30 protein-coding genes and 1 pseudogene (1 of these 31 cut by a window edge) are annotated in these 41202 nt (G+C 67.2%); 7 read left to right on the forward strand and 24 right to left on the reverse strand.

Going from position 1 to position 41202, the window contains the following annotated elements; all coding sequences use genetic code 11:
- Positions 1-1042: the 5' portion of an ABC transporter ATP-binding protein gene (locus ACWCIA_RS19745; RefSeq protein WP_454166040.1), read on the reverse strand. 209 nt of this gene lie to the left of the window's left edge; 1042 of the gene's 1251 nt are visible here — the first part of the coding sequence; the start codon lies at positions 1040-1042; the stop codon falls past the left edge of the window.
- Positions 1039-1833 carry an ABC transporter permease gene (locus ACWCIA_RS19750; RefSeq protein ID WP_454166044.1) on the reverse strand — a complete coding sequence of 265 codons (795 nt, stop codon included), beginning with the start codon at positions 1831-1833 and terminating at the stop codon, positions 1039-1041. Before ACWCIA_RS19750 ends, ACWCIA_RS19745 begins: the two co-directional genes overlap by 4 nt.
- A 364-nt stretch (positions 1834-2197) precedes the next feature.
- Between ACWCIA_RS19750 and ACWCIA_RS19755 the strand changes: the two genes are divergently transcribed.
- Positions 2198-4096 (forward strand): glycosyltransferase family 4 protein, encoded by a 1899-nt coding sequence (locus ACWCIA_RS19755; RefSeq protein ID WP_454166046.1) that lies wholly within the window; start codon positions 2198-2200, stop codon positions 4094-4096.
- Between the two features lie 28 nt (positions 4097-4124).
- On the opposite strand, the gene ACWCIA_RS19760 is transcribed toward ACWCIA_RS19755, so the two are convergent.
- From ACWCIA_RS19760 to ACWCIA_RS19800, 9 genes are all read right to left on the reverse strand, one after another.
- Entirely contained in the window at positions 4125-6224 is a 2100-nt protein-coding gene (locus ACWCIA_RS19760) for a DUF7024 domain-containing protein (protein ID WP_454166048.1), read from the reverse strand.
- A gap of 22 nt (positions 6225-6246) precedes the next feature.
- The gene (locus ACWCIA_RS19765; protein ID WP_454166050.1) at positions 6247-8166 is read right to left on the reverse strand and encodes a hypothetical protein; all 1920 of its coding nucleotides are present in this window, start codon (positions 8164-8166) and stop codon (positions 6247-6249) included.
- Positions 8167-8189: 23 nt separating this feature from the next.
- Entirely contained in the window at positions 8190-9494 is a 1305-nt protein-coding gene (locus ACWCIA_RS19770) for an NAD(P)/FAD-dependent oxidoreductase (RefSeq protein ID WP_454166052.1), read from the reverse strand.
- Between the two features lie 13 nt (positions 9495-9507).
- Entirely contained in the window at positions 9508-10533 is a 1026-nt protein-coding gene (locus tag ACWCIA_RS19775) for a lysylphosphatidylglycerol synthase transmembrane domain-containing protein (protein WP_454166054.1), read from the reverse strand.
- Positions 10530-11309 carry a glucose-1-phosphate cytidylyltransferase gene (gene rfbF, locus ACWCIA_RS19780; RefSeq protein WP_454166056.1) on the reverse strand — a complete coding sequence of 260 codons (780 nt, stop codon included), beginning with the start codon at positions 11307-11309 and terminating at the stop codon, positions 10530-10532. Before rfbF ends, ACWCIA_RS19775 begins: the two co-directional genes overlap by 4 nt.
- 12 nt (positions 11310-11321) lie before the next feature.
- Positions 11322-12278: a glycosyltransferase family 2 protein gene (locus ACWCIA_RS19785; RefSeq protein ID WP_454166058.1), complete on the reverse strand. Its 957-nt coding sequence runs from the start codon at positions 12276-12278 to the stop codon at positions 11322-11324.
- Positions 12279-12298: 20 nt separating this feature from the next.
- Positions 12299-13126: an NAD-dependent epimerase/dehydratase family protein gene (locus ACWCIA_RS19790; protein ID WP_454166060.1), complete on the reverse strand. Its 828-nt coding sequence runs from the start codon at positions 13124-13126 to the stop codon at positions 12299-12301.
- Entirely contained in the window at positions 13123-14196 is a 1074-nt protein-coding gene (gene rfbG, locus ACWCIA_RS19795) for a CDP-glucose 4,6-dehydratase (RefSeq protein WP_454166062.1), read from the reverse strand. Before rfbG ends, ACWCIA_RS19790 begins: the two co-directional genes overlap by 4 nt.
- A gap of 127 nt (positions 14197-14323) precedes the next feature.
- Positions 14324-16090, reverse strand: coding sequence for a hypothetical protein (locus tag ACWCIA_RS19800; RefSeq protein WP_454166064.1), 1767 nt, complete (start codon positions 16088-16090; stop codon positions 14324-14326).
- 321 nt (positions 16091-16411) lie between these two features.
- Here ACWCIA_RS19800 and ACWCIA_RS19805 point away from each other — a divergent pair, with 321 nt between their 5' ends.
- Positions 16412-18103, forward strand: a complete 1692-nt coding sequence (locus ACWCIA_RS19805) for a histidine kinase famiy protein (protein ID WP_454166065.1) — start codon at positions 16412-16414, stop codon at positions 18101-18103.
- 7 nt (positions 18104-18110) lie between these two features.
- Here ACWCIA_RS19805 and ACWCIA_RS19810 read toward each other — a convergent pair whose 3' ends face one another.
- From ACWCIA_RS19810 to ACWCIA_RS19825, 4 genes are all read right to left on the reverse strand, one after another.
- The gene (locus ACWCIA_RS19810) at positions 18111-19646 is read right to left on the reverse strand and encodes a DEAD/DEAH box helicase (protein WP_454166066.1); all 1536 of its coding nucleotides are present in this window, start codon (positions 19644-19646) and stop codon (positions 18111-18113) included.
- 435 nt (positions 19647-20081) lie between these two features.
- Entirely contained in the window at positions 20082-20840 is a 759-nt protein-coding gene (locus ACWCIA_RS19815; RefSeq protein ID WP_454166068.1) for a hypothetical protein, read from the reverse strand.
- Positions 20841-20849: 9 nt separating this feature from the next.
- Complete coding sequence (locus ACWCIA_RS19820) at positions 20850-21470, reverse strand: LON peptidase substrate-binding domain-containing protein (RefSeq protein WP_454166070.1); 621 nt, start codon at positions 21468-21470, stop codon at positions 20850-20852.
- 67 nt (positions 21471-21537) lie between these two features.
- Positions 21538-21993 (reverse strand): hypothetical protein, encoded by a 456-nt coding sequence (locus ACWCIA_RS19825; RefSeq protein ID WP_454166072.1) that lies wholly within the window; start codon positions 21991-21993, stop codon positions 21538-21540.
- Between the two features lie 229 nt (positions 21994-22222).
- Between ACWCIA_RS19825 and ACWCIA_RS19830 the strand changes: the two genes are divergently transcribed.
- Entirely contained in the window at positions 22223-24466 is a 2244-nt protein-coding gene (locus ACWCIA_RS19830; protein ID WP_454166074.1) for a CHASE domain-containing protein, read from the forward strand.
- Here the strand turns inward: ACWCIA_RS19830 and ACWCIA_RS19835 are convergent.
- Positions 24435-25415: a homocysteine S-methyltransferase family protein gene (locus tag ACWCIA_RS19835; RefSeq protein ID WP_454166076.1), complete on the reverse strand. Its 981-nt coding sequence runs from the start codon at positions 25413-25415 to the stop codon at positions 24435-24437. The two genes, ACWCIA_RS19830 and ACWCIA_RS19835, sit on opposite strands and share 32 nt — an antisense overlap.
- A 256-nt stretch (positions 25416-25671) precedes the next feature.
- Between ACWCIA_RS19835 and ACWCIA_RS19840 the strand changes: the two genes are divergently transcribed.
- Positions 25672-26988, forward strand: coding sequence for a cytochrome P450 (locus ACWCIA_RS19840; protein ID WP_454166078.1), 1317 nt, complete (start codon positions 25672-25674; stop codon positions 26986-26988).
- 4 nt (positions 26989-26992) lie between these two features.
- Here ACWCIA_RS19840 and ACWCIA_RS19845 read toward each other — a convergent pair whose 3' ends face one another.
- Positions 26993-28951: a diguanylate cyclase domain-containing protein gene (locus tag ACWCIA_RS19845; protein ID WP_454166080.1), complete on the reverse strand. Its 1959-nt coding sequence runs from the start codon at positions 28949-28951 to the stop codon at positions 26993-26995.
- A 212-nt stretch (positions 28952-29163) separates the two neighbouring features.
- Here ACWCIA_RS19845 and ACWCIA_RS19850 point away from each other — a divergent pair, with 212 nt between their 5' ends.
- Both ACWCIA_RS19850 and ACWCIA_RS19855 read left to right on the forward strand, forming a co-directional pair.
- Positions 29164-29553 (forward strand): YbaN family protein, encoded by a 390-nt coding sequence (locus ACWCIA_RS19850; RefSeq protein WP_454166082.1) that lies wholly within the window; start codon positions 29164-29166, stop codon positions 29551-29553.
- Between the two features lie 70 nt (positions 29554-29623).
- Complete coding sequence (locus ACWCIA_RS19855; RefSeq protein ID WP_454166084.1) at positions 29624-30586, forward strand: MBL fold metallo-hydrolase; 963 nt, start codon at positions 29624-29626, stop codon at positions 30584-30586.
- Here ACWCIA_RS19855 and ACWCIA_RS19860 read toward each other — a convergent pair whose 3' ends face one another.
- The 7 genes from ACWCIA_RS19860 to ACWCIA_RS19890 all read right to left on the reverse strand — a co-directional run bounded on the left by ACWCIA_RS19860 (position 30587) and on the right by ACWCIA_RS19890 (position 40052).
- On the reverse strand, positions 30587-31570 hold the full coding sequence (locus ACWCIA_RS19860; RefSeq protein WP_454166086.1) for a HEAT repeat domain-containing protein: 984 nt from the start codon (positions 31568-31570) through the stop codon (positions 30587-30589).
- Positions 31571-31634: 64 nt separating this feature from the next.
- Entirely contained in the window at positions 31635-32342 is a 708-nt protein-coding gene (locus ACWCIA_RS19865) for an alpha/beta fold hydrolase (protein ID WP_454166088.1), read from the reverse strand.
- Positions 32343-32486: 144 nt separating this feature from the next.
- Positions 32487-33242, reverse strand: coding sequence for a helix-turn-helix transcriptional regulator (locus ACWCIA_RS19870; protein WP_454166090.1), 756 nt, complete (start codon positions 33240-33242; stop codon positions 32487-32489).
- Between the two features lie 117 nt (positions 33243-33359).
- Positions 33360-34514, reverse strand: a complete 1155-nt coding sequence (locus ACWCIA_RS19875; protein ID WP_454166092.1) for a diguanylate cyclase — start codon at positions 34512-34514, stop codon at positions 33360-33362.
- 127 nt (positions 34515-34641) lie between these two features.
- The gene (locus tag ACWCIA_RS19880; RefSeq protein WP_454166094.1) at positions 34642-35793 is read right to left on the reverse strand and encodes a trypsin-like serine peptidase; all 1152 of its coding nucleotides are present in this window, start codon (positions 35791-35793) and stop codon (positions 34642-34644) included.
- A gap of 19 nt (positions 35794-35812) precedes the next feature.
- Positions 35813-38767, reverse strand: coding sequence for a trypsin-like serine peptidase (locus tag ACWCIA_RS19885; protein ID WP_454166096.1), 2955 nt, complete (start codon positions 38765-38767; stop codon positions 35813-35815).
- Positions 38768-38879: 112 nt separating this feature from the next.
- Complete coding sequence (locus ACWCIA_RS19890; RefSeq protein WP_454166098.1) at positions 38880-40052, reverse strand: hypothetical protein; 1173 nt, start codon at positions 40050-40052, stop codon at positions 38880-38882.
- Positions 40053-40666: 614 nt separating this feature from the next.
- On the opposite strand from ACWCIA_RS19890, the pseudogene ACWCIA_RS19895 reads away from it, so the two are divergent.
- Positions 40667-41202 (forward strand): annotated as a pseudogene (locus tag ACWCIA_RS19895) (HAF repeat-containing protein); the annotation flags it as partial.

Below are 41202 nucleotides of genomic sequence, written 5' to 3' on the forward strand. Positions count from 1 at the left end.
TGTCATAGACCACGCGTTCGCCCGCCTGCACGCCCTCCTGGATCTGGCGCGTATGCCAGGTATTCGTGCCCCACACGACATGGCCCTGCTTGTCGCGGATCATGTAGCCGAGCACGAGGCGCGGGATTGCCGCATTCACCGTGGTTACCAGGCGCAGGCGCAGTGCCTGCCCTACCTGGGCCACGGCCACCTCGCCGCCGTTGACGCTGTCGAACAGCTGCAGGCTGTCGATGCGCGCTTCGCCGGTGCCGCTACGGGTCATCAGCCAGCCGTTGCTGGCGCGGCGCTGCTCCACGTTCGATTGCGCGTTTTCCTTCTGCGCCACCAGGGCATTGTAGAAATCGACGATCTCGTCCGGCATGCCGTCGCGCAGCACGCGCCCCTTGTCGAGCAGGATGACGCGATCGCACAGGGTGCGGATGTCGCTCGGGCTGTGGCTGACGAACATGATCGACACGCCGTCTTCCTTGAACTGGCGGATGCGGTCGAAACTCTTGTGCTGGAAATAGCTGTCGCCGACCGACAGCGCCTCGTCGACGATCAGCAGGTCGGGCCGGAACGCGGTAGCGACGCTGAAGGCGACGCGCATCTGCATCCCGCTCGAATAGGTGCGCGTGGGCTGGTCGAAGTAGTCGCCGATTTCAGCGAAGGCCTCGATCTCGGGCATCGCGCGCTCGATCTCGGCCCGGCTGTAACCCATCAGGCCAGCGGAATGGAAGGCGTTCTGGCGTCCGGTCATGTCGGGGCTGAAGCCCATGCCCAGCTCGAGGATCGCCGCTACCCTGCCGCGCATATGGACCTGGCCCTCGGTGGGCTGCACGGTGCCGGTGATCAGCTTGAGCAGGGTGCTCTTGCCGGCGCCGTTCTGGCCGATGATGCCGACGGCCTCGCCGGGCCGGACGGCGAAGCTGACGTTGCGCAGCACCCAGTGTTCCTCGCGCGGGGCGACCGAGCGGAAGAACCACGAGGCGATCCGGCGCAGTTCGCCACCCCATTGGCGGTAGGATTTGCCCAGACCTAGGACTTGCAGTTCGCCGCTCATAGTTGATCTACCATTTCAGGGCTGGCCTTGCGGAACAGGATCAGCGAAAACGCGGACAGTAGCAGTCCAATCAGGAACGTCGAGACCAGTCCGCCCCACTCGGGCATGCGGTTGTACAGCAGGACGTCCTGATAGCCCGTCACCAGCGGGATCAGCGGGTTCAGGACCAGCCAGGCCCGGTACTGCTCGGGAATAATATTGACCATGTAAACCACCGGCGTAAACCAGTACAGGAACTGCATCAGCACCGGCACTACCTGGCCGACATCGCGCAGGAAGACGTTGATAACCCCGAACATCAACCCCAGCCCAATGGCAAGCACGATGGCGACGATCATGAGCAGGGGCAGCCACAGCAGCGCCAGGCCTGGCGCATGGCCGAGCACGCCGAAGATGACCAAGACCGCCACCAGCAGCAGCAGGTTGTTGACCACGGCGCTGCCGATGACCACCAGGGGCAGTGCGATTTTCGGGAAAGCCAGTTTTTTCAGGATGTTACCGTTGTCGATGAACAGCGTCAGGCAGCGGTTGACGATCTCCGCGAACAGCGACCAGCCGAGCGTGCCCGACATCAGGTAGATGGCATACGCATAGCGGTTGTCGATGCCCTGGAGCTTGGCCGACAGTACGGCCGACAGGACGAAGGCGAAGATCAGGACCTGGGCGAGCGGATTGAGGATCATCCACAGGCCGCCGAGGCGGCTGCGGATGAACTTGGTGCGCAATTCGGTTTGAATGGACGAGACTATGAAGTAGCGGTAGCGCCAAGCGCCGGACAACATCCCTAACATGGGTCACTTTCTAGTTAAACGACACATGCCGGCACGACGGCGCCGGCGTGGCCGGACAGGCCGAACCGGTCCGTGCAGGCGGGCACGGCGACGAAGTAACCAGCCGTCACGATGCGGGATCAACAATTTGTTCGCATGCGCAGTAAGCGATTATACATGGGCACCCGATGTCAGGGAAATACGTTCCGGAGCACGCCGCGGGGCGGGACGCCCGTTCCCACGTCGGCGGCAAGGGGCGCGCGGCAAGGTGGGCAAGGCCGGGTGTTATAATTTTTGACTTTGCCGTTTACCGTTGCCCCGCATTGCAACGCCTTCCGCGCCGCGCTTCCAGCGAGGACTGTTTTAACAATTACATCCAGAATTAATGCGCATCCTCATCGACCTGCAAGGCGCCCAGTCGGAAAGCCGGTTTCGCGGCATCGGGCGCTACTCCCTGGCGCTGGCGCTGGGCATTGCCCGCAACGCCGCCGGCCATGAAATCTGGCTGGCGCTGAACGGCGCCCTCGCCACTTCGATTGCGGACCTGCGCCGTGCTTTCGACGGCCTGGTGCCCGCCGAGCGCATCCGGGTATTCGACATCCCGATACCGGTCGCGGAAATCGATGCGGCAAACGTGCCGCGCTGCCGCGCCGCCGAAATGCTGCGCGAACACTTCATCGAGCAGCTTGCCCCCGACGCCGTGCTGGTGACAAGCCTCTTCGAAGGCTATATCGACGATTCGGTGGTATCGGCCGGACGCTTCGCCCCGGCCGGGCATACCGCCGTGGTTCTGTACGACCTGATCCCCTTCCTCAATCCCGATGCCTACCTCGGAACGCCGGAACAGCGCCAGCACTACGCCGGCAAGATCGCCTCGCTGCGTGCAGCCGGGCTATTGCTGGCGATCTCCGACTATACCCGGCAGGAAGCGATCGACGCGCTCGGGCTCGACCCGAAGCGGGTTGTCGCGATCTCGACCGCCGTGGACGACAGCTTCCGCCCCGCCCCGCCGGGACCGGCACTGGCGGCGCTGCGCGAGCGCTGCGGGATCGTGCGCGACACCATTATGTACGCGCCGGGCGGTTTCGATGCACGTAAGAACATCGATGGCCTGATTGTTGCCTACAGCCTGCTGCCGGCAGCGCTGCGCGCGCGCCACCAGCTGGTCATTGCGAGCAAGCTCGGCGAGCACGAGCGACGCGTCATGAACGAGCATGCGCGCCAGCACGGCCTGGCCCACGACGAACTGGTGCTGACGGGTTATGTCAGCGATACGGAACTGGTTGACCTGTACCGCTCGGCGGCACTGTTCGTGTTCCCGTCGAAGCACGAAGGCTTCGGTTTGCCGGCACTGGAAGCAATGGCTTGCGGAGCGATCGTGATCGGCGCCAACAACACCAGCATCCCGGAGGTCATCGGTTGCGGGGAAGCCCTGTTCGATGCCGCCTCGCCAGCCTCGATCGCGGCCAAGATCGCCGAGGTCATGGAAAGCCCGGCGCTACAGGAGCGCCTGCGCATCCACGGCCGCGCCCAGGCGGCACGCTTCTCGTGGGATGTCACGGCGCGCAAGGCGCTGCAGGCACTGGCGGCGCACCACGCTGCGCAGCACGACGCGGGGGCTGCCGTGCACGCCCCGACCAGCCGCAGCGAGCTGCTGCGCGCCGTATTGGGGATTCCCGGTTTGCCGCGCAATGAAGCCTACCTGCACGAACTCGCCCATTGCCTGGCGGGTGCGCCGGATTCGTCGCGCCCGCGGCAATTCCTGTTCGACGTGTCAGCCATCATGCAAAAAAGCGCAACGGAAACGGCCGCCGTCCTCGAAGCACAGCTGCGCGAGTTGGGGACCGCGTCCCTGCCCGGCCTGCAGCTGGAACCGGTCTTCCTTTCGAAGCAGGGCGGGCGCTGGCACTACCGCTACGCGCGCCGCCTGCCGGGCGAAGCGGCGGGAAGCCCGGACGAACCGGCCCAGGCCGCGATCGATATCGGGCCGAGCGACCTGTTCTATACGGATGGGGGCGGGGACACGCCTGCCGCCGAACAGGCCGCGCTGCATGCGCGCCTGCGCGAGCGCGGCGTGAAGCTGGGCCGCCTGGCGGGCCCGGGCGCCACGCCTTCGGACTGGCTGCAGGCCGATGCGGTGCTGTGCACCTCGCAGTCCGCGCTGGCGCAAGTCGAAGCAGCGCTGGCAGGCGACGCCGCGCGGCCTCGGCCGGCTCTCGGGCTGCTGGAACCAGGGGCCGCCCCTGTCCAGCTGCCCGCCCTGTTCGGCGCGGGCGTGCGCTGACGGCAAGCAGGGCCGCTGCCGCCCTGTCTTATTTCGGCACGATGCGCATTTCGGTAATGCCGATGCCGAGGCGGCGCAGGTCATCACTCATGCCCAGTTCTTTCGGCGACACGGCTGCCGGGACGCGGAAGATCAGGGTGCTCGCCCCGCTCGGATTGCTCATTTCGAACACCCGTGCCTCGTTCTGGGCGCCCAGCGTAAACCGGCGCTGCTCGTTCCCGACCTGCAGCACGAACTCCGGGCCCGCATTCCTGCCGAAGGCATGGGCGCGCAGCTGCAATTCGAATTTTTCGGGCAATGGTTCGGAAAACTCGAAGGTCACCATATCGCCGTCGGACCATACCCCCCACTGCTCGGTAAACGACAGGCCCGACTCGGCGACGATCCTGCCCGGCCAGTCCGACATCTTGAAGTAGCGGTGGTCGAGGTCGGGCGCATTGACGATGGCCTCGTCGGCGATCACCCGCCAGGTCTTGTCGTTCAAATCCAGCTTGCACAGGTTGCGCACGCCGTGCTTGCGGGCGTAGTTGAAGACACGGTCGTCGTAGTCGTCGCGGTTCGGCAAGCCGAAGTTCCAGTCTTTCGGGCTGAATGAGGCCACGCCGTTGATGGTCGGGATGCTCAGCGATTGCGCCAGCATCATCGCCGTGACATTGTGAGCGTAGGCGTTGTTGATCGGCTCGGGGAAGCCGCCGAGCGTATCCTGCCCCGCCCAGCCGGAAACGTAAAACACCTTGCACTGCGCCGGCGGCGCGTTCGGCAGCGCCAGCCGCGCGATTTCCTCATGACGATAGAGGTTCAGGTAAGGCTTGGTCAGCTCTTCGGCCACCAGCAGCGCGCCCAGCAGCAGCGCGATCGGCATGCCCATGCGCTGGGTCGAGAGGTAGCGCACCCCGATCAGCACGACTGGCAGCGCCAGGACGAACTGGTAGGCGGCGACCACGTTCAGGGCCTGCGCGCCAGGGAACAGGTGGTAGACCAGGTACCAACCGCTGTACCCGCCCACGCGCAGCGCCAGCCCCCAGGTCAGCAGGGTCGCCAGCGCCAGTGACGGCAAGATCACGAATTGGCCGCGGCGGCCCTGGCGGATGGCCTGGACACACCCGGCAACGAACAGCACGAACAGGATAGGAGCGAATCCGGTCGTTGCATATTCGCCGACCGGCGTATAGGAAGGCGAAACGAGTTTCAGCACGGAATTATAGAACTTGCCGAACATCAAGTTCTCGTTGCCGACCTGTAGCACGTCCTGCCACGGAATGGTATTGCCGCGTACCGATTCGTAGGCGCGTACGCCCACTTCGCGCGATTTCGGCAGGAAGGCGTACACGAAAGGCGCCATACCCAGCGCTGTCCCGGCCAGAACCGCCAGCAGCGAGCGGTACTGCGCAAGCAGCTGTCGCCCGAACTGCCGGCGCAGGTCGGCGCCAGCCCAAACGAACATGATCACGGCGGCGAACGTGAAGAAATAGGCGAAAAACCAGGCGACGTAGAAGCAGGTGAGGCACAGGGCACCGTACAGCAGGCCGGCGGCGATGCCGTGCAGGGCGAAGCGCCGCCCATTGCCCGCGAGGAAAGCCTTGATGGCGCTCCACAGCAGCATGCCGATCAGCGGAACAAAGGCCAGCGACGTGAGCTGGATGCGCGAACTGTGCGAGGCCAGCCCACTGCTGAGCGTAAACAGGCCTGCCGCCAGCAAGGCCCAGTAAAACGGGAAAGCGAACACGCGCCGCAGCAACAGGTAGCTGAACACGAACCCGCAGCCACGCACCGCGAAGTTGGCCAGTTCGGCAGCCAGGAAAGGATCGAGCCCGGCCAGCCGGAACGGGAAATACGCAACGCCGATCAGGAAATAAGCGTCAGTCTGGGCAATCGTGCGCGTGTATGGATAAAAGTAATTGACCTCGGACCAGTCGGCCTGGCCGGTAAAGAAGAGGTACCAGTGCTCCAGGATCGTGGTCGAAATGACGACGTCGTAGCGGTCGCCCGGCAGCAGGGCGAAGCCCGTGAACAGTTGGTAGCGGCCGACCAGCACCAGGCAGACGAGGCAGAACGCGGCAAGGAGGACGATGCGCAGGGTGCGGTCCGGACTGCGCCAGCCTCCCGCCTGGGAAAGCGATATATTCATGGATTCAATTCACTCAGGACTGCTATTCGAACGACAGGGTGCGCACGCTGACGCCGAGCCGGCGTCCGTCGCTGTTGATGCCGAGCTGCTGGGGAGAGACCGCGTCCGGCGTCTCGATGACGAATTCCAGCGCCGCGCCTGGTTCAATAGGCGGCAGCGCCAGCTCGAGGGTGCGGGTCGCGGCGTCGCCGTCGAAGACATGCCGCACCGGGGCGCCACCGTTGACCGCAATGGCAACGCGCTGGCGCTGGTGCGTCCCTTGCAGGTAGGGCGCCAGCACCAGCCGCGCCGAGTTGAAGCGTTCGCCTGCGACACAGGAGAAGGTGGCTTTCGTGCCGTCGGTCCAGCGGCCTTCCGTGGCGGGCCAGCTGAACCCGCTCAGCATGGTCGGCACCAGGCCGCCGCGTTCGGAAAAGTCGGTCACCCGCTTGCACGCCCTGCCCGCGTCGATGACCTTGGCCACGCAGGCCGCGTCGAGCAGCAGGATCTGGCCCGAACCCGGACGCGTACAGCCCGCGAATTCATAGCGCGAGGCGCCACGCGAGCTAAGGATGGTGTCGTACTGGTCGAGCGCACCCAAATCGTTGGTGCCGAGCACATGCTGCATAGCGAGGTCGCGCGGCGTGCGTGCCAGCGCGATCGAGAACAGGTAATTGATCGTCCACGGCTGGTTGCGCAGGTCAACGACGACGTTCACCTTGCCGTCCGCCGCCGGCGCCAGCGGCCCGGCCTGGACCCCGGCCAGCTGGCGCTCGATTGCGACGATGTCGGAAGTATCGGTCAACTTGGCCCAGCGGGCGCATGTGGTGAAACTGACGGCCAGCGCCGCCACCGGGACGAGCGTCATGGCGATCCCGTTCCACGGCGCGGGTTGCTGTCCGCCGCGCGGCAGACCATGCGCTAGCCGTCCGCCGAACACGGCAATGGCGACGAACAGGAAGCTCGTCATTCCGAAGGCGTATTTTTTGACGGCATATTCGGAACCGAAACCGAAGCGCAGCAGCACCAGTTGCACCAGGCACAGCAGTGCGATGGTGAGGCCATAGCCGCCCAGGAATTTCAATGCGCGCACGGCGTCGCGCTCGCGGTACCACTGCCACAGCAACAGGCCGGCGGCAGCGATGGCTGCCAGGCAAAGCACGACCAGCGCGCTCTTTCCCGGCAACAGCACCAGGCTCAGGTTGCCGTTAATTTCGGAAATCTTGCGCATGGCGGCAAAGGCCGGGTTCAGCAGGACAGCGGCCAGCCCGCCCCCCATGCACAGCAGCGCCGCCCCGATGGCCGGGCCGCGCGCGCGCCATGGGCGTTCGAGGGACAGCACGTGCAGCAGCTGCACCACGCCCAGCATGCCCAGCAGTTCGAGGGCGGGTAGCAAGTGCACGCCGGCGATGGCGTAGATCGCCGCGACCAGGAACAGCGCCGCATGGACCCGGTCGCGGGTCGCTTCCAGGTGGATGGCCACGGCCATGGCCAGCAGCGCCAATCCTTGCGCGACCAGCTGCGAGTAGAAGAAATTGCCTACGATCTCGCTACCGTGGACATCCAGCCCCAGCAGCGCATGGTTGGCCCACAGCAGGCCGGCCAGCAGCGCCGTGGCGGCCAGGGCGATCCGGGCCGCCAAGGTGTGCAGGATGCAGATCAGCGCGCCCCACACCAGCGCCACCGCCGCCAGCGCCGTGACCTGGATGCCCATGAAGGTCGAGTTCAGGAACATGCCGGCAATGGCTGCGCCGATATGGCTCAGGCGCGGATAGAAATTCATCTCGCCCAGTGTGATGTCGCCCGCCGCCAGTTGCCAGTCCTGGGCGATGCGGAAGGCCAGCGCGTAATGGTGGGCCAGGTCGATCGAGTTGCTGGTGCCGGTATCCAGATTCAGGAGGACCAGCACCACGCCGGTGCACAGCAGTAGAAAAACCTGGCTGCGCGTCAAGGATGAATGCATGAGCACCTTTCGGGAACCGGATGTCAGGCCAGCAGCTTGGCGACCTTGCGTCCTTCGCGGATGGCGTAGTTGGTGCCGCGGTCTTCGGGGTAGATCTGCGCCATCGTCGAGATGAGGGCGTTATCGAACGGCGTTTCCTGCCCCGGCACATACTGCGAATAGTTGCGCTCCGTGACCGGCTGCGCGTACTCGGAGCGCCATACCGCGTAGTCCTCCACCCAGCTGCGGTCGAACTTCGGGAACATCTGCTTCAGGTAACCCAGTGCGAATTCGAAGTATTCGGCGTCGGTCTTGGCCCAGACCGGATCCTCGACCGCGAGGTAACGCGACAGGTAGGCAATGTGCGAGCCCTTGTAGTTCTCCGGCTTGTCGAAGTTCGTGTGCTCGATGACGCCTACGAAGGGGAAACCGGGGTCGTTAACGTTGAGCCAGTAAGTTTCGGACAGGCTCTGGTTCAGGCGAAGCACCAGGCACATATTGCCCAGGTAGCGCACGCGGCGCAGTTTTGCGATCCACGCGGGATCGGCATGCGGCGCGAACAGGTCGGCGATGATCGGGAACGCGGGCGTGAACAGGTAGCGCTTGCCCTGCACCTCACCGGCCGGCGTCGCCAGGGCCGCGATCTGGCGCCCCTCGGTACGCATGCCGGTGACCGGTGCGCTGTAGCGCACCTCGCCACCGTTGGCGCGGATCGCCGCAGCCATCGCTTCAGCCAGGCGCCCGAAACCGCCCTTGAAATAGGCCAGTTCTTCGCCGCCCTTGTCGTTGCGGGTACTGCCGCGCAGGACCAGCTTTTTCCACATCCACACGGCATTCACGGCTTCGGCAAAGACCGAGAACTTGGAGGTGATCAGCGGCTCCCACACTACTTTGTAGACCTTCTTGCCGCACAGGCTCTCGAGCCATTCGCGTATGCTCAGGTGTTCGATCGACTTCCAGTCCTTGATGCGGCGCACCTGGAACACCAGCAGGCCGAGGCGGATGCGGTCAACCAGCGACAATGCCTTGAAGCGCAGCAGGTCGAGCGGGGTCGAAAGCTTCCACATGCGGCCGTTGAAGTACATGCCGGTGCGGGTAGGCAGAAGGATGACATCGCCCTCCATGCCCAATTCCTTGACCAGCTCGGGGACGTACAGGTCGTTGTTGAACCAGTGGTGGTAGAACTTTTCCAGCGTCACGCCGTCTGGGAACTGGAAGGTGCCGCCGAGGCCGCCCGGCGTGGTGTCCGCTTCCAGTACACAGACGCGCTTGCCTTCGCGGGACAGGGCCCAGGCAGCCGTCAGGCCCGTGAAGCCGCCGCCCACCACTACTACATCGTATTCGTTCATAAAAACCCGGTATTCAGTTGAGAGGCATTGCTGCCGATGGTGCGCGGCGGGCCGCGCGGAACAGTTCTGGTCGCGACCATATCGCCAGCGCACCGGCGATCGTGGTAGCCCCCCACAGCGCGAGGTGGACCAGCACGGCATAGCTGCCGGCCTGGGCGGTCGTTCCGCCAACCAGCGCCACGGCGGTAAAGGCCGCCAGGTGGAAGGGGCCGACATAGCCGGGCGACGACGGGACCAGGGTCGACAGGGTTGCGATCGCCATCACCAGCAGCGCCGCCGGCGCGCTAGCCGGCACCCCGCAGCCGAGCATGACGAAATAAAACAGTCCCGACTCGCAGACCCAGACCAACATCGAAATGAGCAGCGTCAGCGACAGCACGCGCGGACGCGACATGGCGTCGAATCCCTGCAGCAGGTCGCCGGCGGCGGCCAGCGGCGCGGCCAGGCGCCCTGCCCCGGCGCGCGCTTGCGGCAGCGCACGCAGCCAAGCCGCGAGGCGCCCGCTGAGCAGGAAGCACAGCGTCAGCGCCACCCCGCCCAGCACCGCCAGGGTCTGGGCCGAATGCGCCAGCAGCGGATTGATGGCCGCGCTGCGAATGGCCAGCAAGCCAATGGCAAGGCTGCACAGCAGGGTCATGAGGTCGATGAGGCGCTCCATCACCAGGCTGCTGGTTGCGGTGGTGCGGGTGATGCCCATTGCCGCCGGGAACACCAGGGCCCGGACGAGGTCGCCGAGGCGCAGGGGCAAAACATTGTTTAGAGCGATCGATCCGAGGAAGGGCGCGGCGCAGCTGGCGAAGCGCACCGGGGCGCCGGCCGCGCGCAGCATCATCGACCAGCGCAGCACGCGCAAGGCGTAGCCGGCCGACAGGCAGGCGACGCCCAGTACCAGGTAAGGCCAATGGAAGTGTTCGAGCGCGTCAAGCAACTCGGCGCCATTCACCTTGCTTGCGACCAAGGCCACGCACAGCAGCGTGATCGCGATGCCGAGCACGTGCTTTACCCAGCCGCCCTTGGGCGGCGGCACTACTTTGCTCATTCTCTATCCCAGACGCGCCACGGGGCATTGCCGGTCGCCCACAATGCCTCGAGTTCGCGCTTGTCGCGCAAGGTATCGCAGGGCTGCCAGAAACCGGTATGCTGGAAGGCGGAGAGTTGCCCTTCGCTGGCGAGGTTGGCCAGCGGTGCGCGTTCCCATGAGGTGCTGTCGCCTTCGATGTAGTCGATTGCCGCCGGCTCCAGAACGAAGAAGCCGCCATTGATCCAGCCGATTTCGTCGCTCGGCTTTTCCTCGAAACTCGAGACCGAGAAGGTGTTGTCGATGTTGAGCACGCCAAAGCGGCCAGGCGGCTGGACTGCGGCAACCGTCGCGAGCTTGCCGTGCGCGCGGTGGAAGGCCAGCTCGGCGCCGATATCGATGTCCGACAGGCCGTCGCCGTAGGTCATGCAGAAAGTCTCGCCGTCGAGGAAAGGCGCCACGCGTTTCAGGCGTCCGCCTGTCATCGTGTCGGGACCGGTGTCGACGAGGGTGATGCGCCAGTCTTCGGAGTGACTGTTGAGGATCGTGTGCTCGCCCGTGCGCAGGTCAATGCGCATGTCCGACAGGTGCCGGTAGTAGTTGAAGAAGAACTCCTTGATGACATAGCCCTTGTAGCCAAGGCAGATCACGAAGTCATTGATGCCGTGGTGGGCATAGTTTTTCATGATATGCCACAGCAAGGGCTTGCCCCCCACCTCGACCATCGGTTTCGGCTTGGTATCGGACTCTTCGGAAATCCGGGTGCCCAGGCCGCCCGCGAGAATAACTGCTTTCATATCAACCTGTTCTTAGAGTTTGAGTTCGGACGGAGTGAAGTTCAGGCTCTGCTGGACAATCGCCACCGGCTCATCGCGCACCACGAGGTAAATCCGCAGCAGGTATTCGCCAATGATCCCCAGGAAGAAAGAATTGAGGCCGATGCCAAACAGGACCAGGATGTGGATACTCGCCAGCCCCTGCGGCAGTTCGGGGTGCAGCAGGCGCAGCGCGATGTAATAGATACTGCCCAGCAAACTGATCGCCAGGATCAGCAGGCCGAGGAAGGATGCCGCGCGCAGGGGCACGACCGAGTGGTTGAACACGGCGGTCAGGCCGAGCCGCACGAGGCGCGACATGTTGAACTTGCTCTCGCCGGCGACGCGGGCGTCGCGGTCGTAGACCACGCCGGTCTGGTTGAAACCCATCCCGGCGATCATGCCGCGCAGGTAAGGGCTCGAGGTGCGGGTCTTGCCCACTGCATCGATCACCTTGCGGTCGACCAGGCGGAAGTCGCCGACGTCGCGTGGAATCGGGTGCTCGCTGATCTTGTCGATCACCCAATAACCGATCTTGCGGAAACTGCGCAGGAGCCAGGATTCGGGCCGTTTGCGACGAATGCCGTAGATGACCTGGTAGCCCTGCTGCCAAAGGTCGAAGAATGCTTCGAGCATTTCCGGCGGGTCCTGCAGGTCGGCGTCGATCTGCATCACGGCATCGCCCCGGGTATGCAGGTAGTTGGCCAGGATCGAGCGCTGGAAACCGACATTGCGCGAGAACCGGATGGCGCGCACGCGCGGATCGCGTTGCGCCAGGCTCGAGAGCATCGCCCAGGTCTGGTCGTCCGAATGGTTATCCGAGAAGACGAATTCGAGGTCGCACTTGTCCTGCATCGTGCGCCCGAGGGCGTCGAGCCTGGCATACAGGGCGTCGAGGTTCCCGGATTCGTTGAGGACCGGGATCGTAATGGAAATCAGGGGCTTCTTCACGTGTCGTGGCGGTGCGAATGTCATGCGAGCGGCCGGACGCCGCACGCCTTGAGGTAGTCAACAATGGCGGGCAGCGCCGGCCGGTAAGCCTCGGTCGGCAGCAGGGGGTGGCGCCCGAACACCGTCGCGAAATTCTCTTCGGCCGGCTCCGGGATGCTCCCCATGCGTAACAACTTGTCCGCATGGAAACTCGAAAACACCGTCGTGGCCAGGTCGGCCAGGCTGACCGGTTCCCCATGGCTCAGGTCAAACACGCCACGCACGCCGGCATCGTCGAGCAGGCGGATGGCACGTGCCTCGTCGTCGATATGGTGATATTCGCGCAGTTGCCTGCCGAGGGTCATATTGAACGGGGTCCCTTGCTGCAGGGCCGCCAGCATTTGTCCGAGGAACATGAACGGGCTGGGAGCCCCGCCGCCGAACAGGGTGTGCACCCGCACGTGGGCGACCGGAGCACCGCCCGCGGCAAGGCCTGCCACGTGCTGCCCGAGCGCGGCCTTGCTGCGTACATAAGGATTTTGCTGCGCCAGCAGGCATTCCATGACGGTGCCAAAGGTCACCACACGCAGCCCGTGGGCGCCGGCGCCGGCGATCACAGCCGCCGGCAGGTCGACGTTGACCTGCTGGTGTTCGGCCGGCGGCAGCTTCGGATCGAGGACGCCGGAGGCCACGAACACGGTCGTGGCGCTGCCGGCCCAGGGGGCGAAGAAATCGCGCACCCGCTCCACTCCGCCTGGCGCCGCCCAGTCCGCGTACACGCTCCGTTCGAGGCTACGCACCTCCTCCGCGCCATAGGCACGCAGGAGCGCCTGGCCGAGGCGGCCACGCCCCCCGACAATGAATTTCATTGCCCCATACCCTCGCGCCACGAAGCGATCTGGCGCAGCGTGATCTCGCGTGCCGCGCCGGGATTGGCATAGTAGTCGCGGTACCAGGCAGCCGTCTCCGCCACCACCTGCCCGGTATCCCAGACAGGCTGCCAGCCCAGCTGGTTGCGCGCCAGCGAACTGTCGAGGGCCAGCGCGCCCGCTTCGGGCAACGGATTGTCCATGTAGTCGAGCTGTGGCCGCGACCAGTGTGCGCTGAGCAGTTCGAGCACGTCGCGCACGGAGTGGTGCTTCGCATCCTGCGGGCCGAGGTTCCAGGCGCGCGCATAGCGTTCGGGCGAGTCTGATACCAGTCCGGCCAGCAGCATCAGGTAGCCGTGCACCAGTGCCAGCACGTGCTGCCAGGGGCGGGTCGCGTCCGGGTAGCGCAGGGTCATGGTCCCGCCGTCCACGACGGCGCGGACGAAGTCGGGAATGAGCCGGTCTTCCGACCAGTCGCCGCCGCCGATGATGTTGCCGCCGCGCGCAGTGGCGATGGCCGGCCCCTTCCCTTCCGACCAGGGATACGACGCGGCGTAGCTCTGGATCACCATCTCGGCAGCCGCCTTCGAGGCGCTGTAGGGGTCCTTGCCGCCGAGCGGGTCGTTTTCGCGGTAGGGCCAAGCCCATTCGTTGTTCTTGTAGACCTTGTCGGTGGTGACGCAGACAACCCCGCGTACGCTCTTCACCAGGCGCGCCGCTTCCAGCACGTGGGCGGTCCCCTGGGCATTCACTGCAAAGGTCGAGACCGGCTCGCGATAGGAACGACGCACCAGCGGCTGGGCCGCGAGGTGCAAAATCAGGTCGGGCGCGAATGCGCGGATCGTGTCCGTCAGCAGGCCAAGATCGCAGATGTCGCCGAACGTGGTCGGCACCTCACCGGCCAGGCCCACGGCCTCGAAAAGCGAAGGGGTGGTTTCCGGCGCCAGCGAAAAGCCGCGCACCTCCGCCCCGATCGACTTCAGCCATAAGCAGGCCCAGCCGCCGGTAAAACCGGTATGTCCGGTGACCAGGACTTTTTTGCCTGCAAGAGCCTGCTCGAATTTATGCATGTGATGCATCATTAAAATGTCTATTTTGCTCGACTGTAGATCATAGCAGTTGCCATGCATTCCCGCCATCGCAGATTGGCCACGCGCACTGCCCGCCGAACCGCCTCCGATACCGGCCAGGCCGACCTCAAGTGGTGGCAATCGCCTTGACCGTGAGCTTCTTCATCTCGATGAAACCTTTTCCCCTTGCCCAGCCGCCCAGTCCGAACGAGAACTGCACTGGCTCGCCTTTTGTGCGGAAATAACCACGGTACGTCAGCCCTTTGCCGGCGGACGGGGCGATGGGCACCAGCAGGTTCTTGCCATGCAAGGAAAGATGCGCGGCATGCGTGCTCTGCTCGTCGGCGGCCACATCGAGGTCGATCACGATCTCGACTTCATATGAGCCGCGCGACAGGACGATCGGTTCCGTGACCAGCGCCGCGTCGGTGAAATCGGCGGATTCGACGCGCTTGCGGCCAGGATCGAGCGTGCCAGTGCCGAATGCGGACAATCCGGTCCGCGACAGGTCGGCCACGGGAATACGCCGCAGGGTGCCGTCGAAGCCGGGTACGAGATATTGCGGCGCCAAGAATGCCGCCGCGCCGCCCACCACATCGTCGATCCACAAGGTTTTGGTATCCGGGATGCGCTGCCCCACGATCGCCCGCATGATTTCGCCCAGCGGCGTTACCAGTCCGAGCACGAGGCAAAGAATCAGCGGCGCTTTTCTTGCCGTATTCGGCACATGCACGACAGCGCTTGCCGACAGCGCCGCCAGCAGCGCCAGCGCCGGGAGCGAAGCACGCATCAGCAGGTCGTTGTAGGCTCCTAGGCTGAACAGCGACAGGAGCAGCAGGAAGCCGGCGCCGGCAACGATGAGCGCCAGGTTGCGCCCTTGGGCAAGGTACAACGCGGCCGCGATCGCGCCGAACTCGAGCAACAGGAAAGCCAGCCAGGTATCGATGCCGAAGCCCTTGACCGACCAGATGAAGCTCGCCGGTATGCCGGCGGCGCCCCTGGTCAGGAAATAGGCTGAGGCGCACAGCAACACTGGAGCGGCGAGCAGGTTCATCCATGTCGGCACATGCCGGTAGCCGCTCCTGTACATGGCCCAAAGGAAGACCGGGACCAGTCCGATGGCGCTGAACGGAGACCACACGGCGACTGCCGCGGCAAGGACGCCGCCGGACTGGAGCGCCCGTTCGGGGAAGCGCACGATCATGAACGTCGCGACCCAGCCCGAAATGGCGTGCTGCGGGGTCCAGAACAGGCTCGTAACCGACGACGACAACTGCCCGAACGTGGCCCACCACTCGAAATGCATCGGCACCGGATGTACGAAGCCGGTCAAGTATTTCCCCAGGATATCGGCCCCGCTGAACAGCAGGAATACGGCGCACAGCAGGAAGCGCGACGCGACCGCCTGCGCCCGTGCGTGGAAAGCCGTCACGAGGGCGATGTACAGCCCGAGTGTCGTCCACACGAAAATGGCGCCCCCCAGGAACTCATGCCCGGCATATTTCGCAACGAGCGCAGGAAAAACGTAGTAGCTCAGCGAATACCGCAGGGTCGACAAGCCGCCGTTGTGCGGTACGGCCGCGGGCCATGACTGCTCCGCCAGTTCGTTGAACAGGGCATAGTGCTTGTACCAGTCATGGTTGTCCGCAAACGGGGGAACCACACCGGACAACCATACACATCCTGCCGCCAGCGCCAGGTAGGGCCAAGTCTCCAGCCAGTCGGGCTGGCGCGTATGCGGTTCGCGCACGACCGCCGACACCAGCCACCATACGCAGGCCGCGGCGGCCAACGCCACAGGTAATGCGATGCTCCAGGGCTGGAAAGAAGTCAGGACGATGACGCTTGGCAGCAGCAGATAAAGAAAGCCGGCAGCGAACACGCGCGTCGACATGGCCCCGTCCGTCAGGTTGCCGTATCCCGCGATGCCTGATGCACAGGCAGCTTCCGGCGGGCGGCCGGCGAGAGGGAGGGGCCCGGGCAGCGTGGCAGTGCTATTCATGGGTGGAGGTGAGCGAAATCGGGCGATTATACTACCGCATTGCATCTCTGCTAAGCATTGCTTCCGCCGCGACAAGCGGCGAACCGGGGCGCGGGCTCGACGATGATGCTTGCGTGAAGCGACGCACAGTCCGGGGCGACCTACCGTATTAACATGCCACCTGAAGCTTGCCCGACAAAAGTCGACGCAAGAACGGATCCTCGAAAGGACCTCATGGCAACCGGCTCCACCCCCGAAGAAAGCGCAGGCAAACCCCTCGACGTCCAAGGCGACGGCGAGAGCGTCGGCGTGCCTGCCGAGGGCGAGCTCGAGGGCAGCGCCTACAATCCGCTCGGCAATCCGGGCATGAAGCACTGGCAGGCCAGCTACATCGACCATGGTGGATTGGAAGATCGCGGCAACATCTTCTTCGCCGCCGTCGAAATGACGCGCATGCCGATGGTCGTCACCGATCCGCGCCAGCCCGACAACCCGATCGTGTTCGTGAACCGCGCCTTCCTCGACCTCACGCAGTACCAGGAAGAACAGGTCATCGGGCGCAACTGTCGCTTCCTGCAGGGGCCGGACACCAACCCGGACACGGTGCGCGAGATCCGCGAAGCGCTGGCCGAGCGGCGCGCGGTCGCGCTCGACATCCTGAACTACAAGGCCGACGGCACGCCCTTCTGGAACGGCCTGTACATCGGCCCGATCTTCGACCACGACGGCGAGCTGCTCTACTTTTTCGCGTCCCAGCTCGACATCACCCAGCGCCGCCTGACCGAGCAATCCTCGATGCAGGCGCAGAAGATGGAAGCGATCGGCCAGCTCACCGCCGGCATGGCCCATGACTTCAACAACCTGCTGCAAGTCATCAACGGCAACCTGGAACTGGCGATGCTGGCGCTCGACCCCTCGAACCGCGCCGGCGAGCCGATCCGGCGTGCCCAGCGCGCGGCCATGAAGGCCGGCAAGCTCACCCAGCAGCTGCTGACCTTCGCGCGCAAGCAGCGCCTGGAGCCGCGCCGGGTCAACCTGAATGCGCTGCTGGTCGAGTTCTCGGACATGCTGGTGCGCACCCTGGGCGACCGGGTCGAACTGCAGCTCGACCTGAAACCCGGCCTGCCCTGGTGCACGCTCGACCCGACCCACCTCGAAATGGCCGTCCTGAACGTCGTCATCAACGCGCGCGACGCCATGCCGGACGGCGGCCAGGTACGCGTCAGCACCCACGTCCTCGACAAGGAAACCGCGCCGGGCGGCGGCTACGTCGCCGTCTGCGTCACCGACGAAGGCGAAGGCATGACGCCGGAAGTCGCGCGGCGCGCCACCGAGCCCTTCTTCACCACCAAGGGCCCGGGCACCGGCCTCGGGCTGGCGATGGTGCACGGCTTCGTGCAGCAGTCGCGCGGCCGTCTCGAGATCGACAGCGCGCCGGGCAAGGGCACGACGGTGCGCATGATCTTCCCGTCCGAGGGCGCGCGCGAGGCCTTGCGTCCGGGCGAGGCCGCCACCCCGGCGGCGCCCGCCGACGAGCGCGGCAAGCAGCGCATCCTCGTGGTCGAAGACAACGAGGACGTGCGCGAACTGGCGGAAAGCATGCTCGGCGAGGCCGGCTACGCGGTGGTCTCGGCCCCGAGCGGCGAACAGGCCCTCAGGATGCTCGAGAGCGGGGACGAGATCGACCTGGTGTTTACGGATGTGCTCATGCCGGGCGGGATGAACGGACTGCAACTGGCCGACAAGGTGCGCATGCACAGGCCGGACACGCCGATCCTGATCACGACCGGCTACATGGACGAGCTGCCGGCCGCTTCGCCATCCCGGCCGCTCGACATCCTCGGCAAGCCCTACCGGCAGGAAGACCTGCTGTCGCGGGTCAAGGCCCTGCTGCCCGGACCGCAGGGCCGGGCGGGCTGGCGCTAGAGGTGGGTTACGACTGCGCCGGCTTCGGCAGGCCGCCCAGCAGGGCCGCGAGCTTCTGCTTCGGCTTGGCCGGCGCGGCCGATGCTTCCGCGGCCGCATCGCGGCGCGGCGCGTTGGCCGGCTCGTAGGGCTTGAGGAACCACGGATCGACCTTCTCGCGGCGCGGCAGCGGGCCGGCGCCATAGCTGCGTGCCGGGCGCTCGGAGCGGCCCTCGCCTTCAGCGCCGCGGCGTGGCGGACGTTCGCTGCGCTCGCCGCGCTCACCGCGATCGGCACGCTCGCCGCGTGCTCCCCGTTCGCCGCGTTCAAATTCGCGGCCGCGTGCGCGCGGCGTGAAGCCGGCCAGTTCGCCGCGGGTGATGGTCTGCTTGATCAGCTTTTCGATGTCGGCGAGCAGGCGCTCGTCCTTGTCCGAATACACGGACAAGGCGTCGCCCGAGGCGCCGGCGCGGCCGGTGCGGCCGATGCGGTGCACGTAGTCTTCGGCGTTGTAGGGCAGGTCGAAATTGATCACGCACGGCAGGTCGGAGATGTCGAGGCCGCGCGCGGCGACGTCGGTCGCCACCAGCACTTCGATCTCGCCCTGCTTGAACGCGTCGAGCGCGGCCATGCGTTCCTGCTGGGTCTTGTCGCCGTGGATGGCCGAGGCCTTGATGCCGGTCTGCTCGAGGTGGCGCGACAGGCGCGAAGCGCCGATCTTGGTGTTCGAGAAGATGATGACCTGCTTCAGCTCGCGCTGGCGGATCAGGAATTCAACCACGTCGCGCTTCTGCTCTTCGTCGACCTTGTAGACGATCTGCGTGACCTTCTCGGCGGTGGCGTTGCTGCGCGCCACTTCGATCAGCACCGGCTGCTGCAGGAAACTGTTGGCCAGCTTCTTGATCTCCGGCGAGAAGGTGGCCGAGAACATCAGGTTCTGGCGCTTCTTCGGCAGCAGGTTGATGATGCGCTGCAGGTCGGGCAGGAAGCCCATGTCGAGCATGCGGTCCGCTTCGTCCATGACCAGCATCTGCACCTGCGCCAGGCTGACGTTCTTCTGTTCGATATGGTCGAGCAGGCGGCCCGGGGTCGCGATCACGATCTCGACGCCGCCCTTGAGGACGACGGTCTGGCCCTTCATGTCCATGCCGCCGAAGACGACGGTCGAACGCAGCGGCGTGTGCTGGGCGTAGGCCTTGACGTTCTCGGCCACCTGCACCGCCAGTTCGCGGGTCGGCGTCAGCACGAGCGCGCGCACCGGGTGGCGGGCCGGCGACATGCTGGTGTTGGCGTGGGCCAGCAGCAGCTGGATGATCGGCAGCGAGAAGCCGGCGGTCTTGCCCGTACCGGTCTGGGCGGCGCCCATGACGTCGCGGCCCTGCAGCACGACCGGAATCGCCTGGGCCTGGATCGGGGTCGGATGGACGTAGCCCTGGTCCGTCAGGGCACGCAGGATCTCCGGTGCCAGGCCGAAATCGGCAAAGCGGACAGTCGGTTCGATCGCGGCGGGCGTCGCGACGTCGGACACGGCGGCAACGTCGTTGTTCATCGGTGTTTCAGACATTATTCTTTCCGGGCATTAAATCAATTGCTCTACGCGGAAGCGTCGCCTCGACGGGCCTGACCCAGCAGGCGTGGCCGACGCTGACAACTCCTGGAAGGGCGGGCTGGCCGCCGGCTGGGGCACGGTTCGACGCCGATGCGGGGCCGGCTCGGTAGGCACGCTGCACCGATAAAACACGGGCGCAAACGTAGAGATACAAGATATCGCCCTCAAGGTTACCTGAAATCCATCGCAGTGTATAGGAATCGTGCAGGCTGCCGGGCGGGCGGAGCGGGTGTGCGGGGCAAGCGGCGGGTGATTTGTCGCGAGGTTTCAAGGGGTGGTTGAACGCGTGGACGGCGCAAGGGCCGCATGCTTGCACGCTATCCGGTAGAGCCGTCCACCCTACGGGTCTGTTCCACGCCATCGCAGCAATCTGACGCAGGGTGGACGGCTCTACCCTTCCCGCCTCCACCCGCGCGCCTGCGCGGCCCGTTCGGCGGCCGCGTTCAGCGGCGTGCCGGCGATGCGCACGTCGATGGCGTCGAGCACGGCCGGGGGCAGGACGCTGCCGTCCATCCAGGCGGCGCCGAGGGCGCCCTGGGCCAGCACGGGGATTTTCCACTGGGCGCCGTCGCGACAGGCCAGGCCGGCCGTCGTGTCCATCACGAAGCTGCGGCAATACTTGCCGTCCTTGGCAAGAAAACTGATGCCGATGCGCACGCGCCCGGAAGGGCCGGGGCTGGCCAGCTGCGAGCTCAGCGCGGACGCCAGGGGGCCTTGCGCCACCAGTGCGCCGTCGGCGCCGCTGAGCGAGGCCAGTTCCGCCTCGCCCTGCCACAGGTGCCAGCCGAAGCCGCCCAGCAGCACTCCGCCGGCGAGCGCGGCGGCGACCGCCAGCATGTGGCGGCGCGTCCAGGTCGGCTGCGCTTGCGGTGGCGGCAGGGGTGGCGGCAAGGGCACGTTGCGGGCGGCGCGGATGCTGTCGAGCTGCACGACCTTGGCGCCGGCGGCGCAGCCGTGCGCATGGGCCTGGGCGCCGCCGTCGCGTCCGCCCGCGACCACGCCGTAGACGCGGTTGCGGCGGGCGCGGTGCCCGGCCACGCGCGCGGCGATGGCGGGGTCGGCGCGTGCCGCGCGTTCGACGGCCGCACGGGCCGGCTCGGCCAGTTCGCCGTTGACGAAAGCAATCAAGAGTTCGTCAGAAAATTTCATGGCAGCGCGTCAGGAAGTGATCAAGCCATGTTCATCGAGCACGTCGTGCAGCAGTTCGAGCCGGATGACGGGATTGTCGAGCATGAGCATGTTGTGCTTTTGCGTGTTCGGCAGCGGCAGCAGTTCGCACCAGCGGTTGGCGACCCAGCCGCAATCCTCCATCCGGAACGGCGGCTGCACCGGCCAGCGCTCCTGGGGTACGTCGTGCAGGGAAGCGAGCACGCGGTCGAGCGCGTCGGCGGCGCCCTGCAGCTCGGCGGGAATGCGCACCGGATGGTCGTCCTCGACCAGGTCGACCTCGGCCATCCACAGGCCGTTCAGGCGCTGCTGCGAGGATTTCACCTCGAAGCGGGCGCCGCCGCGGCAGACCACCTGCAGCAGGCCGGGCGTGGTGGCCGCGGTGTCGCACACGGTGGCCAGGGTGCCGCCCTCGACGAAGCGCTCGGGCTCGCTTGCGCGGGTGCGCACTTCCTGTCCCTGCGTCAGCAGGACCACGCCGAACGGGGTGTCCTCGGTCAGGCAGCGGCTCATCATGTCGAGGTAGCGCGCCTCGAACACCTGCAGCGGCAGCACCCCGTCCGGGAACAGCACCGTACTCAATGGGAACAATGGAAGGGAAATCGTGGCCATGCCCCATCATGACAGAATCGCACCCCGGACCGCAGCACGATTGCCCAGGATGGATGGACAGCAGGGGCTAGTCCCTGGGCGCCACCAGCGGCAGCGTGCGCAGAGCGTGGCCGAGCCCGCCAAGGCGCCAGCGCAGGCGCTCCCAGCCCGGGTCCGGCAGGCGCACGACGCGCACTAGCAGCGTGCCCCCAGGCACGTCCGGGCAGGCATACGCGTAATCGCCGAGCTGCTCGAAGGGCAGGCGCACTTCCTGGCCCGGGCGCAGCTGCAGCGGGCCGACCACATGGGGCCGGTGGTCGAGGTTGCGCAGCAGCAGGACATCCTGCACGCCGAGGGTCAGGCGCAGTTCGCGCGGCAGCGCGAGCGCGGGCCGGCTTTTATCCGGTGCCGGGAAGATAAAGCTGCGCTCGTGGCTGGGCTCGCGCAGGGGCGCCAGCGCACCCCACAGCAGCACCAGCAGCGCGGCGCCGGCCAGGGCGGGGAACCAGCGGTGGCGGCGCAGGATGAAAAAGGATGGGCTCATTCGGAGGGCAATTGTAGCATCGGCCATGCGCCCGCCGGCGGACTCTGCAATAATGTTCCTTTTCCTGAAACCGGCGCTGAAACAGGGCCCGCCGACAAGGCCCAGCCGTGCGCCCCGGGGCCGGATCGCCCGGTATGCTTGGCGTTCCAGCCGCTCTCCAGGGAACGCCCGGCCAGGGATTCCCCACGACGATTGCCGCGGCCCGCGCCGCCTACCGACTCCAGACTACATGCAGCGTCCAGAACCCGACGAGACCCGCCCCCTCCCCGGCTCATCTGCCGAACGGGGATGGGGGCCCCTGGTGCTGGCCGGGCTGGTGTTCCTGGTGTCCCTGGCGATCACCTACGGCGCCTGGAACGGCGCGACGCGCGATGCGCACGCCGACCTTGCCTCCCAGTTCGAGTACCGGGCGCACGACCTCGCCACCACCACGGTGCGCCGGATGGCGGTCTACGAGCAGGTGCTGCGCGGCACGCGCGGCTTCATGCGCGGCCGGGTCGACGTCAGCCGCCGCGATTTCGCCGATTACTTCCAGACCCAGAATTTGCAGGAACATTTTCCCGGCATCGAGGCACTCGGCGTGGCCAGCATCATCCCGCGCGGGGCACTGGCGGCACACGAGGCGGCGGTGCGCAGGCAGGGCTTCACCGACTACCGCATCGAGCCCGGCCCCGAACGCGAGCTCTACACGGCGATCACCCATATCGAACCCTTCGCCGGCCGCAACCTGCGCGCCTTCGGCTTCGACATGTACAGCGAGCCGGTGCGCCGCGCCGCGATGATGGCCGCGCGCGACAGCGGGGCCGCGGCCCTGTCGGGCAAGGTGGTGCTGGTCCAGGAGGGACGCAACGCCCAGCCCGGCTTCCTGATGTACATGCCGGTCTACCGAGCCGGCATGCCAGCGGCGACCGTCGAACAGCGCCGCGCCGCCATCGCCGGCTGGGTCTATGCGCCGTTCCGGATGGCCGACCTGATGCGCGGCGTCGGCGGCGCCCACGCGGCCGACCTGCAGGTGAGCGTCTACGACGGCGCAGACCCCGATCCCGCCGCCCTGCTGTTTCGCTCGCAGCACGCGGCCAGCTGGCACCAGCCCCTGTTCCAGCAGACGCTGCCGCTGACGATTTCCAACCGCCGCTGGACCATCGAGATCGCGTCTTCGCCGGACTTCGACGCCCGGCGCGACACCCGCCGCCCGCGCGTGATCGCCGTGACCGGGGCCGGCCTCGGCTTCCTGCTCAGCCTGGTCGTCTGGCTGCTCGCGAGCGAACGCCGGCGCGCGCTGCAGCTGGCGCGGGCGATGACGCTGGAACTGCGCCAGTCGTATGAGCGCAACGAAGCCGAGCGGCGGCGCATGGATGTCATCCTGCGCAATACCTACGATGCCTTCATCGCCATCGATGCGGACGGGCGCATCACCGACTGGAACCCGCAGGCCGAGCGCCTGTTCGGCTGGAGCGAGCTGGAAGCGCGCGGGCGCGAGATCGGCGAACTGCTGGTGCCGGCCGACACCCTGGTGGCGCAGGCGCGCGGCTTCGCCCAGTTCGCGCGCGACGGCGGCCCGCTGGTCGTCGGCGAGCCGGCCGAAACGGTGGCGCGCCACCGCGACGGCAGCCGCATCCCGGTCGAGATCGTCGCCGCCGCCCTGCCCGCCGACGTCGGTTCCGGCGCCAGCGCTTTTGTCCGCGACATCACGCCGCGGCGCGAGGCCGAGGCGCGCGAACGGCTGCGGCAAACGCGGCTGGACGAGGCGCGCGCGGCGCTGGCGCGCTCGCAAAAACTGGAAGCGGTCGGCAAGCTCACCGGCGGCGTGGCCCACGACTTCAACAACATCCTGCACATCATCAGCGCCAACGTGCAGCTGATGCTCAAGTCCGGCAACAACACGGAAAAACGCCTGCGCAACATCCTGGAAGCGGTCGAGCGCGGCTCGAAACTGTCGGCCCAGCTGCTCGCCTTTGCGCGGCGCCAGCCGCTGCACCCGAGCGTGGTGGACGTGGGCGAGCTGCTGGCGCGCATGGACAGCCTGCTGCAGCGCGCCGCCGGCGAGTCGGTCGCGATCGAACTGGCGCGCGGGGAGGCGTTATGGGACACGCTGGTCGACCCGAACCAGCTCGAGAACGTGCTGCTGAACCTGGTCATCAACGCGCGCGACGCCATGGGCGGGCGCGGCAAGGTGAGTATCGCGCTGTCGAACCTGGTCGTCGACAGCGCGGCGGCGGCGGCCGATCCGGAGATCGTGCCGGGCGAGTACGTGCTGATCGCGGTGTCCGATACCGGCGAGGGCATGCCGCCGGAAGTCATGGAGCGCGCCTTCGAACCCTTCTTCACGACCAAGCCCGAGGGCAAGGGCACGGGGCTCGGGCTGTCGATGGCGCACGGCTTCGTGAAGCAGAGCGGCGGGCATATCCGCATCGCCAGCGTACCGGGGGAAGGGACGACGATCAGCATTTATTTGCCGCGCCATGTGATGTAGGGCGGGCCCGTCCGGTGAGGCTGCGCGCAATCGCCGCCACGTGGCGTTCGTCGGTGCCGCAGCAGCCGCCGGCCACGTTCAGGTGCGGCAGCACGGTGGAGAGGGCCAGGTATTCGTCGCCGAGTTCTTCCGGGTCGCCGTCGTCGAGTTCGGTCGCCTCGTCGAGTTCGGCGTGGCTGCGGCGCGAGGCGTTCGCGCGCAGGCCGCGCAGGCGCTCGCGCCAGGGGCCGGGTTCGCTCAGGGCCGGCTCGACGTGGGTCGGATGGGCGCAATTGACCATGTAGTAGGCGGCATAGCTGCCGGTCTCGAGGTCGGTGCGGGCGATCGCCTCGGCCAGCGTGTCGCCCGAGGGCAGCAGGCCGTCGACCTCGAGCGTGAAGGAGATGGCGACCGGCATCTCGCAGGCGGCGGCCGCGTCGACGATGCCGATCGCCTCGTCCGGATAGGTGATGGTGAAGGCCGACACCATGTCGGCCTCGGTGGCGGCGAAGGTGGCGATCTGCGGCAGGTGGTAGTCGCGCGCGGCGGCCGCTCCCATGCGCTGCCCGACCCGGTAGCCGTCGCCGCGCGGGCCGATGTTGCCGCTGATGACGATGGGGTGGGCTGGGGCATCGAAGGCCGTGCGCACGGAGGCCACCAGCGCCACCGCAGCCCGGTTGGCCTCGGCCAGCGCCAGCTCGGTATAGCCGAGGGCGCGCGCCCAGTCGGGGTTGGCGCGCCAGGTCGGCGTTTCCAGCACCAGGCCGGTACGGTGCTCCTGCGCCAGGCGGGCAAAGCGTTCGAAGTAGGCCAGCAGCGCCGCCCTGCCCGCCTCCTCGCGCAGCAGGACGAAGGAAGCGAACGAGGGCAGCGTGATGCCCTGCTGGAAGGTGAGCACGGTTTCCAGGCCCGCATCGGCCAGGAACAGCCGGCCCTCTAGCTGGGGCAGGCGCTTGCAGTAGCGGCTCATGGTGCCTCCGGTGGATCCAATGAAGTCCTCGCTATTGGAGCATACCGCGGCGCGTCGGTTCCCGCTTCGCCGCGGCGCGCGCCTGACAGGGAATAACACGGAAAAACCACGGCGCCGGCCCCGTCCGTCCATCGTCCATCGGTGCGCCCGCCCGCCACCAGCCGTTGTAAAAAGATGACCGCAACCCTGCCATACGAGCGCCAGCGCACATAGCGCGCCCGCTGGCTCTGGCACACTCGAGGGAAAGGAGAACACCATGACCGTGCCCGCCCTGCCCGCCTCGTCCCCTTCGTCCACCTCGTCCGCTCGCCCCGTCCACCGCGCCGTGCCGCAGGCGCCCGGCTTCGACAACACGGTGGCGCTCCTGAGCGAAGGCTACCGCTTCATCGGCAACCGCTGCGACGCGCTCGGTTCCGATATCTTCAGCACCCGCCTGATGATGCAGCGCGTCGTCTGCGTGCGTGGCGAACAGGCCGCGCGCATGTTCTACCAGCCCGGCCGCTTCACGCGGCGGCGCGCGATTCCTCCGACCGCGCTGGGGCTGCTGCAAGGCGCCGGCAGCGCCCAGATGCTCGACGGCGAGATGCACGAGGTGCGCAAGGCAATGATGATGAGCCTGCAGACGCCGGACAGCCGCGCGCGCCTGGTGGCGCTGGCCGAAAGCGAGTGGCGGGCGCGCTTCGAGCGCTGGACGCGCCAGCGCCGGGTGGTCCTGATCCAGGAAGCGCAGGCCGTGCTGTGCCGCGCCGCCTGCGCCTGGGCCGGGGTGCCGCTGGCGAACGTCGAGGAAGAGGTGCTGCGCACGGCCGAATTCTCGGCCATGATCGAGGGCGCCGGCGCCGTCGGCCCGCGCAACTGGATGGGCCTGTCCCTGCGCCGCCATACCGAAGCCTGGGCGCGCGCCCACATCGAGGCGGTGCGCATGGGGCGCGAGGTCGACCCGAACAGCCCGCTCGCGGTGATCGCCTTCCACCTCGATGCCGACGGCGAAGTGCTGTCGACCGACCATGCGGCGACCGAACTGATCAACGTGCTGCGCCCGGTGGTGGCGGTGGCGCGCTACATCGTGTTCGGCGCGCTGGCGATGCACGAGTTCCCGGAATGGCGCCCGCGCCTGCAAGGCGGCGACCCGGCCTCGCTGGAGATGTTCGTGCAGGAAGTGCGGCGTTATTTCCCCTTCTTCCCGGCCGTCGGAGGCCGCGCCCTCGAGGCCTTCGAATGGCAGGGGCTGCGCTTCGACAAGGGCGACTGGGTCCTGCTCGACATGTACGGCACCAACCGCCATCCAGGCACCTGGAGCGACGGCGAGGTCTTCCGCCCGGGGCGCTTCGAAGGCTGGCAGGACAGCGGCTTCGGCCTGATCCCGCAAGGCGGCGGCGACTATGCCCACGGCCACCGCTGCCCCGGCGAGATGCTCACCAACGAACTGACGAAGTCGGCGATGCGCGCGCTGGCCGCGGACATCGACTACGACGTGCCGCAGCAGGACCTGGCGATCAGCCTGACGCACATGCCGGCCTTGCCGGCCAGCGGGTTCGTCATCGAGGGGATGCGCAAGGCCGGCCCGCGCTGAGTATTCAGGCGTCGGTGCCGGCGGTCGGGCGCGCGAGGGCGATGCGCTGCAGGCGCGGCCCGGCCTGCAGCGACTCCGCCGTGCACTCCGCCACCCGGCCGCGCCCGAGCAGCTTGGCTTCGTACATCGCGCCGTCGGCGCCGCGCAGCAGGGCGTCGGCATCCTCGCCGCAATCGGGCGACACGGCCACGCCCAGGCTGGCCGAGATATGCAGCGTAAACCCTTCGGTCATGAACGGGCGGGTCAGCTCGCGCAGGATGTCCTCGGCCACCTTGCGCGCGTCGCCCCTGCCGCTCACGCGCGGCAGCAGCACCACGAATTCGTCGCCGCCGAGGCGCGCCAGCGTGTCCGATGCGCGCAGCGTCGTGCGCAGGCGCGTGGCCACCTGCTGCAGCAGGATGTCGCCGACCGCGTGGCCGTAGCTGTCGTTGACGGGCTTGAACTTGTCGAGGTCGAAGAAGATGACGGCCAGTTTATGGCCTTCCCGCTTCGACGCCAGCAGGGCCTGCTGCAGGCGGTCGCCGAACAGCAGGCGGTTCGGCAGGCCGGTCAGCATGTCGTGGTGGGCCTGGTGGCGGACCTGCTCTTCCTGGAGCTTGCGGGCGTCGATGTCGGCCACGGTGCCGACGATGCGCAGCGGGCGCCCGTCGGCGTCGCGCTCGGCGACCTGGCCGCGCGCCAGGATCCAGCGCCAGTTGCCGTTGCCCAGGCGCGTGCGGTACTGCGCCGTGTAGTCGGGCGTGGCGCCGTTCAGGTGGGCGTCGAGCGCATGCAGCACGGCGGCGCTGTCCTCGGGGTGGGCCATGGCCACGAAGGCGCCGCGGTCGAAAGGCATCAGGGTGCCGTGGGCGTCGACGATGCCCTGGGCGCTCGGCGACAGGGTCACCATGCCGGTGCGGAAGCTGTAGTCCCAGACGCCCTCGCCGGCCGCGTTCAGCGCCAACTTCCAGCGCGCTTCGGCGGCGGCCAGCGAGGCCACGCCGCGGCGGCGGTTGTCGGCCGCGGCCAGCGCGGTCCAGCCGGCCAGCACCAGCGCCAGCGAAATGGCCAGGCCCGTGTAGAGCAGCATTTCCTTCTGCCGCGCATAGCGCGCGTTGGCGTCCTGCACCGACTGCCCCACCGTCACCACCAGCCCGTATTCGGACAGGGTGTGCCAGCCGTAGTAGCGGTCGACGCCGTCGAGCCGGCTCACGCGCCGGAACGCGCCGGCGGCGCCGCTGCCGGGTGCATACGGGAAGCCGGCCAGGTGCTTGCCGCTGTCGCGCAGGGTCAAGTCCTGCGTGGTGCGGGCGATGACGATGCCCTGGTCGCTGACCAGCGCGATCGACGCGTTCGCGCCCAGGTCCACCGTGTTGTAGAAGCGCGAAAAATAGCCCGGCTCGACGCCGGCGACGATGACCCCGACCAGCTTGCCCGTCCTGTCGAAGACGGGGCGCGAGAACTGGACCGACCAGCGTCCCGAGAGCCGGCCCTTGAGCGGGCGGCCGATGAACAGGCGGTCGCTGGGAGGGTTGTCCAGGTGGGTGCGGATATGCTCGCGGTCGCTCAGGTCGAAGCCTTGCGGGATGCCGGGAATGCTCGAGAACACGATGCGGCCCCGGGTATCGGTGACCACGACATTCATCTGCAGCTTGCCGTGCAGGTGGCTGTTCAGTTCGGAGACGATGGGCGCGAGCTCGCCGGGACTGCGCAGCCAGCCCAGGCGCAGCTGGCTCAGCGACAGGTCGATCGTGACCAGGCTCGAGCGGACTTCCTCGGCAAAGGCATGGGACAGGTTCTGGACGTTGCGATGGCTTTCGTCGCGTGCGATATCGCCGAGCTGGTTGCGCTCGCGCAGCACCAGCAGCCAGACCAGGGGCAAGGCAAGCGCCAGGAAGACGGCGAAGCGCCGCAGCACGCTGGGGCGGAAATATGCACCGGCCGCCCCGGCGGAGCGTAACGATTGTAGGGTCTGGAGCGGCATGGCGGGCATCCGGCGTGCGCGATGCCGGCTAAACGGTAACAGGAAATTACGCCGCGAATTCTACTGGCCGCTTATCTTTATATCAAGCAATCGGACCGCCTTGTTGTTCACTTGCATCAACTTTTTCCTGCAGTTATGTTGAAAGATTATTTCATTCATCCATGCTGCATGAAATTATCTTTCGCCATATCGGATTCGGCATAATGGTGGACATGCTCCGCTCCCCACTCAAAACCCTGTTCAATCTTGCCGGCGCCATCGCGCTGCTGCTCGGCATCGCCGGCCTGTTCCTGCCGCTGCTGCCGACCACGCCCTTCCTGCTGCTGGCCTCGGCCTGTTTCGCGCGCGGCTCGACCCGCCTGCACCGCTGGCTGCTGCAGCATCGCGTGTTCGGCGTCTACCTGCGGAATGTCGAGGCCGGAAACGGGATTCCCCTGAAGGCCAAGATCGTCGCGCTGGCCATGATGTGGGCCTCGCTGGCGTATTCGATGCTGCGCTTCGAGCACCTCGGCCTGCGCATCGCCCTGCTGGCGACCGGCTGCGGCGTCAGCATGTATTTGTGGTGCTTCCTGCCGACGCTGCGCACGGCGGATAAACGGTAGGAGCAAACCGGCGGCCGGGTTCGGGCGTTTCAGCCATAATCGAATCCACTACTCAGACTGCCGCCACACCATGGAATTCCAGTTTCTGGGCACCTCCTCGGGCACGCCCAGCAGGACCCGCAACGTCTCCGGACTCGCGCTGCGCACGAGCGGGGCGAAGCATTGGTACCTGGTCGATTGCGGCGAAGGCACCCAGCACCGCATCCTGCGCACGAACTATTCGCCGATGAGCCTGCGGGCCATCTTCATCACCCACATCCATGGCGACCACTGCTACGGCCTGCCGGGACTGCTGGCCAGCGCCGGCCTGCTCAACCGCGCCGAGCCGCTGCTGATCGCCGGCCCGCCGGCGGTCGAACGTTTCGTCCGCGGCGTGATGGAGAGCACGGAACTGCGCCTGCCCTACCCGCTCGAATTCGCCCACATCGAGCACGGCTGGCGCATCGACACGCTGCCCGACGTGAGCGTGGAGGCGGCCGGGCTGTCGCACCGCGTGCCCTCGTTCGCCTTCGCCTTCACCGAAAAAGCCGTCGAGCGCAAACTCGACATCGGCAAACTCGAGCGCGACGGCGTGCCTTCCGGCCCCGGCTGGGGCCAGCTCCAGCGCGGCGAAGACATCCAGTTGCCCGACTGCCGGGTCGCGCGCAGCAGCGACTACATCCTGCCGACCCGCGCGCGGCGCAAGATCATCGTCGCCGGCGACAACGACACGCCCTCCCTGTTGACGACGCAGTCCGCGGGCGCGCAGGTGCTGATCCACGAAGCGACCTACACCGAAGAGATCCTGCAGCGGGTCGGCCCCGGCCCTCAGCACAGCTCGGCGCGCGCCACCGCCGCCTTTGCCCGGGAAGCCGGCATTCCGAACCTGGTGCTGACCCATTTCAGCCCGCGCTACCAGGAGGGAGAGGGTCCGCTGTCGATGGCCTGCCTGGAGGCGGAGGCGCGGGCCGAGTATGGCGGGCAGCTGTTCCTGGCGGGGGACCTCCAGCGTTATGCGCTCGACCGGCGTGGGGTGCTGGCCGTCGCTCCGTGATCACATGCCGCGGCCTTGGCCGCGCAGGGGCGCGAGCGCTGCGTACTCCTCCTTGCTGAGCGCAAAGCGTTCCAGCACCTGCATGGCGCTGCCGCGCACCGCGCGGGTCTCGAGCGGATTGCCGGCCAGCGCCAGCAGGGCCGCCTTGGCCGCCGGCGTGCGCACGCCCGCCTGGGCGATGGCGAAGATGGCCGCCTGGCGTACCTCGGGCGCGCCGTCGGCCAGCGCCTGCGACAATCGCTCCCCGCTCTCGCCGCCCTTGTCCCATAGCCCCAACTGGCGGATGCTCGCGCTGCGCACGGCAGGGTCCGCATGCTGCGCCAGGCTCGCCAGCTGCGCCACCATCTGCGCCGCTTCCTCCGGGTCCGCCGCGCCGGACTGCAGGGTCGACAGCGCCTGGGCCAGGAGCTCCGGCGATTGTTCGGTGGCCAGCGTGCGCCGCACCAGGGCGCGGGTTTCCGGTGCGTCCGGGGCGAGGCTGCGCAGCATCTCGAAGCCGGCCTGGCGGTCCGCCGGGTTGCTGCCGTTCGCCAGCCGGTTCGCCAGGAACAGCACGTCCGGCGCCGGCACCGTGGACAGGATCGTGACCAGCAGCGCGCGCGCCTGCGGCGTCTGCGCGGTATCGAAGCGGGCCAGCAGCTTGCGGCGCGCGGCCGGATCGCCCTGCACCAGCTTGCGCAAGGCGTCCTCGGCGTCGTAGCCATGCGTGCTCCTGTCGCCGGGGGCCAGCGCCTGCGCCCACAGGGCGTCGACGTCGGCAGGCACGGGCGCGGGCACAGGCGCGGGCGCGACAGGCACGGATGCGGGGCCCGGCATCGTCCATGCGTCGCCGAAGCTGCCCTGCACCAGGGCGCCCGCCGGCGCCTGCGCCTGCACCGGGCCCGGTGCGGCCTCGGGGGCGCGCAGGAACCAGGCCAGGCCGAAGCCGAGCGCAAAGCTGAGGGCGATCGTGCCGGCGCGGGCGGACAAGGTCGAATCGTTCACTGCTGTTCCTTCCAAAGGTCGTGCGATGGACTGGACGGGGCCGCCCGTCCAGCCGCCATCCTGTTTAATTCATCAGCAAATCGGCCTGCCGGATCGTGGTATAGCTTTGCAGTCCAAAATGGCCGAGCGAATAATCGTAGGTCGCATTCTGCATGTCGATATTGCTCGTGTGCGCGCCATACACATAGCAGCTGCCGATGCAGACGATTTCGTCGATCCAGCTTTTAATCGAATACATCTTCGCGCCATAGCGCTTGCCGCGCACGGATTTGGTCAGCGGGCTGTCGATCGACAAGCCGTTGGCGCCGCAGGTGGCATTCGCCACGTTATATGGATAGACGCCGCAGGAATTGAGGCCCCACTGGGCGCCGGCCACGCCGACGAAGGTATTCACGCGCCCGGCATAAGCGAGCTCGTTGATCGCCTTCATGGCCAGGGTCACGCCCATCGAATGGCCGATCACGTCGATCTTGCCGGTGCAGGAATTGGCGTAGGCCGCGGTCAGGGAATTTTTCACCACTGTCGTATTCGTCGTGCCGTGGTCGTTGCTGGCCGCGCTGGTTTTCGAGCCCCAGTTCGGCAGATACAGCTGGGATGCGAGGTAGCCGCGGCTTTTCAGCTCGGCGACCGTGTTGTTCCAGTCGGCAGGCGCACCGGTATTGCCGTGCACCAGCACGACATTATCGAGGCAGGCCGCCTGGACGCCGGCGCCGGCGCATGCCAGGGCGGCGCCGGCGAGCAGGTGCGTCACCGAAAACGATGTTCGAAACATGGTATCTCCTCCGTTGAATGGTGTGTCGGACGCCTGTGCTTGTTATTGCGTCCTGGTCCAGCGGAGCGATGTTCTCTTCGCTGGATGAACCACTCTAGAAGCAAGCCCGGCCGTAAGCCACTCCCTGTTCGGAGAGTTCCTGTTTCATGCCCTGCAATGCGCTAAGTCGCGCGCCTTGGCCACCGCATGCGCGCGGCTGCGCACTTCGAGTTTCAGGAAGATCTGGTCGATGTGGTATTTGACGTTCAGCTCGGACAAATCGAGGATTTTCGCGATCTCCCAATTGGTCTTGCCCTCCTGCAGCCAGTGCAGGATCTCGCGCTGGCGTTCGCTCAGCGCCTTTTTGCTCCTGCCCAGGCTGCCGTGATACTCGTCGACCGTCGCCAATACCCGCGCCAGCGCGAAGTGCAAGTGCGGCGTCAGCAGCTTCATGAGGAAAGCATGGTGCGCGCCGATTTCGCCGGGTATGCGCGAAAAAATGAAAAAGCTGGAAAACACGCCGCCGAGATCGAGCACGCCGTGCGCGATCGTATTGCGCAGCTCGTATTTATTGAAAAGGCGGACCCAGTCGTCCGGATACAAATGGTCGTCGCGCCCGCTCTGGAACAGCTGGGGTTCCAGCGTTTCGCGCCAGCGTTTCATCAGGGGGCTGTCGAGGCGGCCGTCCTCGCCCTGCAGCGGCTCGAAATACGCGAGCGGATAATCGACGCTCAGGATCTTGCGGATGTGGTTGCCTTGCGGGCTGATGCCGCCGATCCCGCACAGCATCGACCCGTGCGGCAGGACGGCGCGAAACGATCCTTCGACCATGCGGGTAAATTCGCCTGCTGTCTGCACCTGCGTGCACTCGACCAGCACGCGCATGATGCGCCTGTCCTGCTCATCCTGCTGGGCACTCATCGCCGTCTCTCCGTGTCTGGTTCTTGTGCGGACGAGGAGAGAATAGTTGAGTTTACCCAATTGTCAAGAATGACGCGTGGGCGTTCTCACGTTTGCCACACGGGCAAGGAGGATGGGTCAGGCGCTCTGAACCACCAGCTGGAGCGACGGATACTCGACGCGGTTGCGCCCGTTGCGCTTGGCCTGGTACATCAGCTCGTCGGCGGCGGCGATCACCGTGCGCATCGGGTCCTCCGGCGCTGCCTCTCCAAGCTGGACGCTGGCCACGCCGAAGCTGGCCGTGGCGCGCAGCCGGGTCGCGCCGTCGCTCGCCATCAGCTCGGTCGCGGCAAAGCGGGTGCGCAGGCGCTCGGCAAGGCGGATGCCGTCGTCCAGGATCGTCCCCGGCAGCACCAGCAGGAATTCCTCGCCGCCGTAGCGCACCACGCTCTCGATCGGCTCGCTGGTCGCGGCTTGCAGCATGTGGGCAAAGCCGCGCAGCACGATGTCGCCGTCGCCGTGGCCATGAGTGTCGTTGATCTGCTTGAAATGGTCGATGTCGCACAGGACCACGGTCAGGCAAGGCTTGCCGCGGCCGGCGGCGGCGCCCTGCTGGTCCATCAGCTGGTAGTGCAGGTAGCGGCGGTTGAAGCAGCCGGTCAGGTGGTCGCGTTCGGCCGCCCGCTTGAGCACGGTCTGGGACCGGAATTCCTCGCGCGAGACGTGGTGGAAGCGGCGCGCCGCCAGGAAGCCGAAGGTATTGACCAGCATCAACAGCATGCCCATGGTGAGCGTGTCGGCAAACGACATCCGGCTGTACTGCGCGGCCAGCAGGACGAAGCCGGTGGTCGTCACGACGGCGATCGCCAGGGCATTGCGCAGGCGGTTGGGGATGTACAGGTAGATCACCACCAGCATGATCGCCAGCGACATCGCATGCCAGTGGAATTCGTTGGGGCGCCGGGCGGCGACGAACATGAAGCAGCCGAGCGCCACGCATTCGGAAATGGTGGCCGCCCGGCGCACGGCGCGCACCGACAGCGGCCGGTGGTAAGCGAGCCAGGCGCAGGTGCCGGCCGTCAGCGCGACCAGCAAGCGGGCGCAGAGCAGGGAGAGGGCCGTGGGCCCCCAGCCGAGGGCCGCCACGTCGGTCGCGAAAAAGCCGAGGTAGAACACGGTGCAGAAGGTCAGCGTAAAGCCGAGCAGGGCGCGCGTCTGCACCTGCTTGTGCTCGAGGTAGGCGGCTTCCGTCGACGGGCGCATGAATTCGCCAGTGAGCGGATGGATGTGCATGATGTTCACGTCGGTACAGGATGCCGGAGCGGCCGGACTGGGCCAAAACACCATTGTGCCAGCAGAACAGGCGCGCAAAACTCACCGTTTGTCACCGGAGCAATGATTACAGGAAATAAATCTTCGCTCAGCCACGCGCGGATGCGATCGTGACCGCGCCCACCGACACGGTCAGCCGCAAGCCGATGTTCAGCGTGACGCTGGCGCCGTCGCCGCTGGCCGCAGCCTGCCGCGCGGGCCCTTCGCCACGGGCCTGGCGCGCGACCAGGAAAGGCTGGGGCGGCGGCAGTTCCAGCAGTTCGCGCCGCAGCAGGGCCTGGTGCCCGGCGAGCGTCACCCCCTCGAAGTGGCGCACCAGGCTGCTGACCCGGGTGCCCTCGTTGCCGATCCAGCGGATCTCGCTTTCCGGGATGCCTTCGCGCCAGGGACGGTCGGCCCTGGTGACGACGGCGCCGTCGATCACGCAGGGCACGCCGCGCCGGTGCAGGGCGACCACTTCCCACTGGCGGTTGAAGACGGGTGCGCCGGAGGAGCCCGGCAGGGTGTCGGCCTCGTACAGGAAATAATGGTCGACCAGGTCGAGGACCTTGTTGTTGCTGAGGACGATCTGTTTGTAGTCCCCTTCCGGGTGCTGGATGATGTTGACCGGATAGCCGCGCAGGATCTTGCCCTGCTGCGGATTGAGGCGGTTCCAGCCGAAATGGGCCAGCGGCGTGCCCTCCTGCGCCGTCGGCGCCACGGCGACGATGGTGTAGTCGAGCAGTTCGTCGGTCACGAACAGCTCGTCGGGTTCGAAGGAAAACACCGAGGTCGGCAAGGGCTGCCCCTCTTCGCCGAGCTGGTAGTCGAAGCGCACGGCGGCACCGGCGGCCTCCTCCTTCGAACGCAGCACATGGTGGTTGGTCAGCAGCAGGCGCGGCGACACCATCGAGCCGGTCGCGATCGGCGTCAAACGCGGAGCAAGGCCGGGCACGGCGTCGCGCCGGCACACCTGGCCGACGAAGCGGCCGATGGCGATGGCCTTTTGCAGGGTCTCGAAACTGAGCAGGTCGCTGGTGGCGAGCACCCGCTCGGTGCCGAACTCGTCGAACAGCCGGGGAGGATGGGCGCCGGCCCAGAGCGCGGCGCCGCCGCCCGTCTCGAGCTGGTGGCGCAGGAAGGCTTCCTTGCGCTCGAGCGGCTCGGCCGCCGGGCCGAGTGCGCGCGTGCGTTCGATCGCCGGCCCGGCGGCCTGCCAGCGCCGGCCCGCGTCGACGAAGACCTGCTCGATGTTGCTCATCGCGCGCCGGCGCCTTCCCTCATACCGTGACCTGCCAGTCGGCCGTCGAGTCGTAGGAGGCCTTGTCGGGCTTGATCGACAGGTGCAGGTGGGCCTTGTGCGGGTTGACGCCGCCGTAGCTGCGCCACTCCCAGGGGGCGGCGCCGTCGATGGCGCCGGCATTCATGATGCGCCGGTTCCAGATCACGTACTTGACGCGCGGGTCGCGCGCCGCCTGCAGCGAGCGCGCCAGCTTGTCGGCGCTGCAGCCGTTGCCCGGGTCGTCGGTGATGTCGATCGCCGTCACCACGCCCAGGCCGCCATCCTCGACCCAGGGATTGTGGTCCGAGCTGCGGGTGCGGTGGCGGGCGTCGCCGATGGTGCCGTCCGAGGCGCGGCTCCTGCGCGGGGCCAGGGCGTTGATCTTGTCGCGCAGCGCCATCAGCCCCTTCGCCACGCGCCAGTCGGCTGCCGCCTCGGCCAGGCCAGCCCCTTCGGCCAGCGCCAGCATCCGGCTGGCCTCGGCGTCGTCGTCCAGGTTCGGGGTGCGCTCCTGGTCGGGCATGCCCGGCGCCGCCGGTGCGCGCAAGGCTTGCGGCCCCCTGTCCAGCACCTCGCGCAGCCGCAGTTTCACCTGGGCGGCGACCGCGCCGAAGCCGTCGTCGGTCGGATGCAGTTCGTCGGCCCAGCGGCCTTCGACGCGCCGGCGCAGGTCGACATGCCAGGCGTTCGGGAAGGCGGCGGCAGGGTCGCCCCCGCCGCACAGGCGCTGCTGGAGCAGGTTGAAGCGGTCGATCAGGACGCGCACGATCTCGCGCTGCAGGGCGTGGTCCTGGATGCCGAGCATCTCGCGCATCGGCTTGCCCAGCCACTTGTCGACGGCGGCCCAGCCGGGCCGGCGCGTGTCGCCGGGTGCGCCGCCGGGAATGGCGTAGTCGTAGCCATGGCAGAGGACGGGCAGGCCCGGAAATTCGCGCGCCACGTTCCCGAACACGCGGCGCAGGCACTCCTCGACGAAGCGGAATTTTTCCTCGACGGCCGGGGTGTCGAGGTACCACTCGGCCGGCCGCCCCTCCTCGAAGCGGCGCAGGATCTGGCCGATCACCGGCACCCCGCGCGCGTCCTCGCCGATGATGTCGTTGCCGCCGCCCGAGAACAGGAAGGCGCGCGCCTTGCCGGCGTTGCGGCGCAGCGCGGCCAGGTACTCGGCGTGGTCGTGCACCATGTTCTGCAGCGTGTCGCCGGCCGCATCCACGCTCCAGACGTTGAAATCGTCCTGCAGGTTGTCGATCACGTCAGCCAGCAGCACCGGGAACTGGAACCAGGAATCGCCCTCGGACACCAGCACCGGCCGCCGGTCGCCGCGCGCCAGGCGCGCCTTGAATTGTTCCTGCCGCCGGAAGCGGCTCAGGCTGCTCGCCCAGGACATCAGCATCGCGCCTTCGACCACGTCGAGCGGCTGCGCCACGTCGACCAGGGCGGGATTCGGGATCACGCCGGGCGCGAAGGCGCGCGACACCGAGGGATCGAAAACGAAATACGGGCGCAGCTGCGCCTCGTCGATGTCGGGATCGCGCATCATGTCCTGCAGCTCGCGCATGGACAGGCGCCGGCCCGTGGCCGCGGCGGGCGCCGGGCTGCCCGCGAGCGCCGCCCTTGCCGCCGGACCGCCCATGGCGCCCCCTTCGGCCCCGGCGGCGCGCAGGTCGATGGCGATGCGCAGGGTGATCGGGATCTGGATGACGCCGGCGTCGACCTGCGGCTGGGGCGCGGCCGCCACCGGAGCTTGCGGCTGTGGTGGCACCTGCGGCGGTGCCTGCAGTTGCGGCGGCGCTGCGGACGGTACGCCGGCGTCCGCCTGCACCGTGCCGGCGGCACGCTCAGGCACCTCAAAGCCATCGGCCTCGACCCAGGCGCGCTGCCACTGCTCGGTGGCGGCCACCCTGCCGTCGAACTGCACGCCGGCATCGACCACGCGCCGGTCGCGCGCCAGCTCGTAGCTCGGCACCGCATAGTTCGCCTTCAGATACTCTCCCGCGAAATGCAGCCCGACCACGCGGCCGCTGCCCACGTCGATCACGGCCGAGCCCGAGTTGCCGCCCAATGTCGAGCTGTCGTGCACCATCGCCTCGACTTCGTTCTCGAAGCTGTGCACGCGGCTGCGCGGCCGGATCTTGCCCGGCTGCAGGCGCTTGACGTCGTAGACGCCGCCGAAGATCCGGTCCTGCAGCGCCAGGTCGTTGCGCGCGTCGCGTGCCGGGTAGCCGATCGCCACCATGTCGCGCGCGACCAGGTCTTCGGGCGCGCGCACCGACAGGGTCAGGGGCCGAAAGGCGGTCGACAGGCCGGACACCCGCACCAGGGCCATGTCCCAGTACGGGTGGATCATCAGCACCTGTTCGATGGAAAAGTGCGAAGCATTCTCGGGCAGGCTGCCGTACTCGCACTCGAAGTCGACCAGGGCGTCGCCCGGACGGTAGACCAGCCGCTTCGTGCCGCGTCCCTCGGCGAACAGGCGCGCCACGTGGCGGTTGGTCATCAGCAGCGAGGGGCCGACCAGGAAACCGGTGCCGCCATAGGGCACGCTGGGCATGAAGGGCAGCTCGATGCGGCCGATCGCGCCGAGCTGCGGATCGATGCGCGCACGGACGGCGGCGGTATCGAGCTCGGACCAGATGCCGCCCACCTGGTCATAGGTGCCGGCGCGCACGAACACGGCGGGACGGTCATGCGCCAGCACGATCGCCTCGACGCCGAGCAGCTCGGCCGGGCTGATTTCGCTGTCGCGCTGCTCCCTGAGCTTGCGCACGCCTTCGACCGCGTCCTGGTAGCCGAAACGGATGCCGCGCACGGTGCGCGCCGGGTCGGACGGTCCCAGCGATTCCTCGGCGGAGACCTGCTCGGGTGCCGGGATCGGCACCGATTCGAGATCGTCGCCGGGCGAGACTTGCCGCAGCATCGCGCGCACGCGGCCAACCCGTTCCATGTGGTGCATGATGCCCTCCCTCGGGTGGTGTGCCTGGCGCTTGCTGCCTGCCGGCGTCGCCCCGATCGAGCGATGATGTCAATCAGTCTAGCAGGCGAAAATGGCTGTGCAAGCTCAGCGCCTAGGGCTTCAGGCCAAGTGCTTTCGTGATCTCGGCGATGAGCCTGGTCTCGGAGTCGGTCACCAGCGCCGCACCGGCGGTCCTGGCGCTGACGCCATAGTCGGCGACACCGTTGCGCCCGCAGAAAATGTACACGGGAAGGTCCGGCTGCATTGCACGCGCTTCCCGGACGAAGCGCAAGCCCGCATCGCGGATTTTGACTCCGCCCTCGGTCCGGCTCATGTCGCTGATGGCAAGGTCGAAACCCCCTTCGGCCAATGCCGCCAGGCCTTCCTGCGTGGACAGCACCTCGCGGATGCTCACGCCCTGGTTGCGCAGCTGTTCTGCAATCAGGACGTTGTTGGCCGGCTTGTCGTCCACCCACAGGATGCGGTACGGCGGGCGCCGCGTGGCGGCGACGTTTTCCTCGATGCGCTTGCCGTCCGCCATCCCGGACACGATCTCGGCCATCGTGCGCTGCAGGTCTTTTAGCGACGCCTGCTGCAGCCGCGTCAGTTCGCCGACGCCGACGCGCCTGCCGCTCTCCAGGCGGATGTACTGGACCTGGGTATCGGCCTGCTTGATGATGACGGCGAGGAAAATGCGGGTCAGCAGGTAGCCGATCAGGAAGCCGAGTACGCTGAAGAACAGGCTGATCGCGGCGGCAACCTGGGCCCCGGTCCCGGTGTCCATGCCCAGTCCCGGCGCGACGAAAGCGGCGACGCCCGCGGCGTACTCGGGGAAATTTTGCAGATTCACCAGGCCGACCCCGACGATGATTTTCGTCAGCCAGTCGGAGACCTCGACCAGGTTGGAGTTGATTTCGCTCGACACCGGCGTCGTGGTCGACGCGACGGCGCCCGCGCTGTCGCCGTCCCCGGCATTTCCTGCCTCGCCGGCCGGCGAGACGGGAGACGCCGGGGCGACGATCGACCCGGCGGGCAGCACGCGCGGAATGGCGAACAGGAAGCCGAGCAGCATGCCGCTGACACAGCAGCCGAACGCCCACAGCAGCGCGAACGCCGTGTGGTAACCCGGCCCGACCATGCCGCCGGCGATCACCACGCCGGTCCCGAGCAGGAAGATCGTCAGCAGCACATAGGGCACGTCGCTGCGCTGGTAGGGGCGCTCGGTGACGACGGCCGTCGTTTGCTCCACGGACGTGGAGCGCTTCGCCAATGGATTCAACAACATGTTTCGCCTCCTGTGCGTACTGCCGCCTGCAGGAAAACAAGCCGATTGCCCAGTGCCTCGCATGGCTTCGATCTTACGCCCAGCCGCCCTGCCCTTGCGGGCCGATGATGGGTTTGTGGCCGGCTGACGACGTTGCATTGCGGCCCGTTGCAACAGGAAATAGGGGGCGCCTGCCGGCCTGCATTGCTGTCAGGTCTTTTCCTGCAAGGTCAGCCGCTGGTCCCTCCGCAAAAGCAATCCTATCGGCGCCGCTGCTGATCGATTCGGCATCCGCTGCCGACGCTACCCCCTATGCATTGTGCGGCATTAAACCTGCCCGCCAGCGGCGGCGTACCGTATTGACGGGTTCGCGATTTTCGTCGCAAGCCATTGTTTCTTAAGGAGATTATCATGCGGCCGCGAAAGAGTTTCGTGGCGGTCTCGCTGTGCGGCCTGGCGGCGCGGGAAATGCAAGGGCCGGCCGGCAGAAAGGGTGAACGATGGCGCCGGCCCTGGACGCGTTGCCATGCGCGCAGAGGTGGCCGTACCGAATAACGCCCTGGTGGCGGGTGTGATCCGACGGCGGGCGGCCATCGCCTTGCCTTGCCTTGCCGTCATTACTTTTGGAGAGTGTCATGCAAGCGCATCAACGTGTTTCCCTGTTCCTGCTGTCGCTGTCGCTGCCCCTGGGGCTTGGCCTGGCGCAGGCTGCCCCGGCGGCCTACCCCGAGTACCGGGTCACGATCGTCGCCCCTGCCGGCAGCGCGGCCACCGACATCAACCAGTCCGGCGTGGTCGTCGGCACCTACCCGTTCCGGCCCACCGTCACGCATGGCTTCCTCAACCGCGGCAAGGGCCTGGTCGACCTCGGCACGCTGGGCGGCCGCTCGAGCGAGGCGGTCGCCATCAACGACAAGGGCGAGGTGCTCGGCAACTGGACCACCACCGGCGGCCAGCAGCGCGGCTCCCTCTACGCCCACGGCAAGCAGCGCGACATCGGCGTCATTCCCGGCCGGTTCACGACCTACACCGACATCAACAATGCCGGCTACGCGACCGCGATCGGCTTCGGGGCGGGCTTCAGCGGCGCGCGCCCCTTACTGCGCGCGCCGAAAGGCAAGTTAAACCACAAACCCAACCATCCCTTAGATGAAACCACCCAGACACTAGC

Source organism: Massilia sp. SYSU DXS3249 (genome assembly GCF_053668055.1).

Bases quoted from the DNA above. Each gene is read 5' to 3' on its own strand.
- ACWCIA_RS19750 (WP_454166044.1), bottom strand. From the start codon at position 1,833: ATGTTAGGGATGTTGTCCGGCGCTTGGCGCTACCGCTACTTCATAGTC.
- ACWCIA_RS19755 (WP_454166046.1), top strand. From the start codon at position 2,198: ATGCGCATCCTCATCGACCTGCAAGGCGCCCAGTCGGAAAGCCGGTTT.
- ACWCIA_RS19760 (WP_454166048.1), bottom strand. From the start codon at position 6,224: ATGAATATATCGCTTTCCCAGGCGGGAGGCTGGCGCAGTCCGGACCGC.
- ACWCIA_RS19765 (WP_454166050.1), bottom strand. From the start codon at position 8,166: ATGCATTCATCCTTGACGCGCAGCCAGGTTTTTCTACTGCTGTGCACC.
- ACWCIA_RS19770 (WP_454166052.1), bottom strand. From the start codon at position 9,494: ATGAACGAATACGATGTAGTAGTGGTGGGCGGCGGCTTCACGGGCCTG.
- ACWCIA_RS19775 (WP_454166054.1), bottom strand. From the start codon at position 10,533: ATGAGCAAAGTAGTGCCGCCGCCCAAGGGCGGCTGGGTAAAGCACGTG.
- rfbF (WP_454166056.1), bottom strand. From the start codon at position 11,309: ATGAAAGCAGTTATTCTCGCGGGCGGCCTGGGCACCCGGATTTCCGAA.
- ACWCIA_RS19790 (WP_454166060.1), bottom strand. From the start codon at position 13,126: ATGAAATTCATTGTCGGGGGGCGTGGCCGCCTCGGCCAGGCGCTCCTG.
- rfbG (WP_454166062.1), bottom strand. From the start codon at position 14,196: ATGCATAAATTCGAGCAGGCTCTTGCAGGCAAAAAAGTCCTGGTCACC.
- ACWCIA_RS19800 (WP_454166064.1), bottom strand. From the start codon at position 16,090: ATGTCGACGCGCGTGTTCGCTGCCGGCTTTCTTTATCTGCTGCTGCCA.
- ACWCIA_RS19805 (WP_454166065.1), top strand. From the start codon at position 16,412: ATGGCAACCGGCTCCACCCCCGAAGAAAGCGCAGGCAAACCCCTCGAC.
- ACWCIA_RS19810 (WP_454166066.1), bottom strand. From the start codon at position 19,646: ATGTCTGAAACACCGATGAACAACGACGTTGCCGCCGTGTCCGACGTC.
- ACWCIA_RS19815 (WP_454166068.1), bottom strand. From the start codon at position 20,840: ATGAAATTTTCTGACGAACTCTTGATTGCTTTCGTCAACGGCGAACTG.
- ACWCIA_RS19820 (WP_454166070.1), bottom strand. From the start codon at position 21,470: ATGGCCACGATTTCCCTTCCATTGTTCCCATTGAGTACGGTGCTGTTC.
- ACWCIA_RS19825 (WP_454166072.1), bottom strand. From the start codon at position 21,993: ATGAGCCCATCCTTTTTCATCCTGCGCCGCCACCGCTGGTTCCCCGCC.
- ACWCIA_RS19830 (WP_454166074.1), top strand. From the start codon at position 22,223: ATGCAGCGTCCAGAACCCGACGAGACCCGCCCCCTCCCCGGCTCATCT.
- ACWCIA_RS19835 (WP_454166076.1), bottom strand. From the start codon at position 25,415: ATGAGCCGCTACTGCAAGCGCCTGCCCCAGCTAGAGGGCCGGCTGTTC.
- ACWCIA_RS19840 (WP_454166078.1), top strand. From the start codon at position 25,672: ATGACCGTGCCCGCCCTGCCCGCCTCGTCCCCTTCGTCCACCTCGTCC.
- ACWCIA_RS19845 (WP_454166080.1), bottom strand. From the start codon at position 28,951: ATGCCGCTCCAGACCCTACAATCGTTACGCTCCGCCGGGGCGGCCGGT.
- ACWCIA_RS19850 (WP_454166082.1), top strand. From the start codon at position 29,164: ATGCTCCGCTCCCCACTCAAAACCCTGTTCAATCTTGCCGGCGCCATC.
- ACWCIA_RS19855 (WP_454166084.1), top strand. From the start codon at position 29,624: ATGGAATTCCAGTTTCTGGGCACCTCCTCGGGCACGCCCAGCAGGACC.
- ACWCIA_RS19865 (WP_454166088.1), bottom strand. From the start codon at position 32,342: ATGTTTCGAACATCGTTTTCGGTGACGCACCTGCTCGCCGGCGCCGCC.
- ACWCIA_RS19870 (WP_454166090.1), bottom strand. From the start codon at position 33,242: ATGAGTGCCCAGCAGGATGAGCAGGACAGGCGCATCATGCGCGTGCTG.
- ACWCIA_RS19875 (WP_454166092.1), bottom strand. From the start codon at position 34,514: ATGCACATCCATCCGCTCACTGGCGAATTCATGCGCCCGTCGACGGAA.
- ACWCIA_RS19880 (WP_454166094.1), bottom strand. From the start codon at position 35,793: ATGAGCAACATCGAGCAGGTCTTCGTCGACGCGGGCCGGCGCTGGCAG.
- ACWCIA_RS19885 (WP_454166096.1), bottom strand. From the start codon at position 38,767: ATGCACCACATGGAACGGGTTGGCCGCGTGCGCGCGATGCTGCGGCAA.
- ACWCIA_RS19890 (WP_454166098.1), bottom strand. From the start codon at position 40,052: ATGTTGTTGAATCCATTGGCGAAGCGCTCCACGTCCGTGGAGCAAACG.